Annotated in this window: 50 protein-coding genes (2 of these 50 cut by a window edge); 19 read left to right on the top strand and 31 right to left on the bottom strand. The window is 71.2% G+C overall.

Annotation, left to right across the window (positions count from 1 at the left end):
- A protein-coding gene (locus QLQ12_RS20760; RefSeq protein WP_282761883.1) for a beta-galactosidase crosses the window boundary here: on the bottom strand, positions 1–352 show its beginning. Its footprint begins 2,003 nt before the window's first position; 352 of the gene's 2,355 nt are visible here — the first part of the coding sequence; the start codon lies at positions 350–352; its stop codon lies beyond the left edge, outside the window.
- Between the two features lie 209 nt (positions 353–561).
- Between QLQ12_RS20760 and QLQ12_RS20755 the strand changes: the two genes are divergently transcribed.
- The 6 genes from QLQ12_RS20755 to QLQ12_RS20730 all read left to right on the top strand — a co-directional run bounded on the left by QLQ12_RS20755 (position 562) and on the right by QLQ12_RS20730 (position 7,170).
- The gene (locus QLQ12_RS20755; RefSeq protein WP_282761882.1) at positions 562–1,875 is read left to right on the top strand and encodes an ABC transporter substrate-binding protein; all 1,314 of its coding nucleotides are present in this window, start codon (positions 562–564) and stop codon (positions 1,873–1,875) included.
- Positions 1,876–1,934: 59 nt separating this feature from the next.
- Positions 1,935–2,924: a carbohydrate ABC transporter permease gene (locus tag QLQ12_RS20750; protein ID WP_282761881.1), complete on the top strand. Its 990-nt coding sequence runs from the start codon at positions 1,935–1,937 to the stop codon at positions 2,922–2,924.
- Position 2,925: 1 nt separating this feature from the next.
- Positions 2,926–3,771 carry a carbohydrate ABC transporter permease gene (locus QLQ12_RS20745; RefSeq protein WP_282761880.1) on the top strand — a complete coding sequence of 282 codons (846 nt, stop codon included), beginning with the start codon at positions 2,926–2,928 and terminating at the stop codon, positions 3,769–3,771.
- A gap of 14 nt (positions 3,772–3,785) precedes the next feature.
- Positions 3,786–4,802 carry a LacI family DNA-binding transcriptional regulator gene (locus QLQ12_RS20740; protein WP_282761879.1) on the top strand — a complete coding sequence of 339 codons (1,017 nt, stop codon included), beginning with the start codon at positions 3,786–3,788 and terminating at the stop codon, positions 4,800–4,802.
- Between the two features lie 105 nt (positions 4,803–4,907).
- Positions 4,908–6,005, top strand: coding sequence for a glycoside hydrolase family 53 protein (locus QLQ12_RS20735; RefSeq protein ID WP_282761878.1), 1,098 nt, complete (start codon positions 4,908–4,910; stop codon positions 6,003–6,005).
- Positions 6,006–6,066: 61 nt separating this feature from the next.
- Entirely contained in the window at positions 6,067–7,170 is a 1,104-nt protein-coding gene (locus tag QLQ12_RS20730; protein WP_282761877.1) for a glycoside hydrolase family 53 protein, read from the top strand.
- Positions 7,171–7,344: 174 nt separating this feature from the next.
- Here QLQ12_RS20730 and QLQ12_RS20725 read toward each other — a convergent pair whose 3' ends face one another.
- The 5 genes from QLQ12_RS20725 to QLQ12_RS20705 all read right to left on the bottom strand — a co-directional run bounded on the left by QLQ12_RS20725 (position 7,345) and on the right by QLQ12_RS20705 (position 13,794).
- Positions 7,345–8,046, bottom strand: a complete 702-nt coding sequence (locus QLQ12_RS20725) for a hypothetical protein (RefSeq protein ID WP_282761876.1) — start codon at positions 8,044–8,046, stop codon at positions 7,345–7,347.
- 557 nt (positions 8,047–8,603) lie between these two features.
- A complete protein-coding gene (locus QLQ12_RS20720) occupies positions 8,604–10,799 on the bottom strand; it encodes an MMPL family transporter (RefSeq protein WP_282761875.1) in 2,196 nt (731 codons plus the stop codon).
- A 57-nt stretch (positions 10,800–10,856) separates the two neighbouring features.
- On the bottom strand, positions 10,857–11,417 hold the full coding sequence (locus tag QLQ12_RS20715; protein ID WP_282761874.1) for a TetR/AcrR family transcriptional regulator: 561 nt from the start codon (positions 11,415–11,417) through the stop codon (positions 10,857–10,859).
- A gap of 38 nt (positions 11,418–11,455) precedes the next feature.
- On the bottom strand, positions 11,456–12,226 hold the full coding sequence (locus QLQ12_RS20710) for a hypothetical protein (protein ID WP_282761873.1): 771 nt from the start codon (positions 12,224–12,226) through the stop codon (positions 11,456–11,458).
- Positions 12,223–13,794, bottom strand: a complete 1,572-nt coding sequence (locus tag QLQ12_RS20705; protein WP_282761872.1) for an AAA domain-containing protein — start codon at positions 13,792–13,794, stop codon at positions 12,223–12,225. The genes QLQ12_RS20710 and QLQ12_RS20705 overlap by 4 nt, the downstream gene beginning before the upstream one ends.
- A gap of 89 nt (positions 13,795–13,883) precedes the next feature.
- Here QLQ12_RS20705 and QLQ12_RS20700 point away from each other — a divergent pair, with 89 nt between their 5' ends.
- Positions 13,884–15,512, top strand: a complete 1,629-nt coding sequence (locus QLQ12_RS20700; protein WP_282761871.1) for an amidohydrolase — start codon at positions 13,884–13,886, stop codon at positions 15,510–15,512.
- A 3-nt stretch (positions 15,513–15,515) separates the two neighbouring features.
- On the opposite strand, the gene QLQ12_RS20695 is transcribed toward QLQ12_RS20700, so the two are convergent.
- Positions 15,516–16,163, bottom strand: a complete 648-nt coding sequence (locus QLQ12_RS20695; protein ID WP_282761870.1) for a hypothetical protein — start codon at positions 16,161–16,163, stop codon at positions 15,516–15,518.
- A 249-nt stretch (positions 16,164–16,412) separates the two neighbouring features.
- Here QLQ12_RS20695 and QLQ12_RS20690 point away from each other — a divergent pair, with 249 nt between their 5' ends.
- Positions 16,413–17,120, top strand: a complete 708-nt coding sequence (locus tag QLQ12_RS20690; RefSeq protein ID WP_282761869.1) for a laminin G domain-containing protein — start codon at positions 16,413–16,415, stop codon at positions 17,118–17,120.
- A 39-nt stretch (positions 17,121–17,159) separates the two neighbouring features.
- On the opposite strand, the gene araA is transcribed toward QLQ12_RS20690, so the two are convergent.
- The 6 genes from araA to QLQ12_RS20660 all read right to left on the bottom strand — a co-directional run bounded on the left by araA (position 17,160) and on the right by QLQ12_RS20660 (position 24,892).
- A complete protein-coding gene (gene araA / locus QLQ12_RS20685; RefSeq protein WP_282761868.1) occupies positions 17,160–18,644 on the bottom strand; it encodes an L-arabinose isomerase in 1,485 nt (494 codons plus the stop codon).
- On the bottom strand, positions 18,641–20,275 hold the full coding sequence (gene araB / locus QLQ12_RS20680) for a ribulokinase (protein ID WP_282761867.1): 1,635 nt from the start codon (positions 20,273–20,275) through the stop codon (positions 18,641–18,643). Before araB ends, araA begins: the two co-directional genes overlap by 4 nt.
- Positions 20,276–20,280: 5 nt before the next feature.
- Positions 20,281–21,306 (bottom strand): galactofuranose ABC transporter, permease protein YjfF, encoded by a 1,026-nt coding sequence (yjfF, locus tag QLQ12_RS20675; protein WP_282762013.1) that lies wholly within the window; start codon positions 21,304–21,306, stop codon positions 20,281–20,283.
- Between the two features lie 5 nt (positions 21,307–21,311).
- The gene (locus QLQ12_RS20670; protein ID WP_282761866.1) at positions 21,312–22,331 is read right to left on the bottom strand and encodes an ABC transporter permease; all 1,020 of its coding nucleotides are present in this window, start codon (positions 22,329–22,331) and stop codon (positions 21,312–21,314) included.
- A complete protein-coding gene (locus tag QLQ12_RS20665) occupies positions 22,328–23,854 on the bottom strand; it encodes a sugar ABC transporter ATP-binding protein (protein WP_282761865.1) in 1,527 nt (508 codons plus the stop codon). The genes QLQ12_RS20670 and QLQ12_RS20665 overlap by 4 nt, the downstream gene beginning before the upstream one ends.
- Positions 23,855–23,920: 66 nt before the next feature.
- Positions 23,921–24,892 carry an ABC transporter substrate-binding protein gene (locus QLQ12_RS20660; RefSeq protein ID WP_282761864.1) on the bottom strand — a complete coding sequence of 324 codons (972 nt, stop codon included), beginning with the start codon at positions 24,890–24,892 and terminating at the stop codon, positions 23,921–23,923.
- Positions 24,893–25,228: 336 nt separating this feature from the next.
- On the opposite strand from QLQ12_RS20660, the gene QLQ12_RS20655 reads away from it, so the two are divergent.
- The 3 genes from QLQ12_RS20655 (at position 25,229) to araD (ending at position 28,043) form a co-directional block, all read left to right on the top strand.
- The gene (locus QLQ12_RS20655; RefSeq protein ID WP_282761863.1) at positions 25,229–26,221 is read left to right on the top strand and encodes a LacI family DNA-binding transcriptional regulator; all 993 of its coding nucleotides are present in this window, start codon (positions 25,229–25,231) and stop codon (positions 26,219–26,221) included.
- Positions 26,222–26,490: 269 nt separating this feature from the next.
- Positions 26,491–27,192: a hypothetical protein gene (locus tag QLQ12_RS20650; RefSeq protein WP_282761862.1), complete on the top strand. Its 702-nt coding sequence runs from the start codon at positions 26,491–26,493 to the stop codon at positions 27,190–27,192.
- Between the two features lie 143 nt (positions 27,193–27,335).
- Entirely contained in the window at positions 27,336–28,043 is a 708-nt protein-coding gene (gene araD, locus QLQ12_RS20645; RefSeq protein WP_282761861.1) for an L-ribulose-5-phosphate 4-epimerase AraD, read from the top strand.
- 173 nt (positions 28,044–28,216) lie between these two features.
- Here the strand turns inward: araD and pstS are convergent, their stop codons facing one another.
- The 6 genes from pstS to QLQ12_RS20615 all read right to left on the bottom strand — a co-directional run bounded on the left by pstS (position 28,217) and on the right by QLQ12_RS20615 (position 41,421).
- Positions 28,217–29,263, bottom strand: coding sequence for a phosphate ABC transporter substrate-binding protein PstS (gene pstS, locus QLQ12_RS20640; protein WP_282761860.1), 1,047 nt, complete (start codon positions 29,261–29,263; stop codon positions 28,217–28,219).
- Between the two features lie 32 nt (positions 29,264–29,295).
- The gene (locus QLQ12_RS20635) at positions 29,296–30,636 is read right to left on the bottom strand and encodes a hypothetical protein (protein WP_282761859.1); all 1,341 of its coding nucleotides are present in this window, start codon (positions 30,634–30,636) and stop codon (positions 29,296–29,298) included.
- A 77-nt stretch (positions 30,637–30,713) separates the two neighbouring features.
- Entirely contained in the window at positions 30,714–31,916 is a 1,203-nt protein-coding gene (locus QLQ12_RS20630; protein WP_282761858.1) for an esterase-like activity of phytase family protein, read from the bottom strand.
- Between the two features lie 95 nt (positions 31,917–32,011).
- On the bottom strand, positions 32,012–38,527 hold the full coding sequence (locus tag QLQ12_RS20625; protein WP_282761857.1) for a DUF3320 domain-containing protein: 6,516 nt from the start codon (positions 38,525–38,527) through the stop codon (positions 32,012–32,014).
- Between the two features lie 154 nt (positions 38,528–38,681).
- A complete protein-coding gene (locus QLQ12_RS20620) occupies positions 38,682–40,250 on the bottom strand; it encodes a hypothetical protein (RefSeq protein ID WP_282761856.1) in 1,569 nt (522 codons plus the stop codon).
- Between the two features lie 172 nt (positions 40,251–40,422).
- Positions 40,423–41,421, bottom strand: coding sequence for an NADP-dependent oxidoreductase (locus tag QLQ12_RS20615; RefSeq protein ID WP_282761855.1), 999 nt, complete (start codon positions 41,419–41,421; stop codon positions 40,423–40,425).
- A 73-nt stretch (positions 41,422–41,494) separates the two neighbouring features.
- Between QLQ12_RS20615 and QLQ12_RS20610 the strand changes: the two genes are divergently transcribed.
- Together QLQ12_RS20610 and QLQ12_RS20605 are read left to right on the top strand one after the other, a co-directional pair.
- Positions 41,495–42,112, top strand: a complete 618-nt coding sequence (locus QLQ12_RS20610; protein WP_282761854.1) for a TetR/AcrR family transcriptional regulator — start codon at positions 41,495–41,497, stop codon at positions 42,110–42,112.
- A gap of 21 nt (positions 42,113–42,133) precedes the next feature.
- The gene (locus QLQ12_RS20605; protein ID WP_282761853.1) at positions 42,134–42,742 is read left to right on the top strand and encodes an NADPH-dependent F420 reductase; all 609 of its coding nucleotides are present in this window, start codon (positions 42,134–42,136) and stop codon (positions 42,740–42,742) included.
- Positions 42,743–42,769: 27 nt separating this feature from the next.
- On the opposite strand, the gene QLQ12_RS20600 is transcribed toward QLQ12_RS20605, so the two are convergent.
- Positions 42,770–42,952 (bottom strand): hypothetical protein, encoded by a 183-nt coding sequence (locus QLQ12_RS20600; RefSeq protein WP_282761852.1) that lies wholly within the window; start codon positions 42,950–42,952, stop codon positions 42,770–42,772.
- An 88-nt stretch (positions 42,953–43,040) separates the two neighbouring features.
- On the opposite strand from QLQ12_RS20600, the gene QLQ12_RS20595 reads away from it, so the two are divergent.
- The 3 genes from QLQ12_RS20595 to QLQ12_RS20585 all read left to right on the top strand — a co-directional run bounded on the left by QLQ12_RS20595 (position 43,041) and on the right by QLQ12_RS20585 (position 45,094).
- The gene (locus tag QLQ12_RS20595) at positions 43,041–43,361 is read left to right on the top strand and encodes an ArsR/SmtB family transcription factor (protein WP_282761851.1); all 321 of its coding nucleotides are present in this window, start codon (positions 43,041–43,043) and stop codon (positions 43,359–43,361) included.
- On the top strand, positions 43,358–43,843 hold the full coding sequence (locus QLQ12_RS20590; RefSeq protein WP_282761850.1) for an SRPBCC family protein: 486 nt from the start codon (positions 43,358–43,360) through the stop codon (positions 43,841–43,843). The genes QLQ12_RS20595 and QLQ12_RS20590 overlap by 4 nt, the downstream gene beginning before the upstream one ends.
- Before the next feature lie 93 nt (positions 43,844–43,936).
- Positions 43,937–45,094, top strand: coding sequence for a methyl-accepting chemotaxis protein (locus QLQ12_RS20585; protein WP_282761849.1), 1,158 nt, complete (start codon positions 43,937–43,939; stop codon positions 45,092–45,094).
- A gap of 16 nt (positions 45,095–45,110) precedes the next feature.
- On the opposite strand, the gene QLQ12_RS20580 is transcribed toward QLQ12_RS20585, so the two are convergent.
- The 5 genes from QLQ12_RS20580 to QLQ12_RS20560 form a co-directional block, all read right to left on the bottom strand.
- Positions 45,111–45,785, bottom strand: a complete 675-nt coding sequence (locus tag QLQ12_RS20580; RefSeq protein ID WP_282761848.1) for a DUF6766 family protein — start codon at positions 45,783–45,785, stop codon at positions 45,111–45,113.
- 84 nt (positions 45,786–45,869) lie between these two features.
- A complete protein-coding gene (locus QLQ12_RS20575) occupies positions 45,870–46,268 on the bottom strand; it encodes a hypothetical protein (RefSeq protein WP_282761847.1) in 399 nt (132 codons plus the stop codon).
- Between the two features lie 12 nt (positions 46,269–46,280).
- Positions 46,281–46,892, bottom strand: a complete 612-nt coding sequence (locus tag QLQ12_RS20570) for a TetR/AcrR family transcriptional regulator (RefSeq protein ID WP_282761846.1) — start codon at positions 46,890–46,892, stop codon at positions 46,281–46,283.
- A 26-nt stretch (positions 46,893–46,918) separates the two neighbouring features.
- Entirely contained in the window at positions 46,919–47,647 is a 729-nt protein-coding gene (locus tag QLQ12_RS20565) for an ABC transporter permease (RefSeq protein WP_282761845.1), read from the bottom strand.
- 55 nt (positions 47,648–47,702) lie between these two features.
- Positions 47,703–48,422 (bottom strand): ABC transporter ATP-binding protein, encoded by a 720-nt coding sequence (locus QLQ12_RS20560; RefSeq protein WP_282761844.1) that lies wholly within the window; start codon positions 48,420–48,422, stop codon positions 47,703–47,705.
- Positions 48,423–48,610: 188 nt separating this feature from the next.
- Between QLQ12_RS20560 and QLQ12_RS20555 the strand changes: the two genes are divergently transcribed.
- Positions 48,611–49,012: a hypothetical protein gene (locus QLQ12_RS20555; RefSeq protein ID WP_282761843.1), complete on the top strand. Its 402-nt coding sequence runs from the start codon at positions 48,611–48,613 to the stop codon at positions 49,010–49,012.
- Here the strand turns inward: QLQ12_RS20555 and QLQ12_RS20550 are convergent.
- On the bottom strand, positions 49,009–49,713 hold the full coding sequence (locus tag QLQ12_RS20550) for a GAF and ANTAR domain-containing protein (RefSeq protein ID WP_282761842.1): 705 nt from the start codon (positions 49,711–49,713) through the stop codon (positions 49,009–49,011). The genes QLQ12_RS20555 and QLQ12_RS20550 overlap by 4 nt on opposite strands.
- Positions 49,714–50,144: 431 nt before the next feature.
- Between QLQ12_RS20550 and QLQ12_RS20545 the strand changes: the two genes are divergently transcribed.
- On the top strand, positions 50,145–51,641 hold the full coding sequence (locus tag QLQ12_RS20545) for a family 43 glycosylhydrolase (RefSeq protein WP_282761841.1): 1,497 nt from the start codon (positions 50,145–50,147) through the stop codon (positions 51,639–51,641).
- A 204-nt stretch (positions 51,642–51,845) separates the two neighbouring features.
- On the opposite strand, the gene QLQ12_RS20540 is transcribed toward QLQ12_RS20545, so the two are convergent.
- The 4 genes from QLQ12_RS20540 to QLQ12_RS20525 all read right to left on the bottom strand — a co-directional run bounded on the left by QLQ12_RS20540 (position 51,846) and on the right by QLQ12_RS20525 (position 55,140).
- The gene (locus tag QLQ12_RS20540) at positions 51,846–53,219 is read right to left on the bottom strand and encodes a pyridoxal phosphate-dependent decarboxylase family protein (protein WP_282761840.1); all 1,374 of its coding nucleotides are present in this window, start codon (positions 53,217–53,219) and stop codon (positions 51,846–51,848) included.
- Between the two features lie 61 nt (positions 53,220–53,280).
- Positions 53,281–53,490 carry a hypothetical protein gene (locus QLQ12_RS20535; protein WP_282762019.1) on the bottom strand — a complete coding sequence of 70 codons (210 nt, stop codon included), beginning with the start codon at positions 53,488–53,490 and terminating at the stop codon, positions 53,281–53,283.
- On the bottom strand, positions 53,439–53,579 hold the full coding sequence (locus tag QLQ12_RS20530) for a hypothetical protein (RefSeq protein ID WP_282761839.1): 141 nt from the start codon (positions 53,577–53,579) through the stop codon (positions 53,439–53,441). The genes QLQ12_RS20535 and QLQ12_RS20530 overlap by 52 nt, the downstream gene beginning before the upstream one ends.
- Before the next feature lie 259 nt (positions 53,580–53,838).
- Positions 53,839–55,140 carry a jacalin-like lectin gene (locus QLQ12_RS20525; RefSeq protein WP_282761838.1) on the bottom strand — a complete coding sequence of 434 codons (1,302 nt, stop codon included), beginning with the start codon at positions 55,138–55,140 and terminating at the stop codon, positions 53,839–53,841.
- Positions 55,141–55,324: 184 nt separating this feature from the next.
- Here QLQ12_RS20525 and QLQ12_RS20520 point away from each other — a divergent pair, with 184 nt between their 5' ends.
- A complete protein-coding gene (locus tag QLQ12_RS20520; protein WP_282761837.1) occupies positions 55,325–57,172 on the top strand; it encodes a phosphatase PAP2 family protein in 1,848 nt (615 codons plus the stop codon).
- A gap of 105 nt (positions 57,173–57,277) precedes the next feature.
- Here the strand turns inward: QLQ12_RS20520 and QLQ12_RS20515 are convergent, their stop codons facing one another.
- Positions 57,278–57,280, bottom strand: partial view of a DeoR/GlpR family DNA-binding transcription regulator gene (locus QLQ12_RS20515; RefSeq protein ID WP_282761836.1) — the 3' portion only. It continues 738 nt past the right edge of the window; the window shows 3 of its 741 coding nt (coding positions 739–741); its start codon lies beyond the right edge, outside the window; the stop codon is at positions 57,278–57,280.

Below are 57,280 nucleotides of genomic sequence, written 5' to 3'. Positions count from 1 at the left end.
CCATGTCGAGGCCGGTCTCGGTGACCAGGTCGATGAACGCGGCGACGTCGAGGTTGCCGTCGAAGCGGGTCTCGCCCCGTGCCGGACAGTGGTGCAGCCAGAAGACGTAGCTGGCCACCACGGTGACGCCACCGGCCTTCATCTGGCGCAGCCGTTCGGCCCACCGGTCGCGGGGCACCCGGCTGTAATGCAGTTCCCCGGAGACCGGGATGACCGGCACGCCGTCGCGGCTCAGGTAGCGGTTGGTGAGCGACAGGCCGGGCCGCTTGTCCTCGTCGTTGCTCATCCGCGGCCGGCGCAGCGGAGTCGCCCAGGCTTGGTGGCGAACGGAGAGCGGCTCGGGCCACAACATGGATCAGCTCCTTGCGACTTGACTGTAACCGGTCACAGGCCGGCGAGCCCGAACGATACACAGGCGTAACGGGTCAGACGCAAGGGCTTGACACAACGCCGTAACACCAGCACTGTAACCGGTCACAGGAGCTGTGCTGAGCGACACGCTTCCGGCACAGCGTCCGTCCCGGCTTCGGCGTTCCCGTCCAAGCCGATCAAGGAGGATCGATGAAGACCAAATTCGCACCGTTGATGGCGGCTCTCACCGCAGCGGCCTTGTTCACCGGCACCGCCTGCAGCAGCAGCTCCGATTCCTCGAAGGGCGCTACGGATCCCGCCGAGAAGGTCGAGCTGACCTACTGGTCCTGGACCCCCAACATGGACAAGGTCGTCGCGGCCTGGAACTCCAAGAACCCGAACATCCAGATCACGGTCAACAAGCAGGACGGCGGAGACGCGGCCGTCACCAAGCTGCTGACCGCGGTCAAGGCGGGTTCCGGCGCGCCGGACATCATGCAGGCCGAGTACCAGAAGATCCCCACCCTGGTCTCCTCGGACGCGCTGGCCGACATCGCCGCCGAGGTCGGCTCGGTCAAGGGCAAATTCCCGGCCGGTACGTGGAACGGCGTCACCCTCGGCTCGGAGGCGGTCTACGGCGTCCCGCAGGACTCCGGCCCGCTGATGTTCTTCTACCGCTCCGACGTCTTCGAGCAGAATGGCCTGCGGGCCCCGAAGACCTGGGACGACTACGCGGCCGCCGCCGAGAAGATCCACCAGGCGAACCCGAAGCAGTACCTGGGCACGTTCTCGGCAACCGACGCGGGCCTGTTCACCGGTCTCGCCCAGCAGGCCGGCGCCTCCTGGTGGGGCGTGAAGGGCGACGCCTGGACGGTCGACATCAACGACGCCGCCACGCAGAAGGTCGCGGCGTACTGGGGTGGACTGGTCGAGAAGGGCGTCGTCGACAACAAGCCGATGTACACCCCGGAGTGGAACGCCGCCCTCAACGACGGCACGCAGGTCGGCTGGGTCAGTGCCGTGTGGGCACCGGGCGTCCTGGACGGCTCCGCGAAGGACACCTTGGGCAAGTGGAAGGCCGCTCCCATGCCGCAGTGGGACGCCGCCGCACCCAAGACCGGCGCCTGGGGCGGTTCGGCCACCAGCGTGACGACCCAGTCGAAGCACAAGAAGCAGGCCGCCCAATTCGTGGCCTGGCTGAACAGCGACGCCGAGGCCCTGAGGCTGCTCGCTACCGAGGCCTTCGTCTACCCGGCCGCCAACGACGCCACCAGCGCTCTGACCAGCCCGCCCTCCTTCTTCGCGGACCAGCCGGACTACTACACCATCGCGGGCGAGGCCTCGAAGACTCTGGCGCCGTTCACCTACGGCCCGAACGTGAACGTCGCCTACAGCGCGTTCAACGACGCCTTCGGCAAGGCCGCCGAGTCGAAGAAGGCGGCCGCCTTCACCGAGTCGCTCGCCACCATCCAGAAGACCACCGTCGACGACCTGAAGAACGCCGGGTTCACCGTCGCTGGATGAGAAGAGTCTCCGGGCGGACCGTCCCCGCCCGGAGCGCTTCTTCGAAAGGAGAGTCGGCGATGTCGCAGAGCACCGAAGTCGAGCCCAGCACCACAGCCGCACCCCGGAGGACCGCCACACCCGTGACCGCGACACGCCGCCGGCCGGCACGGCGCGCGGGAACCCCGTACGCCTTCCTCGCTCCCGCCCTGATCCTGTTCACCGCGTTCCTGGCCGCGCCGATCTTCTATGCCGGCTACCTGAGCCTGCGCAAGGTCCAGGTCAGCGGCCTCGGGCTGGGCTCCAAGGCCCGCACCGAGGTCTGGGCCGGGCTGGAGAACTACGCCCGGTCGCTGTCCGACCCGGACTTCCTGCCGAGCGTGGGACGCGTCGGCGCGTACGGCCTGATCGTTGTCCCCACCATGCTCGGCCTCGCCCTGCTGATGGCCCTGCTGCTGGACGCTAACCGGACCCGTGAGGCGGTCAGCAAGTTCGCCCGCATCTCCATCTTCCTGCCGTACGCGGTGCCGGCCGTGGTCGCGTCGCTGCTCTGGGGCTTCCTCTACCTGCCCCGGGTCAGCCCGATCACCGACGTCGTCGAAGCTGTCGGCTTCACCGCGCCGAACCTGCTCTCCAGCGACCTCACCCTGTGGGCGGTCGCGAACATCGCGGTCTGGGGCGGCACCGGCTTCAACATGATCGTCATCTACACCGCGCTGCGGGCCGTGCCGACCAGCCTCTACGAGTCGGCCCGGATCGACGGCGCCTCGGAGATCGCGATCGCCTGGCGCATCAAGATCCCGATCGTGATGCCGTCGCTGGTGATGACCTTCGTCTTCTCACTGATCGCCACGCTGCAGGTGTTCGCCGAGCCGATGACGCTGCGCCCGCTGGCCAACACCATCTCGACGACGTGGACGCCGCTGATGAAGGTCTACCGGGACGCGTTCACCCGCAACGACATCTACGCCGCCGCGGCCACCTCGGTGATCATCGCGCTCGCCACGTTCATCCTGTCCTTCGGCTTCCTCAAGCTCGTCGGGCGCCGGGCCTTCAACCAGGAGGACTGACATGTCTGTTCTGTCGGCTCAGAAGCGCAGTCCCCTCGCCACGACCCTGCTGCTCCTGGGCGCCGCATACTGCCTGCTCCCGGTCCTCTGGGTGCTCATCGCCTCGTCGAAGAGCATCGGCGAGCTGTTCTCGACGTTCACCCTGGCGCCGAGCACCCACCTGCTGGACAACATCGTCGACCTGAACAACTACCGCGACGGGCTCTACTGGCGGTGGATGGCGAACACCGCCCTCTACGCCGGGGTGGGCGCGGCCGCCTCCACGCTGATCTCGGCGATGGCCGGGTACGCCCTGGCCAAGTTCGAGTTCCGCGGCAAGAGCCTGGTCTTCAACCTGATCCTGGCCGGCGTCCTGGTGCCCGGCGTCATCCTGGCCATCCCGCAGTACCTGCTGCTGGCCGAGGTCGGCATGACCAACACCTACTGGGCGGTGCTGCTGCCCAGCTTCATCAGCCCGTACGGCATCTATCTGGCCCGGATCTTCGCGGCCGCGTCGGTGCCCACCGAGATCCTGGAGGCGTCCCGGATCGACGGCGCCGGCGACTGGCGGACCTTCGGCACGGTGGTGCTGCCGATGATGCGTACCGGTCTGGTGACCGTCTTCCTGTTCCAGTTCGTAGCGATCTGGAACAACTTCATGCTGCCCTACATCATGCTCGGCAACGATAGGTTGTATCCGATCACGGTCGGCCTGAACGGTCTGCTCAACCAGGGCGCCAACCAGCCGTCGATGTACACCGCGGTGGTCACCGGCGCGCTGGTGTCGATCGTCCCGCTGATCGCCCTGTTCCTCACACTCCAGCGCTACTGGCAGGTCGACCTGGCCGCCGGCGGCGTGAAGGCGTAGCTATGATCCCGAACGTGTCGCGCAAACGCCCCACCATCCGCGACGTCGCTCGCGAGGCCGGGGTGTCCTACGCGACGGTTTCCCGGGTGCTCAACGGCCGCGACTGGGTCAGCCCCGAATCCGTCAAGGCGGTCCGCGACGCCATCTCCCGGACCGGGTACACCGCGAACCCGCACGCGCGCTCCCTGGCCACCGGGAAGTCCGGCTCGATCGCGTTCCTGCTCACCGAGCCGCAGCACCTGCTCTTCGAGGACCCGAACTTCTCGGTGCTGCTGCGCGGGGTGGCGCAGGCGCTCTCCGACCGGGAACTGACGCTGATCCTGATGATCGCGTCGACCCCGGTGGAGCGGAGCCGGGCCGTCGCGTACCTCTCCGGCGGTCACGTCGACGGGGTGCTGCTGGTGTCGCCGCACTCCGGCGACCCGCTGCTGCGGCAGCTGGTGCAGGCCGAGGTGCCGATCGTGGCCTGCGGGCAGGTGCTCGGCTTCGAGGACACGATCAGCTCGGTGTCGGCCGACGACTGGGGCGGCGGCCGGTCGGCGGTGGAGCACCTGCTCGCCCAGGGGTGCCGGCGGATCGCCACGATCACCGGACCGCAGGACACCTTCGGCGGGGTGTACCGGCTACGCGGTTACACCGACGCGCTGACGGCCGCCGGGATCACGGTCGACCCGGACTACGTCGTGCACGGCGACTGGAGCCGGGAGAGCGGCGCGGCCGGCATGCGCACACTGCTCGACCGGGCGCCGGATGTGGACGCGGTGTTCGCCGCGTCCGACGCGATGGCCGCGGCCGCCCTTCCGGTGCTGCGCGAGGCCGGGCGCGAGGTGCCCGGCGACGTACGGGTCGTCGGCTTCGACGACTCCGGGCTGGCGGCCACCACCGAACCACCGCTCACCACGGTCCGTCACCCGCTGGAGCGGATCAGCGACGAGATGGTCCGGCTGCTCACGGATGTGATCGCCGGGCGTACCCCGCTCTCCATCACCGTGCCCACCAGCCTCGTCGTGCGAGGCAGCTCCCCCGCTTGAATGCGGCCCCCCGGAAGGGACCGGCCTTGATAACCCCCCTTGATCAAGGCCGGCCCCCGCATTTCAGAGCGCCCCTTTTGTCACGGAAGACCACAAAGGAGTGTCATGAGAAAGCTGCCCCTCCTCGTCGCCGCGGTCCTCGCGGTCACCCTCTCCCCCGCCCCCGCCCAGGCCCGCCCCCAGGGCCTGACCATGCGCGGCGCCGACGTGTCGACGCTGCAGCGGTCCCAGGAACTCGGCCAGAAGTTCTACGACGCCCGCGGCCGCCGGGACAACCCCTACGACATCCTCGAACAGGCCGGCGTCAACTACGTCCGGCTGCGCATCTGGAACGACCCGGCCAGCGGCTACTCCAACAAGGAGAAGGTGCTGCAGCAGGCGCGGGCGGCCAAGGCGCGCGGCATGAAGCTGCTGATCGACTTCCACTACTCGGACACCTGGGCCGACCCGGGCAAGCAGTTCATCCCGAAGGCGTGGGAGGGGCACTCGCTCGCCCAGCTCGAGAAGGACGTCTACGACTACACGTACGACGTCTGCGCCAGCCTGAAGAAGCAGGGCACCACACCGGACAGCGTGCAGATCGGCAACGAGATCAACGTCGGGATGCTGTGGCCGACCGGACACGTGACCAACAGCGACTTCGGGCCGCTGGCGAGACTGCTGAACGCCGGTTACGGCGCGACCAAGGCGTGCAGCCGGAAGACCCAGGTCATGGTGCACACCGCGCTCGCCGGCAACATCGAGGCGGCGCACTGGTTCTACGCCGGGATCACCGCGGCCGGCACGAAGTGGGACATCACCGCCCTGTCCTACTACTGCATGTGGCACGGCTCGCTGGCCAACCTCGCCACGGTCATCGGTGACGTCAAGACCCGTTACGGCAAGCCGGTGGTGATCGCGGAGACGGCGTACCCGTACACCACCGAGAACTACGACCACCTCGAGAACATCATGCTGTCCGCCGCCCCCTGCGACGGGATCCCCGCCACGCGGCAGGGCCAGGCACAGGCGTTCACCGCCGTGCAGGACACCGCCCGGACCGCCGGCGCGATCGGCGTCTTCTACTGGGAACCCACCTGGACGGCCGTCGACGGCAACGGGTGGGACACCGAGGACATCGAGAACTCCGGCAACGCCTGGGAGAACATGGCGACCTTCGACGATGGCGGGCGCGTCAACCCGTACATCCGCTGGCGCCGTTAGAGGCTTCGCGGCCCGCCGCGAGGAAATCCCCCACACCGTTCCTCGTCACTGAAGGAGCGCCATGAAACCGTCCCTCCGAGCCGCCTTCTCGGCCGCGATCCTCGCGGTCGCGCTGATGGCATCCCCCGCCCCCGCACAGGCCGCCTCCCTCACCATGCGCGGCGCCGACGTGTCGTCGCTGCAGCGCACACTCGACCTCGGCGGCAAGTACTACAACGCTTCCGGGACCCAGGCCGACCCGTACGACATCCTCAAGACGGCCGGCGTCAACTACGCCCGGCTGCGGGTCTGGAACAACCCGGCCAGCGGCTACAACAACAAGGCCAAGGTCCTCCAGCAGGCGAGGGCGATCAAGGCCAAGGGTCTCAAGCTCATGGTCGACTTCCACTACTCGGACACCTGGGCCGACCCCGGCAAGCAGTACCCGCCGGCCGCGTGGGCCTCGTACTCGCTCACCCAACTGCAGACCGCGGTCTACAACTACACGTACGACGTCTGCACCAGCCTCAAGTCGGCGGGCCTCACCCCCGACAGCGTGCAGATCGGCAACGAGATCAACACCGGCATGCTGTGGCCCCGCGGGCAGGTCGTCAACAGCAACTTCGCCCCGCTCGCCGCGCTGCTCAAGCAGGGCCACAACGCGGCGAAGGCCTGCAACAGCGCCACCCAGGTGATCATCCACGTCGCCGACGCGGACAGCATGAGCAACGCCCGCTGGTTCTACGACGGCATCAAAGCGGCCGGCGTGACCTGGGACATCACCGCGCTGTCGTACTACTGCATGTGGCACGGCACGCTCGCCAACCTCTACAACGTGATCACCGACGTGCGGACCCGGTACGGCAAGCCGGTGATCATCGTGGAGACGGCCTACCAGTTCACCGCCGCCGACGCCGACAGCGAGAAGAACTCCATCCCCGGCACCGTGCTCTGCGACGGCATTCCGGCCACCTCGGCCGGCCAGGCCCAGCAGTTCACCTGGGTGCAGAACACGGCCCGCAACGCCGGCGCCGTCGGCGTCTTCTACTGGGAACCCACCTGGTACGCCATCAGGGGCAACGGCTGGGACCCGGCGAACATCAACGGCACCGGCGACGGCTGGGACAACATGGCCGTCTTCGACTGGGGCGGCAAGGTCAACCCCCACATCAGGTGGACCGCCTGACCTGCTGCCGGCGGCCCGGTCCGGGTGTTCCCGGGCCGGGCTTCCCTCTCTCGTACGGCCAGTAGAAGCACCCGGGCATCCCCCGCGAGGCGAGCGACCCCTCCCGACCGACCCGCGACCACCGGGCCGTCACCGCCGTCACCGCCGTCACCGCCGTCACCGCCGTCACCGCCGTCACCGCAACGCTGTCACCCGCGTCGCGCCCTCGTTTCCTCTCAGCACGGTGCCCGACGAGAAACGGGTGTCGTCGCAGCCGTTGTAGACCTGCAGGCCCACGTCGCCGAATTCGATCCACAGGCCGTTCACGCTCCAGCCGGCCACTCGATCCAACGGCAGGTCCCCGCTCAGGTCCACGTCGCCGGCGAAGTACGGCACAGAGACGACCGCGAACCCGGTGATAGCCCGGCCGACGATCGCCGCCACCGGCAGCGGCCCCGGGGCACGCCACTCCCACGTCTGCCCGGCCACCTCCGGCGGAACCGTCAGATCCACGGTGCCGTAGGTGATCGACAGGTCGTCCCATTTCTGCCAGGCGATCTCCACTTGTGTGCCGTCGTCGAGAACGAGCACAAGCGGCCCACCCAGAAACCACAGCCGCCGTCCTGGCTCCCAAATCCCCCAGCCCGCCCGAACCCTCCGCCCCACCAGCCGCAGCAGCCCCTCCCGCCTCTCCCGCCCCTGATGCCCCGCCAGGCCCTCAGGCACCTCCCGCCCCTTCGGCTCCTCAGGCACCTCCGGCTCCTCCGGCTCTTCCGGCTCCTCCCGCTCCTCCGGCTCTTCCCGCAGCTCCGGTAGAAGCTCTTCAGCCGGCCCGAAGGCCGACCGCCACCCCGACATGGCCTCGTCCCACGCCTTTCCCCCGCGCACCTGCTCCATGAGAGGACCCTAGACACGCGGTATGACCATCCCCGCCCGCTGGCCACCCGAGCGCCTCCCAGCTATGCGGCCACGCGAGGGGATACCGCCTCATCGGAACTACATGCCCTCTGAAATGCCGACACCCGCAACAGGTGTCGACCTCGGACAACGCCACCTCCACTGTCCGTGGCGTGGCGTGGCGTGGCGTGGCGTGGCGTGGCGTGGCGTGGCGTGGCGTGGCTGGACGACGGCTGGCGGGCTCCGCCGCGTCCCGGCCGTAGCACAGCCCCGGAATCAACCGGTCGTGAGGCGACTGGCCGACGGCTGGCAAACCCCGCCTGACCCCAGCCGTAGCGCATGCCGGAATCCGCCCCGTCCTGAAGCGGCTAGGCAACGGCTGGTCGGCGGTCAGCCGTACTGAAGCGGCGGTTTGGCGGTATCTCCCCGCCGGGCTGGGGCGGAAAGACCGCGAGCCGTAGCTGACACACCTCATCCGGGAAAGGAAGGAGCGCCAGGTACGGCTCGCGGGTCGGGCGGGATGGGGAAAGGGCGTCAGGTACGGCTCGCGGGTGGGGTCAGACGGTGGTGGGGACGGGCTGGTCGTCGGGGACCGGGGCGGTGGCTCCGGGCGACGGGGAGCGGCGTTCGAGGGCGGCGCCCTCGACGTCGAGTGCCGGGAGCCAGCGCAGCCACGACGGCAGCCACCAGGCGGAACGGCCGAGCAGGGCGAGCGCCGCCGGGACCGCGATCATGCGGACGATGAAGGCGTCGAAGGCGATGCCGACCGCGAGGGCGAAGGCGATCGGCTTGATGGTGTCGTTGCCCTCGGGGACGAACGCGGCGAACACCGCGAACATGATGGTCGCCGCGGCGATGACGACCGGGGCGGCCTGCCGGAAACCGGTGACGATGGCCTGCTGGGGTGCGGCGCCGTGGGCATGCGCCTCGTGCATACGGGAGACCAGGAAGACCTGGTAGTCCATCGCCAGGCCGAACAGGATGCCGACGATGATGATCGGCGCGAGGCTGAGGATCGGGCCGGTGGAGCCGGCGTTGACGGCGTCGGCGGCCCAGCCCCACTGGAAGACCGCGACCGTCGCGCCGAAGGCGGCGCCGATGGTGAGCAGGAAGCCGAGCACGCCGATCACCGGCACCAGCAGCGACCGGAAGACCAGCACCAGCAGCACGAACGCGAGTCCGACGACCAAGGCCAGGTAGACCGGGAGGGCGTCGTTGAGCTTCTGCGACACGTCGATGCTGACCGCGGTGCTGCCGGTGACGTAGACCTGCGCGCCGGCGGCGTCAGCGACCTGGTCACGGATGGCGTGCACCAGGTCGACGGTCTTCTGGTCCTCGGGGCCGGACGACGGGATGATCGTGATCAGGGCCGCGGAACCGGCCTGGTTCGGCGTGGCGGGCAGGGCCATCGCGACGTCGGGCAGGGCGGCGACCTGCTTCTGCACCTCGGTGGCGTGGGCGGCCGAGTTCGAGCCGTCGATCAGGATGAGCAGCGGGCTGCTGATGCCGGGGCCGAACCGGCTGTCGATGATCGCCTGGGCCCGCGCCTGGGTGGTGCCCTCGGCGGCGCGCTGGGCAAGGGTGGTCTTCATCGAGAAGAACGGGATGGCGATGACGGCCAGCGTCGCGACCGCGACGATCAGGCTGAGCCAGCGCTGTTGGGTGACCAGGTTCGCCCAACCGCGGATGAAGCCGCGACCCTCGGTGAAGCCGGACGAGGCCGGGACGCCACGCAGCTTGCGCGGCAGGGCGCGGACGCCGATGAACCCGAGGATGGCCGGCACCAGGGTGATCGCGACTGCGACGGCGATCACGATGGTGGCCGCGGCGGCGATGCCCATCTCGCTGAGGAACGGGATGCCGACGATCGACAGGCCGGCCAGGGCGATGACCACGGTGAGGCCGGCGGTGACGACGGCCGCGCCGGCGGTGCCGACGCTCATCGCGGCGGCGGCCTCGACCGGCAGGCCGCGGCGCAGTTCGTGCCGGAACCGGGTGACGATGAACAGCGCGTAGTCGATGCCGACGGCGAGGCCGAGCATGACCGCGAGGATCGGGGTGGTGGACTGCAAGTCGACGAAGCCGGTCAAGGTGACGATGCCGGCCGCGCCGATGCCGACGCCGACGATCGCGGTCAGCAGGTTCATGCCGGCGGCGACCAGCGAGCCGTAGGTGAGGGCGAGCACGATCAGGGCGACCACGACGCCGAGGATCTCGGAGGCGCCGCCGATGTCGGCCGGGTTGCTCAGTGCCTCACCGCGGGCCTCGACGGTCAGGCCACCGGAACGGGCCCGCTCGATCGCCGCTGTGATCGCCTCCCGCTGCTCGTCGGTGACCTCGGAGGGCTGCACCGGGTAGGTGACCGAACTGTAGGCGGCCGCCTGGTCCCGGGAGACCGCCGGCGCCTTCGGGTCGAGCGGGTCGCTCGCGTCGACCGCGCCGGGCAGCTTGCCGAGGTCGGCGACGATGCCGGCGACCTTCGCCGCGTTCGCCGGGTCGGTGATCTTCTGACCGGCCGGGGCTTCCAGCACCACCTGGACGGTGGCGCCCGCCGCGGCGTCGCCGAACCTCTCCTTCATCAGCGACAGCGCGGTGGTCGACTCCTGGCCGGGGATGCTGAACGTGTTGGCGGTGGCGCCGGAGAGGGTGCCGGCGCCGACCCCGACGGCGACGAGCGCCACCAGCCAGGCGATCGTGACGAGTATGCGGTGCCGAACTGACGCCAGCCCGAGCCGATGCAGCAGCGTTGCCATGAGGGATTCCCTTTGTCGCGGGTTTCGGTGGAGAGCGGGGTTCAGCGAGAAGCGGATTCAGCGCGGGCGCGGGTGCCCGAGCGCGTCGTAGGCCACCTCGACGAGGCAGGCCGTCGCCCCGGGCGTGAGGTGGTCGCGCAGGGCGACGCTGGCCACCGCGAGCGCGCCGAGCGCCCCGGTGATCCGCAGCTCCCGGGTGGTGTCGGCGTGCAGGTCGTCGCCGAAGGCGTCGGCGAGGGCCTGCCCGATCACATCGAGGGCTTGGCCGATCTCACTCTCCGGTTCGCTGAGCAGACTGGAGAGCAGCAACGCGACGACGCCGGGCTGGCCCACGGCGAGCTGTGCCATGGCGGTGAGCACGGCTCTGTCACGCTCCGGCCCGGCCGGGAGAGCGGCGACGCCGGAGCCGGTGTCGCGGATCTGCTCCACACACCGGTCGACCACCGCCGCCTGCAGCGCCTCCTTGGTGGGGAAACGGTGCAGCAGGCCGGTCTTGGAGTAGCCCACCGTGTCCGCGATCCGCTGGATCGACGTCTCCTTGAATCCGTGCCGGGCGAACAGGTGCGCCGCCGCGTCGAGGATCTCGTCGTCGATCTGCTGCTTCGTGGGACGGGGCATGCCGACCACCGTAGACCGTTATGGACCATGCTGGTCCGTCAGGGACCGTGGCGGTCCCCACACTGCGGAAGGTTAAGATCCGATTCCCCAGCGCAACGTCGATAAACCTGCAAAAGGTATGGATCGGGCCCGTCCACGGCCTTCCCGAAGACCAGCGGATCGTCCTCGCACTCGACGAGGTAGACCGGCAGCCACACCGCCCGCGGCTCGGACGGCTCGATCTCGACCGGCACCGCCGGCCCGGTGAACTCGGCCACGTCAGCCCGGCTCAGCAGGTGGCGCACCGCGTCCGGCGCGAGCGTCGCCCGAGCCGGGACCGGCGCGAAGACGGTGCCGTCCGGCAGGGTCAGCGCCGGCTCGCCCAGCCACACCGCGTGGACGGCGTGGGCCCAGGGGACCGGTTCGGCGGCGCCGCCGTCGAACCGCAGCGCCAGCCGCCGGCCCGGCGACAGGTGGTACCGGCGGCCGTCCGCCATCGATCGGCGGCCCAGCGCGGTCAGGGTGATCGTGCCCGCGTCCCGGCGCACGTGGCCGATCCCCTCCAGGAACCGTGCCGCCCGCTCCACCAGCACCGGCTCCACCCCGAAGAACACGGCCAGTTCCCCGACGCCGGACAGTCCGGCCTCGGCCACCGCGCGGGTCAGATAACGGTCGAACACGTCGTACGCGTGGGCTTCCCGGACCGTGGCCACCACCTCGACCGCCCACATCGGCAGCAACAGCGGCACGAACCGCCGGGGCCGGACCCCGGGTAAGGCGCCCACCCGCCGGACGACCTCCCGTAACGGCAGATGCGCGGCCTCGGTCACCAGCCGGTCACCGCCCGGTTCCCGGCCGGCGCCAGGACCTCGACCCGCTCGAACACGCTGCCGGTGAGCAGGCCCGACAGCACACCCGCGTCGGCGCCGGCCGGGCAGCGTGCGGCCAGCCAGGCCCGGACCACCTCGGCGTCGCGCAGCGGCGGACGGCGGCTCTCACCGACCAGCACCGCCCGGCGGGCCCGGACCATCGGCACGAGCGCCGCCGGGACCGGCACCTGACACGCGTCCTCCATGACGAGCAGATCGAATTCCAGGTCGCCGTGCTCAGGACGGCCGGCACCGAGACAGGTGGTGGCGACGACGTCGGCATATCGCAGCAACTCGGCGTGCAGCTGGCGAGTCGGGCGGGCGGCCCGCTGGCGCCACTCGCGCAGCAACCCGGCCCGGCCACGCAGCACCGGTTCGAGTTCGTGGCAGCGGCCGGCGAGGCCGGCCAGGCTCTCGGCGTCGGCCGTCCAGCCGGGCACGTCGGCGACACCGTCGAGCAGCCTGGTCAGGTGGTGCGCGGAGCGCTCCGCGGACTCCAGCGCGCGCTCGGCGGCGACCTCGGCGAACGCGGCCCGGTCGGCCGCCGCGCGCACGGTGGCGTCCTGCTCCACCTCTTGCGTCAGAAGGTGAGCGCTCTCGTCGTACGCCGCATGGGCCTGGTGTGACGCCGAGCGGGCGGCGGCGGCGAGCCGGACCGCCTCGCCGAGCCGATGCCGCAGGCCGTTGATCTGCCACCGGCGGAGCCAGGTGGCCTCGGCCCGCCGCATCGCCGCGGCGAGCAGGTCGACCTGCCCGGCGGTCTGCGCGACGGCACGCCCGGCGGCCTCCAGCAAGAGGGCGCGCTCGCGCAACGGGGCGCCGAGCCGGTTCCGTGCCGCCCGCGCGGCCGCGTCGTGGTGCGCGGCGGCCCGGTCGGCGCGCTCGCGGGCCTCGGCCGCCTCGGCCAGCGCGGTGGTCAGCCGGCGCAGCCAGCCCATCGCCGGGGACGGTTCGCCGAGCCAGGGATCGAGAGCGTGGACGGCGGACTGCGAACGAGCCAGGATGCGCTGCTGGACGCCCGCCGCCGCGGCGGCCAGGCTGCCGGGACCCGCTCCGGCGTGGTCGGCGCCGGCGTCCAGGCGCAGCACCGTGGCGCCGGCCGGCAGGCGGGCCAGGAGCACCTCGACGGCGGGCGTCGCCGGGGCGGTGAGAAGCACCCGCTCGCCGCGTTCCGCGGCGGAGCGCACGATCTCCACCACGGCCATGGTGCGTGTCGTGCCGGGCGGTGCGGTCAGCAGGAACAGATCGGGTACGGCGAGCGCCCGGCTCACCTCGTCGGCGCCCGGCACGGCCGCGCCCAGGGCGGCGAACCGGCCCTCGGCCAGCAGCGGCAGCAGCCCCGGGTTGGCGGTGGCGCCGGAGCGCAGCCGCAGGATCGCCTGGCGCTGGACCCGCTCGTCGAGGCCGGCGTCGCGCGCGCCGGGGACCGGACCGAGTTCGCGGGCGGCGGCGACGGCCAGCTCCAGGGCGGCGCAGAACCCCTCGTTCCGGTACGGCGCGTGTTCTAGATCGACAAGGGTCGACGCCATCCGCCAACCATAGTTGCGCCCCTTGCGGGCATCCAGACACCGCACGATTGAATGAGTAGTCGAACCGCGCGCACAGATCGGAGCCGCTGATGGCTCGTCCCTACGCTGACCTTCTCTTCACCGGGGGGCCGGTGTTCACCGCCGGCGGCGGCCCGGCCACCTCGGTGGCGGTCCGCGACGGCCGGATCCTCGCGGCCGGCAACGATCTGCGTGACCTGACCGGTCCGTCCACTGAGGTGGTCGATCTGGCCGGCCGTCTGCTGCTGCCCGGTTTCCAGGACGCGCACGTGCACGCCGTGATGGGCGGCGTCGAGCTGAACCAGTGCGACCTGACCGAGACCACCGATCTGGACGAGTACCTGCGGCGGGTCGCCGCCTATGCCGAGGCTCACCCGGGCGACGGGTGGATCGTGGGCGGTGGCTGGTCGATGGAGACGTTCCCCGGCGGGGTGCCGGCCAAGGAGCTGCTGGACCGGATCGTCCCGGGCCGCCCGGTGTTCCTGGCGAACCGCGACCACCACGGCGCCTGGGTGAACAGCCGTGCCCTGGAGCTGGCCGGGATCACCGCGGACACCCCGGACCCGGCGCACGGCCGGATCGACCGGGCGGCCGACGGGACTCCCGCGGGCGGGCTGCAGGAGGGCGCGATGGAGCTGGTCACGCCGCTGCTGCCGGAGGTGACCACGGCCGACCGGATCGCCGCGCTCCGGCGCGCCCAGCGGCTGCTGCACTCGCTCGGCGTCACCGCCTGGCAGGACGCCATGGTCTGTGCGACCAACGGCTACCCGGAGGTGTCCGACGCCTACCTGGCCGCGGCGTCCGAGGGGTGGCTGACCGCGTCGGTGGTCGGCGCGCTCTGGTGGGACCGGGACCGCGGCGCCGAGCAGATCCCGGAGCTGCTGGCGCACCGGGAGCGGCTCACCGTGGGCCGGCTGCGCTGCGACAGTGTGAAGCTGATGCTGGACGGGGTGGCGGAGAACTTCACCGCCGCGATGACGAGGCCGTACCGGGACGCGTGCGGGTGCGCGACCACCAACCGGGGACTGTCCTTCATCGACCCGGCGCGGCTGCCCGGCTATGTCACGGAACTCGACGGGCACGGTTTCCAGGTGCACTTCCACGCGCTCGGCGACCGGGCGGTCCGCGACGGGCTGGACGCGGTGGCGGCGGCCCGGGCGGCGAACGGCTTCCGCGACACCCGGCCGCACCTGGCCCACCTGCAGGTGGTGCATCCGGACGATGTGCCGCGGTTCCGGCGGCTGGGGGCGACGGCGAACCTGCAGGCGTACTGGGCGGCGCACGAGCCGCAGATGGACGACCTGACCATCCCGTTCCTGGACCCGGCTCTCGTGGACCGGCAGTACCCGTTCGGCGACCTGTGGCGGGCCGGGGCGCACCTGGCCGCCGGCAGCGACTGGCCGGTCAGCACGCCGGACCCCATCCAGGCGATCCACGTCGCGGTGAACCGGATCCACCACGGCGAGGACGACGAGCCGTTCCTGCCGGAGCAGCGGCTGGACCTGGCCACGGCGCTGACCGCGTACACCGCCGGGTCGGCGTGGGTGAACCGGCTCGACGACACCGGCACGATCCGGCCGGGCAACCGGGCCGATCTGGTGGTGCTCGACCGTGACCCGTTCGCCGCGCCGCCGGAGGAGATCGCCGAGACCCGGGTGGCGCTCACCTACATCGACGGCAAGCGCGTCCACCCGGTGTAGGAGCTAGTCCTCGTCCTCGTCCGGCTCCTCGGCGTCCTTCTTCTCGGCGGTCTGCGCGTGCCGGGCCGGCTGGGCCGGGGCCGCCTCGAGGACCTCGGCGACCGGCTCCTCCTCGACGTACTCGTTCATCTGCGGCGCGTCCACCCAGAGGGCGCGCAGCTGGCTCTGCATGAACGCGGTGAGCCGGCCGCGGTATTCGCGGTCGAACTGTTCGAGGGCTTCGATCTGCTGCTGCAGGGCCTCGCGCTTGGCGCCGAGGCTGCCGACCACGTCGTCGTAGCGCTGCTGCGCCTGGTTCTTGAGCTGTTCGGCGCCGGCGGCCGCGTCGGCGTTGACCGTCTCGGCCCGGGCGCGGGCGTCGGCGACGATCTTCTCCGCGGTACGCCGGGCCTCCTCGGCGCGGGACTGGGCGTCCCGGGCCGTCTGCTCGGCGCCGGCGCGAGCCTCGGCCAGCACCCGGTCGGCTTCCCGGCGCACGTTGCCGGCGTGGGCCTGGGCGTCACGCGCGATCTGCTCGGCCGCGGCCAGAGCGTCCGTACGGATCTTGTCCGCGTGGTGCTGGGCGCTCGCCACGTGCTCCTCGGCGGTGCGCTGCGCGAGGGCCAGCACCTGCAGCGCCTGGTTCGGCAGGCCGGGGTTGGGGGCGATCACCGCATGCTCCGAAGTATCACTGTTCGTCCCATTGAGCAGCACTTCGACACGATCCTTACTTGAGGGGTGAGGCTTGCGCAGGGCGTCCGGCCGAACTGCTGGGGGGGGGAGCCGGAGCCATGATCGGCGGATGCTACCAAGCCGATACGGCCGCAGGCGAGGGCTCGAATTCCGGTCATTAATAAGAAATGAGACAAGAACCACATTAAGCTCAAACGACTCACTGCCCCGACGTCCGGAGGACGAGTCATGGGACACCGCCGCGCACTGGCCGCCATCGCACTGCTGACCTGCCTGCTCACCGGCGCCGCCGTCCCCGCTCACGCCGCGTCCGCCCACGTCATGGCCGTCTGGGCGATGAACGAGACCGCCGGAAGCACCTGGATGACCGACGCCGGCGGGCGCGGTCACCACGGACAGATCGGCCGAGAGGTCGGTACAGGTCTGGCCACCGGGTACGAGTCCGGCTACCGGTTCGAACGGCTGGAGCCGGACACTCCGCCCGCCCGGCCGGGCCATGTGGTCAGCGTGGCCGACCACTCGGACCTCGATCCCGGCGAGCGCGACTTCGCGGTGACGATGCGCCTGCGAACCACCCACAAGTTCGGCAACATCATCCAGAAGGGCCAGGCCACGGTCACCGGCGGAAGCTGGAAGGTGCAGATCCCGAACGGCCGGGCGACCTGCACGTACCGCGGCTCCAAGGGAACCATCGAGCTGATCGCGCCGTACAAGATCAATGATGGGGTCTGGCACGTGGTCCGCTGCGTGCGGCTGCGCCAGGGGGTCTTCCTGTCCATCGACGGCCGGCAGGCCGCCGTGCGGGAGGGCTGGACCGGGACGATCGACAACCAGTGGCCGGTGTCGATCGGTGGCAAACTGGACTGCGACCAGGTCGAGGTCGGCTGCGACTACTACGCCGGCGACCTCGACTGGGTGACCGTCGAGGCAGCCTGACCTCGTCGAAGAACGCCGTCAGGCTGCCTCACACCGGATCTAGCGGCCGAAACCGCGGGCCAAGCGGTGGTACGCCTGGTTCCAGCGCACCTCCTTGACGAACGACCGGGTCGTGGTCGCCTCGTCGATCACCAGAAGCTCGGTGCCGATCATCTCGGCCAGGTCGGCCAGCTCCTCCACACCGACCGCCGACGACAGCACGGTGTGGTGCGGGCCGCCCGCGGTCAGCCAGCACTCGGCCGACGTGGACAGCGACGGGGCCGGCTTCCAGACCGCCCGGGCGACCGGCAGCTTCGGCAGCGGCGCGGTCGGCGGAACGACCTCGATCTCGTTGGCGACCAGGCGGAACCGCTCACCCAGGTCGGCCAGGCCGAGCACCACGGCCTTGCCGGGAGCGGCGTCGAAGACCAGGCGGACCGGGTCCTCACGGCCGCCGATGCCGAGCGGGTGGATCTCCAGCATCGGCTTGGACGCGGCGATCGACGGGCACACCTCGAGCATGTGGGCGCCGAGGATGACCTCGTTGCCCGGGGTCAGGTCGTAGGTGTAGTCCTCCATGAAGGACGTGCCGCCGGCCGGAGCCATCGCCTTCAGCGTGTGCACCAGGACCGACGTCTTCCAGTCGCCCTCGCCGCCGAAGCCGTAACCGTCGGCCATCAGGCGCTGGACCGCGAGGCCCGGCAGCTGGCGCAGCCCGCCCAAGTCCTCGAAGTTCGAGGTGAACGCCCGGAAGCCGCCCTCGGTGAGGAACTGCCGCAGGCCCAGCTCGATGCGGGCGCCGTAACGCAGCGACTCCAGCCGCTCGCCGAGCAGCTCCGGGGCCACCTCGTAGGTGTCCTGGTACTCCTCGACCAGCTTGTCGATCTCGGCGTCACCGATCTGGTCCACCACCGCGACCAGGTCGTTCACCCCGTACGTGTTGACCGAGACACCGAACCGCAGCTGAGCCTCGACCTTGTCGCCCTCGGTGACCGCGACGTCGCGCATGTTGTCGCCGAACCGGGCCAGCTTGAGGGTGCGCATCGCCGAGTAGCCGCGGGCCGCCTTCACCCAGGTGTCGATGCGGGCGACCACGGCCGGGTTGCTGACGTGGCCGGCCACCGTCTTGCGCGGCACCCCGAGGCGGGTCTCGATGAACCCGAACTCCCGGTCGCCGTGTGCGGCCTGGTTGAGGTTCATGAAGTCCATGTCGATCTCGGACCAGGGCAGTTCGACGTTGTGCTGGGTGTGCAGGTGCAGCAGCGGGGCACGCAGCGCGTCCAGGCCGGCGATCCACATCTTGGCCGGCGAGAACGTGTGCATCCAGGTGATCACGCCGAGCACGCCCGGCGTCGACGAGGCCCGGCGGCAGATGTCGAGGATCTGCTCGGCGCTGGTCAGCACCGGCTGCCAGACCACGTCCGCGTCGAGCTGCGCGTCCAGCTTCGCGGCGATCTCGCGGGACTGGGAGGCGACCTGATCCAGAGTCTCCGGGCCGTAGAGTCCCTGGCTGCCGGTCAGGAACCAGATTTCGGAGTTGCTCATTCTGCGCCTTCCTGGGTGGTACGGGCCGCGTCACGGATTCGACGCAGGCGGTGGGACATCTTGTCGATCACGCCGAACTGCTCGTGCAGCCGGTCGTACTCGGCGTAGAGCCGGTCGTACACGTCGGCGTCGGCCTCGTTCGGCTGGTAGACGCCGCGTTCGATGCGGCCCATCGACTGGGCCGCGGCACGGACGTCCGTGTACGCGCCCGCGGCGACCGCCGCGTGGATCGCCGACCCGACCGCGGGGGCCTGCTCGGACGGCGCCACGCTGATCGGCCGGCGCAGCACGTCGGCGTAGATCCGCATCACCAGGTCGTTGCGCTTCAGGCCGCCGGCCACGACGAACTCGGTGACCGGCACGCCGGCCTTCTCGAACGTCTCGACGATCTTGCGGGCGCCGAAGGCGGTGGCCTCGATCAGCGCCCGGTAGATCTCGTGCGGCCGGGTCGCCAGGGTCAGGCCCACGATCAGGCCGGACAGGTGGTGGTCCACCAGGGTCGAGCGGTTGCCGCTGTGCCAGTCGAGGGCGACCAGGCCGTGCGCGCCGGCCGGCTGCTTCGCGGCCTCCTCGGTCAGGCTCTGGTGGCTGTGCCCCTCGCCGAGCGTGTCGACGTACCACCCGAAGATGTCGCCGACGCCGCTCTGGCCGGCCTCGTAGCCGTACAGGCCGTCGATCACGCCGCCGTCGACGACGCCGCACATGCCGGGGACCTCGCGCAGTTCCGCCCCGTTCATGATGTGGCAGGTCGAGGTGCCCATGATCGCGACCATCTGGCCGGGTTCGAGAGCCTGCGCGGCGGCGTTGGTGACGTGGGCGTCCACGTTGCCGACCGCGACCGCGATGCCCTCCGGCAGCCCGGTCCACGCGGCGGCCTCGGCGGTCAGGCCGCCGGCCCGGCCGCCGAGCGGCGAGATCGGGTGCTCCAGGCGGGTCTCGCAGAAGTCCGCGAACGCCGGGTTCAGCTCGGCCAGGAACTCCCGGCTCGGATACTGCCCGTCCTGGTAGATGCCCTTGTAACCGGCCGTGCAGGCGTTCCGCGTCTCGTTGCCGGACAGCTGCCAGATGATCCAGTCGGCGGCCTCGATCCAGCGCTCGGTCGCGGCCCAGACCTCCGGGTCCTCCTCCAGCAGCTGCAACGCCTTCGCGAACTGCCACTCCGAGGAGATCTTGCCGCCGAACCGCGGCAGCCACGACTCGCCTCGCCGCTGCGCGACATCGTTGATGCGGTCCGCTTGCGGTTGGGCGGCGTGGTGCTTCCAGAGTTTGACGTACGCGTGACGCCGGCCCTTGAAGTCGTCGAGGCGGCACAGCGGTGTCCCGTCCGCCGTCGTCGGAAGAACCGTGCAGGCGGTGAAGTCGGTGCCGATCCCGATCACGTCGGCCGGGTCGATGCCCGCCGCCGCGATCGCCTCGGGCACCGCGATCCGCAGCACGTCCACATAGTCCTCGGGGTCCTGCAGGGCCCAGTCCGGCGGCAGGGTCTCACCCGTCGCCGGCAGGGTCCGCTCGATGACCGCGTGCTTGTACTCGTGCACCGCGGAGCCGAGCTCGGCCCCGTCGGCGACCCGGACGACCACGGCCCGTCCGGAGAGCGTCCCGTAGTCGACGCCGATGGTGTACTGCGACATGCGTGTCACTTAGCCTTTCTGGTGACGATCCGCTGCATCACGATGAAGGCGAAGAGCAGCACGCCGATGATGATCCGGGCCCAGGCCGAGTTCAGGCCGCCGTCGAAGTTGATGATCGTCCGGATCAGACCGGACACCAGAACCCCGAGCAGCGTTCCCCACACGAACCCGGAACCGCCGGTGAGCAGCACGCCACCGATGACGCAGGCGGCGATCGCGTCCAGTTCCAGGCCGTTGCCCTGCAGGGCCCAGCCGGAGGTGGAGTTGATGCTGAACAGCACGCCGCCGAGCGCCGCGCAGAAACCGCTGATGGTGTAGACGGCGATCTTGGTGCGACCGACCGGCAGGCCCATCAGCAGCGCCGAGTCGGCGTTGCCGCCGATCGCGTAGACGTTGCGGCCGAACCGGGTCCAGGCCAGCACGGCGGCGGCGATCAGCACGGCCAGCACGGCCACGATGGCGATCGGCTTGGTGACGACACCGTCCTCGCCGATCGGCAGCTCGATCCGGTAGTCCGAGATGGCCGTCCAGACCTTGTCCCGGATCGGGATCGAGTGCTGGTTGATGAACAGCGCCAGACCGCGGGCGAGGAAGAGCCCGGCCAGGGTGGCGATGAACGGCTCCACCTTGAAGAAATGGATCACCGCGCCCTGCCCCGCGCCGATCAGCGCGCCCAGCAGGAGCACCGCCGGCAGCACGACGAGCGGAGGCCAGCCGCCCTGCAGGAGCGTGGCGGTCAGCGTGGTGGTCAGCGAGATGACCGCGCCCACCGACAGGTCGATGCCACCGGTGAGGATCACGAAGGTCATGCCGACCGCGACCACCAGGAGCACCGCGTTGTCGCGGAACAGGTTGACGATGACGCTCGGGTCGTCGAAGTTGCGGTAGTTCGCCGCGCCCGCGCTGTACATGATCACGAGCAGCAACAGGGTGGCGAGAATCGGGACGTGCTTGGTGTTCGGCTTGTAGACCCGGCGCCGCTTGTTGAGCTCCGGACCGCCGCCGCCCTTGACAACGGGGGTCATGTCCATGGTGGTCATGCTGCTGCAACCTCTCGCGCGGCGGGACGCGACTTGAAGCGCCCGAAGACCTTCGCCCGGAAGTCCGGCGACTGGGACAGGCAGAGCGCGACCACCACGACGGCCTTGAACAACAGGTTCGCCTCCGGCCGGATGTCGATGGCGACGACCGTGACCGTCAGCGTCTGGATCAGGATCGCGCCGAGCACGGTGCCGGCGACGGAGAACCGGCCACCGATCAGGGCGGTGCCACCGATGACGACGGCCAGGATGGCGTCGAGCTCGATGAGGCTGCCGGCCGAGATGCTGTCCGCGCTCCTGATGTTGGCGCTGTAGATCAGGCCGGCCAGTCCGGCCAGGCCACCCGCCACCACGTACACCATGATGGTGATCCGCCGGGCGCCGATGCCGGCCAGCCGGCTGGCGGTCGGGCTGCCGCCGACCGACTCCAGCAGCAGACCGAGTGCGGTGCGCCGGGTCAGCAGGATGGTCAGCACCACCGCCGCCGCCGCGATCAGGAAGGCCACCGGTACGGCCAGGAAGAAGCCGGAGCCGAGTGTGGCGTACGGCTCCGACCGGACGTTGATGATCTGGCCCTCGGTGATGAGCTGGGCCACGCCGCGGCCGGCCACCATCAGGATCAGCGTCGCGATGATCGGCTGGATGCCGACGGCCGCGACCAGGACGCCGTTCCACAGGCCCAGCAGGAGCGAGGCGCCGATCGCGATACCGATGATCAGCAGCACCGAGCCGACGCTGTTCTGATCACCGAGCTCACTGATGAGCAGGCAGGCGACCGCGCCGGAGATGGCCATCACCGAGCCCACCGACAGGTCGATGCCGCCGGTGGCGATGACCAGCGTCATGCCGAGCGCCACCAGGATCAGCGGCGCGCTGCCGCGGAGGATGTCGATCAGGGTGCCGAAGAGGTGGCCGTCCTGGATCATGAGGAACTGCTGGGAGGTGAACATGTTGATGCCCAGCAGGATCGCCAGGATCAACGACGGCCAGAACAGCCGGTTCTTGAGGATGGTCATGAGGTTGCTCCGCTGGCGATGGTCTGCATGATGCGGTCGGCGTCGACGTCTGCGGTGTTCTCCAGCTTCTCGACCAGGCGCCGGTCCCGGAGGACCAGGATCTGGTGGCTCAGCCGGAGGACCTCTTCCAGTTCGGCGCTGACGAACAGCACCGCCATCCCGCCGTCGGACAGCTCGGCGACCAGCTTCTGGATCTCCGCCTTCGCGCCGACGTCGATGCCACGGGTCGGCTCATCGATGATCAGCAGCTTGGGTTCCGTGATCAGCCACCGAGCGAGCAGCACCTTCTGCTGGTTGCCGCCGCTCAGGTTGCGGACCGGGCGCTCCGGGTCGGCCGGGCGGATCTGCAGTGCCTTGATGTACTTGTCGACGATCTCGTCCTGCTTCTTCCGCGGGATCGGCCGGGTCCAGCCGCGCGAGGCCTGCAGGGCCAGGATGATGTTCTCCCGGACGCTCAGGTCACCGATGATGCCCTCGGTCCGCCGGTTCTCCGAGGAGAAGGCGATGCCGTGCTTCATCGCGACCTGCGGGCTGCGCAGGTTGACCGGCTTGCCGGCCACCTTCAGCTCGCCCTGGTCCGGCTTGTCCGCGCCGAAGAGCAGCCGGGCCAGTTCGGTGCGGCCCGAACCGAGCAGACCGGCCAGTCCGACCACCTCACCCTCGTGGATGGTCAGGTCGTACGGCGCGATGGCGCCGGTCCGGCCGAGGCCCTTCGCCTCCAGGACCGGCTGCGCCCCGGCAGCCCGCTCCCGGTTGCTCTGTGCCTTGTCCTCCAGGTCCTCCAGCGCGGCCAGTTCCTTGCCGATCATCTTCTCGACGAGCTGGACCTGGGAGAGCTCCTCGATCTTGTGCTCGCCGATCAACTGGCCGTTGCGCAGCACCGTGAGCCGGTCGGAGATCTCGTAGATCTGGTCCAGGAAGTGCGAGACGAACAGGATCGCCACGCCGGACTCCTTGAGCCGGCGCATGACCCGGAACAGCTGCTCGACCTCGGAGGCGTCGAGGCTGGAGGTCGGCTCATCGAGGATCAGCACACGGGCCTCGATGTCGACCGCGCGCGCGATGGCCACCATCTGCTGGATCGCCAGCGAGTAGGTGTCCAGCGGCGCCGACACGTCGAGGTCCAGTTCGAGCCGGGCGAGCAGCTCCGCGGCACGCCGCCGCATCTTGCCCCACTGGATCTTGCCGAACTTGCGGGGTTCGCGCCCGATGAAGATGTTTTCCGCGACCGAGAGGTTGGTGCAGAGGTTGACCTCTTGATAGACCGTGCTGACCCCGGCCTGCTGGGCCTGCAGGGGCCCGGAGATCCGCACCGGCGCGCCGCCGAGCTTGATCTCGCCACCGTCGATCTCGTAGACGCCGGTCAGCGTCTTGATCAGGGTGGACTTGCCGGCGCCGTTCTCGCCCATCAGGGCGTGAATCTCACCCGGGAACAAACGGAAGTCGACACCGTCGAGGGCGACGACGCCGGGGAAGACTTTTCGGATCCCGGTCATCTCGAGGACCGGAGGCTGCTCGCCCATTCTGGCTCCGTTTCGCGCGCCGGAGGCCGCCCCGGGTCGAGCCGGGGCGGCCTACGGGCGAATCAATCAGTACTTGCGGTTGGGGAGCTCGGTCTTGGCCTGCTCCGGCGTGAAGGTGCCCTCCTTGGTGAGGATCCGCTTCTCCACCGTCTCGCCCTTGTTGACCTTCTTGACGACCTCCATCAACTGGTCACCGAGGAGCGGGCTGCACTCGACGATGAAGTTGATCTTGCCCGCGGCGAGAGCCGTCATACCGTCCCGGACGGCGTCAACCGTGATGATCTTGATGTCCTTGCCGGGCACCTTGCCGGCGGCCTCGATCGCCTCGATGGCGCCCAGACCCATGTCGTCGTTGTGCGCGTAGAGCACGTCGATCTTCGGGGTGGACTGCAGGAAGGTCTCCATGACCGTCTTGCCGTCGGCGCGCTTGAAGTCACCGGTCTGCGTCTTGACGACCTTCAGGTTCGGGTTCGCCTTGATCTTCTCGGCGAAGCCGGTCTGCCGGTCGATGGCCGGCGCCGAGCCCGTGGTGCCCTGCAGCTCGACGATGTTGACGTCACCGGTCTTGCCCTCGTACTCCTTGGCCAGCCACTCACCGGCCTTCTCGCCCTCGACCTTGAAGTCCGAGCCGATGAAGGACTTGTACAGCGACGTGTCCTGCGAGTCGACGGCGCGGTCGGTCAGGATCACCGGGATGTTGGCGTCCTTGGCCTCCTTGAGCACCGCGTCCCAGCCGGAGGTGACCACCGGCGAGAAGGCGATGACGTCCACCTTCTGCGTGATGAAGCCACGGATGTCGCTGATCTGGTTCTCCTGCTTGCCCTGCGCGTCGGAGAACTTGAGCTCGATCCCGGCGGCCTTGGCGGACGCCTTGATCGACTCGGTGTTGGCGGTACGCCACCCGCTCTCGGCACCCACCTGGGAGAAGCCGAGGACGATCTTGTCGTCACCGCCACCCGTGGAGCCGGCTTCCTTGTCGCCACCGCAACCGGCGAGCGTGGACACGGCCAGGAGGCCACCCAACACCGCAACAGACATTGACCTGCGCACTACAACCTCCAGAAACTGTTACCGTTCACAAAATAAGCAGCGACTCGGGCTACCAGCCCAAACCCGCAGAGATCGGCGTCCTTCTGCGACCGCCGTCACAGCTTTCGTTTCGTGAGTGTTACCGTTCTCATCCCGCTCGTCAAGGGATCCGGATCTACGTTTCAGAACCGTTGCAAGAACGTCCACCTCACCCGTGGTGATCGACCCGAAGCTGCTAGGAATCGTCCAATGGCGACATCTGATCCGGTGCCGGATACTGAACCGGCTATCGACCCACCCGTGCCCGCTCCCCGGCCCAGATCGGGCAAGGAGCGCGGCAGCGTCATGCGTGACGTGGCCAAACTGGCCGGCGTCTCGCACCAGACCGTGTCCCGGGTGATCAACGAGCATCCCAACGTCCGCGCCGAGACCCGGGAACGGGTGCTCGCCGCGATGAGATCGCTCAACTACCGGCGCAACCTCGCGGCGCGCACCCTCGCCACCCGCGAGTCGCACACCCTCGGCATCGTCGGTTTCGAGACCACCCTCTTCGGGCCCGAGTCGATGCTCTACGGCATCGAGAGCGCCGCCCGCGCCGCCGGATACCTGGTCAGCGTCGCCACCGTCCGGGACCTGTCACACCGGCCGGTGCTGGAAGCCGTCGACCGGCTCGTCCAGCACGGCGTCGACGGGATCATCGCGATCGCCCCGAAACCGGCGGTCACCACGGCGCTCACCCACGCGCCGGCCGGGATCCCGTGCGTCGCGGTGGGTGGCGACGGCCGCGCCGGTTTTCCGACCGTACGGGTGGACAACGCGGCCGGAGCACGCCTGGCCACCCGGCATCTCCTCGACCTCGGGCACGCCACCGTGCACCACGCGGCGGGCCCGCTCGACTGGCCCGAGGCGCAAGCTCGGGTGGACGGCTGGCGGGAGACCCTGTACGCGGCCGGCGCCGTGGTCCCTCCGGTGACCGCCGGCTGGTGGGACGCCGCCGCCGGGTACGAGCAGGGCCGCCGCCTCGCGGAGGACCCGTCGGTGACGGCCGTCTTCTGCGCCAACGACCGCATCGCCCTCGGCGTGCTCCGCGCCATGCATGAGTCCGGCCGCCGGGTGCCCGACGACGTCAGCGTCACCGGCTTCGACGACATGCCCGACTCCGGGTTCTTCCTGCCCCCGCTGACCACCGTCCACCAGGACTTCGCGGAGCTGGGACGGCGTGCGCTGTCCCTGCTGCTGCGCCACATGGCCGTTCCCGACGGGGACAGCCCACCGGAGGACGTGGTGGTCGCCCCTCGCCTGACTCCCCGGGCGAGCGCCAGCCCACCCCGCCGTTGACCCGCCGGTCCGCCGCCGACCTGTTCGTTCACCCAGGAACTCCTCCCGGCGCGGGCCTCGCTCCGGGAGCGGCGCCCACACCCGGTCCGGAGCGGCGCCGCCGCCCCGGCCCGTGCGGGAGATCGACGGTGTCCTGAAGTCCCGGCAGACCATCGGAAACTCACCCGCATCGGTGACCAGCCGTTGCGAAGTCGCTGCACGCCGCTACAGTCCGAGAGGTGCTCAACGACGACACACCGCGAGCCGCGGTCACCGAGAGGCGGTGACCCTTGGCGTCCGGGGCGAGCGGGTGGTTCCGCCGCCGAACGCCGAGGCTCTCCGGCACCCTGCACATCCGTGACGCCACCGGCCGCGAGCTGGTGGTGCCGCTGCGGGGCCGGGCCTCGCTGCTGACCGCCGGCGGCACCGGGCTGCGCGGCTACGGCGAGGTCTGGGCCGTGCGGACCGGCACACCCACCGCGCAGACCGGCACACCGGCAGACCGGGCTGACACACCAGGCGGGGCCGGCACAGCGGATCGGGCCGACACACCAGGCCGAGCCGACACAGCAGATCTAGCCGACACACCAAACGGGGTTGGCACACCAGGCGGGGCCGGCACAGCGGATCGGGCCGGCACACCAGTGGACACCGGCGCGTCGGCGGAATCCGCCGACACGTCCCCGGACCAGACCAGGCTCATGATCGTCTACGGGCCGGCGGAATCCGCCGGGGACCGGCATTCCGGGCTCTGCGCCGCCGGCCAGACGGTCACGCTCGGCGGGGTCGACTTCACCTGGCGGGCCGTGCCGACCCCGGCCGTCCGGGTTCCGCGGCCACGGTCGGCGGCCCCGAACGTGCCCCGCAATCTACGTATACCGGTCGCGCGGAGCACCAACACCCGCGCCGAGCCGGTGCGGGCCGGCGGGCTCCGCGGCCGGATCCGCAACATGGTCCGCATCGTCACCCAGGTCAACCGGTCACCGGAGTAGCCTCAGAACCGCGAGACCTCCCCCGCCGTGTTGTCGTTAACACTCGGCCCGACGATCAAGTCCCTGGCGTTACGACCTTGTGTCATCACGCATGTGCTCCGCTATGGTGAGCGCTAACATCCGGCGGTCGAGGAGAAGACGACGTGACTTACGGTTCGACGGCCCTGCGCCGGGCCGTGCTGATGGCCAACCAGATGATCCCGAAGGCCGGGCTCGCCCAGCTGACCTGGGGCAACGTCAGTGGAGTCGACCGGGAGGCCGGTCTCTACGTGATCAAGCCGTCCGGTGTCGCCTACGACGACCTGACCGAGGACCACCTGGTCCCCGTCGACCTGCAGACCGGCAAGGTGCTCGACGGCGATCTGCGCCCGTCGGTGGACAGTGAGAGCCACCGCGCCTTCTACCTGGCCTGGCCCTCGATCGGCGGGGTCACCCACACGCACTCCACCAACGCCGTCGCCTTCGCGCAAGCCGACCGGGACGTGCCGGTGCTCGGCACCACGCACGCGGACACGTTCGACGGGCCGGTCCCGGTGACGCGCGGCCTCACCCCCGAGGAGTGCGCCACCGACTACGAGCTGAACACCGGCCGCGTCGTCATCGAGCGGATCGGCGACGACGCGGCCGCCGCCGGGATGCCCGCCGCGCTGGTCGCCAACCACGGCCCGTTCACCTGGGGCGCGACCCCGCTGAAGTCGGTCGAGCACGGCATCATCCTCGAGGCGGTCGCCGAGATGGCGATCAAGACGCTGGCGCTCAACCCGAACGCCGCCACCCCGCAGCACCTGCAGGAGCGCCACTTCAAGCGCAAGCACGGCCCGGGCGCCTACTACGGCAACCCCCGCCGGTAACGCACCGCCCCGGCGCGACCGGGCGCCGGCGGATCTGATCCGGCCGGCGCCCGACGCCGTACGTGCCGGCCGCGCGTTCCTCCGTGCCCGGACACGAATGCCCCCACGACGACGGAGCCCCGCGAATGCCCCGACGGCGGCGGACCGGCTTCGCCGTGCGGCGGGACCCGGCATCACCGGAGGGTGGCGATGGACCGGGCCACCTGGTCGCGGAGCGTGTCCGGCAAAGGCGCGTAGCCGGCCCGCTCGGCGGCCTCCTGGCCGGCAACGCCCGCCGCGTAGGCGAGGAAACTGCGGGCCGTCTCCGGAACCGCGGTGCGGCACACCAGCTCATAGGTCACCTGGACGATCGGATAGGCGTCCCCCGGCGCGACCGCGGGGTCGACCTCCAGGCGTAGATCGCCCTCGGAGCCGGTCACCCGGGCCGCGGCGATGGTCCGGGCGGCCGCATGGTCGGTGGGCAGGGTGAACCCACCGTCCGGGGTGCCGACCCGGGCGGTGGGCAGATCGATGACCCGGGCGTACGACGACTCGACATAACCGATCGCGCCGTCGGTGCGGGCGATCGCGGCGGCCACCCGGTGACTGCCGCGCTGCCCGATGCCGCCGGGGAGGGGCCATTCGCCGCTGGCGCCGTTCGTCCAGTCCGACGGGGCCGCGGCGGTGAGGTAGCGGAGGAAGTTGTCGGTGGTGCCCGAACTGTCGGAACGGTGCACGATCCGGATCTTCGTGGCCGGCAGGGCCGTACCCGTGTTGTCGCCGGCGATGGCCGGGTCGTTCCAGACGGTGATCCGGCCGCTGAAGATCTTGGCGATGTTCGGCGGCGTCAGCCGCAGGCCGTCGAGGCCGGCGACGTTGTAGGCGAGCGCGATCGGGCCGATCACCAGTGGCAGGTGCACGGCCGGGCCGGCGCCACAGCGCTCGTCGGCGCGCTGCTGGTCGGCGGCGTTCAGCGGGGTGTCGGTGCCGGCGAAGTCACCGGTCCCGGTCAGGAAGGCGCGAACCCCCGCGCCGGAGCCGGACCCGGTGTACTCGATCGCGGCGTCCGGACAGGCGATCTGGTAGGCCTTGATCCAGGCGTTGACCGCGTTGGTCTGCGCGGAGGAGCCCTGACCGGCGGCAACGCCCGCGGCGCAGGAGATCGGCGGCTCGGTGGCGGCGGGCGCCTCACAGCCCGCCAGCACCAGCGACGCCACGACAGCGACGGCACGCAGCCTCATATCGACGGTCCTTTCCCGGCGCACCCGGCCGGTCATCGGTATTCGGCCAGGCGCTTGCGTACACCGAAGGGAATGAGGGCGAGGACCACCGTGAGAACCACGCCGGGCAGGAAGGCCCAGCCGGTCAGGGTGATCTCCGCGGCGCGCAGCGCCCGGTCGAACTCCCGCTCACGCGCCCCGGTGGCGTCGGCGACGGAGGCGTCGAAGTAGGCGAAGTCGAACGCCGCGTCGCCGCGCCGGATGCCGGTGAGCAGGCGCACCGCCTCGGCTGTCTGCCCGGCGTCGGCCAGGGCGAGGATCCGCTCGTGGACGGTCCGGTAGGCGGTCCAGCGGCCGACCACGACGGAACCGGCCAGGCGGGGCAGGCCGCCGCGGGCGGACGCGGCGGTGGTGACCGTCTCGCCGCCGCCGTGCGGGTTTCCGGTGGTGGGTGCGGGCGCGGTGGCCCGGCAGGCGACCTCACCCGACAGGCAGGCCGACTTCGCGGTGAAGTCGTCCCGGTAGTAGGAGAGATTGGCGCTGATCACATAGCGGCCGGTGTCGGCGGCCGCGTCGTAGCCGAGGGCACGCAGCTCGGAGAGGGCCAGGTAGGGGCCGAGGCCGTCGTCCCGGCCGTCGGAGAGCAGCCGTGACTGCGACTGCAGAACGACCGTCGCGGAGACCAGGAGCAGCACACTGAGGACGGTGGCGATGGCCAGCGCCGGGTTCAGGGTGCGGCGGAAGCGGTGGGCCATCCACACCTGCAGGAGGATCAGCAGCGCCAGCAGCGCGCCGCCGAGAAGCACGGCGACGGTCATCCCGGTCGTTTCGGTGGCGGCCTTCTCGGCGTACGCGTCGTCGAGGCGCTCGATGCTCTTCTCCCGCAGTTCCCGCGCGTCCGGCAGCAGCCGCAGGTGCAGGTGGTTGGTGGCCTGCGTGTAGTAGCCGAGCGTGTCCGGGGTGGAGGCCGACGCGGTCAGAGCCTGGCCGACCCGTTGCCGGTAGACGGTGAGCCCGTCCATCAGGCGCAGCACGATCGCCCGTTCCGTCTCGCCGGTGCCGGTGGTCAGAGAGCGTTGCAGGTCCTGGTCGACCTGGTAACCGCGCTCCCGATAGGCGCCGAGCGCGTCGATGCGGCTGCCGGCGAGCTCGTCGCTGTCCCCGGCCAGCAGGATGCGGGTGACCTGGGCGTCGAGGTCGCTGAGTGCGAAGTAGAGGTCGGCGGAGGTGGCGGCCTGCGGCGCCGCCTCCTCGCCGATCAGGCGGACCTGCTCCCGCACACCGGTCATCACGAGGGTGAGGGCGATCAGCAGGACGACGGCCGCGCCCGTGGTGAGCGCGGCCAACAATCGGAGGCGCTCCGGCGTCGTGCGCCGGAGGAAAACTGCGGGCACGCCGTCACGGTAATTCACCGCCGCAATGGGAGTGACCGCGCGCCCGGGCGTTTACCCGCCATTAAGGAATCGTTTGCCTACCGGCCCTGAGCTGGAAAGATGCGCTTGTCGGGGTGCAGCGACGCCGGCAGCGCAATAGTGATCCACTCATTGTTGTCGGCGACTCCGGCGGTGCGGCCGCTGGAGAACGGGAAGTTGTTGTCGTTCAGCACCGCGACCGTCTTGTCATCGAGGATGACGACGTCCTCGATGGTCTGGAACGGGAAGGTGAACGTGGTGCCGAAGCCGCCGAGACGGCGCGGGTTGGCGATGTTCATCAGATCGACGAGCAGGGTCTTGTCGAGCAGGCCGTCGTGGTCGCGGTCGCGCTTGTCGGCGATGTAGAGGCGCTTGACGACGGCCGTGGCGCCCTGGCCGCCGTCCCGCTCGATGATCAGGAAGCGGTTCCCGTCGATCGCGATGGCGTCGCCGATGGCCAGGCCGGCGGCGCCGAGCCGGTAGACGTACGTCTTGCCGGTGTACCTGCCGCTGCGGGTGTCGAACTCGTTGAGCCGCAGGTCCCCGGCGGTGTCACCGGCGACCGAGCCTTCCAGCAGCGCGTAGAGGTACCGGCCGTCGGGCGACTCGGCGAGGCCCTCGAAGCCCTTGCTGCCGCCCAGGGTGGCGGTGGCGCCGGTGCGGGCGGCGGTCTCCGGGGCGGTCACTTTGTCGAGCGGGACGGGCGCGGCGAGCAGACGCCCGGCTCGGTCGAAGTGCAGCAGGTACGGCCCGAACTCGTCGCCGATCCAATAGGTGCCGTCGTCGGCCTTGACGATCGACTCGACGTCGAAGTCGGCGCCGGTCAGGGCCCGGTCGTCGCGGGTCAGCCTCCACGGCACGTGGCCGGCCGGGTCGGTCAGGTTGAGGCCGCCGACGACGTCCACGGTGCCGCCGGCCTTCGCGGGCGCGAGCCGCTGGACGCGCAGCAGGAAGTCGGCCGAGTTGGCCTGGTTGCCGTACCCGTTGTCGGAGAGCACGTCGAAGCTGCCGTCGCCGTTGTTCGCGATACCGGAGAAGCCCTGGACCGGCTGGTCGGCGAAGGGCACCGGGAACCCGTTGGTGTTGCCGGTGACGAGGCTCCCGGACGGCTCGCTGCCGGGCACGAAGGTGGCGGCCGGAAGGGAGGCGAACGCGGTCAGGGTCGGCGTGGTGACGTGGGCGTGGCCGCCGGCCCGGGCCGCGCCGGCCAGCGTCAGGGTGAGGACCAGCGCCAGCGATCCGCTGTAGACGATCTTTCGCATGTGGCCGCACCTTAGGGAACACGGATGAACCGGGGCCGACGACACGGTGGCGTCCGGCGCACGGCCGGGAGTACCGGCCGTGCGCCTCGCGTGGTTCAGGTTCGCGCCTTGCGCCTCGCCGCGCTCGCCGCCTTGGCCGGCGCCCGGGTCGCCTCGTGACGTGGCAGCGAGAGCGGGTCGGGCAGGTCGTGCGCGGCGCTGAGCCCGTCCGCCCGCCGGGTCAGCCGGCCCTCGGCGACCAGTTCAGTGGCCAGGGCGGTGAGCCGGGCGTCCAGTTCGGGGGAGCGCCGGGCGGCCCAGCCGTACAACCGCCCGGTCGCGGCGAGCAGCCCGTCCACCTCGATCGCCCCGGCATCGAGCACCAGGTGCTCCAGCGCGACCCGCAGTTCGGCGTCGGCGATCTGGTCGGCCTTGCGGGCCACCCCGTCGGCGCGGAGACGGACCGTCGGCACCAGTTGGCCGGGGTCGCCGAGGAACTCGTCCGCCCAGGTCACGTCGCCCTTCGCGGCCTGCCCTTCGATCACGGCGTCGATGGCGTCACGGGCCTGCTTGGTGATCCGGGTGAGCCCCCAGCCCTCGCGCATCCGCTGCAGGGCGATGCTGATGTGCACCGGTCCCTCCACCGCGGCGATCCGGCGGACCGCCTCCGCGATCCGCTTGGCGCTCTCCGGGTCGGTGACGGTCGCCCCGGCCGGGAGCGCGGCGAGCTTGGCCTTCCGGTACGGCTGCGCCCACTCCTCCGGACCGTGTCCGGCGTGGACCTCGGCCGCCTTGACCGGTGCGGCCTTCCTCGCCGGCGCGGTCTTGACGGGCTTCGCCCGGGTGCTCCGGCGCGGGGCCGGCGAGGACTCCGCGATGGTGAAGTCCGGGGACACGAACACCGGCTCGGCCAGCGGCAGCCCTTCGGCGGACCCCGGTTCGGCGTGGGTGACCGCCTCGACGAGGGCCGCGTCGGCCAGCGCCGCCTCGGCCGCATGGGCCGCCTCGACACGGGCGACGGCGGCGCGGGCCGCCTCCGCGGTCGCGGCGTCCGCGGCCCGCGCGGCCTCGATCCGGGCCGCCTCCGCCCGCTCCGCCTCGGCCCGGGCCACATCCGCCCTGCTCAGGTGCTCGAAGGTGGGCCGGCGGACCTGCGGCTCACTGAACTGCCTGGCCGGCCCGCCGTCGCGGCTCACCCTCTCGAACACCGCGGGCGCGACCCGCGGCCCCTCGTCCTCCACGGCGAACTCGGCCCGGCTCACCGTTTCGAAGACCGCCGGCGCGACCCGCGGCCGCTCCTCGTCCTCGGCCCGGGAGATCCGCTCGAAGACCGCCGGCCGAACCCGCGAGTCGCCGTCGGCCTCCTCCGGCGCGAGCGGCGGCATCCCGGCGGCGGCCGGCGCCGCCTCTTCACGATCGACCTCATGGGGTACGCCCGAGCGGTACTCCTCGGTCCACTCCTGCGGGACCTCGCTCCACCGTTCGGCGACATGCCCTTCCATGTCGGCGACTCCGGCCAGGTAGGCGTCGGTCTGCTCCTCGTCGAGAACCGCCTCGTCCTCGGGATCGCCGAGCCCGTCGACCGGGGCGAACTCGTCGACCTCGGCGGCGAACCCGTCACCGGCGTCCTCCGCTTCCACGGTCTCGACGACCTCGGCGTCCGCCACGATCTGCGCGTCCTCGACGACCTCGGCGTCCGCCACGAGCTGGGCGGTCTCGACGGGCTCGGGCTCGGCGTACCGCGGATCCTCGGCGTACTCCGGCTCCATGGCCTCGGCGGGTTCCGGAACCTCGGCGTACCCCGGGTCCTCGAGGTGCTCCGCGATCTCGGTCGGCTCCGCGGCCGCGTACCCCGCATGGGTCGGGACGAGGGTGACCGGCTCGCGCTCCTCGATCGTCTCGGGCGCGGCGGTCGGCGCCGCGGGAACCGCGGAGCCGTCCAGCGCGGCGGCCCGCTCCTCCGGCGGGAAGCCGGCGAACACCTCCTCGAGCGCGGCGCGCAGCCGCTGCTCCTCGTGCTCGCGGTCGAGGTACCAGGCGGTGCCCCAGATCCGGTGCAGCTTCCAGCCGAGGCTCTCCAGCACCTGTTCGCGCAGCCGGTCCCGGTCGCGGGCGGCCGGCGCCGAGTCGTAGGTGGTGCCGTCGCACTCGATGCCGAGGGCGTACGGCGCGTTGCGCCGGGCCGAGCGGCGCACCGCCAGGTCGATCCGGAAGGCGCCGGTGCCGACCCGGGTACGCACCCGGTAGCCCCAGGACCGGATGACGTCGCGGACCGAGTCCTCGAACGGGGTCTGCACGTCGGGCCCCGGGTCGTCCAGGGCGAGGGCGGCCTCGCCGCGGGTCGCGTAGTCGAGATAGCCGGCGAGCGGGCGCAGTTCGTCGGTCTCCGGCAGATCCTGGCCGCGAACCGTCGAGATGACCTCGATCCGGCGGCTGGCCCGGGTGGTGGCGACGTTGAGCCGCCGCCAGCCGTCCGGCCCGACCAGCCCGCCGAGGTTCTCACCGATGGCCAGCAGCACCACGTCGCGTTCGTCGCCCTGCACGGTCTCCAGGTCCTTGACGAAGAACCCGCGCAGCCGGTCGTCCTCCGGTGGCACCACCATGTCGGCGACCGCCGCCTCGATCCGCCCGGCCAGGTCCGGCGTGCTGGCGATCACGCCGAGGCTGAGGTCGGGGCGGGTGACGAAGTGGTGAGCGACCCGCCCGGCGACCAGTTCGGCGAGCCCGGCGTCACCGTGTTCGGGGGCGGACGGGAAGAGCTGCACCCCGGCGTCCGGCCCGGCCGGTCCCACGGGCGGGAAGGTGCTGAGCCGGCCCTGGTAGAAGGTGTGGTTGGCGAAGGCGATCAGGGACTCGTGCCGGCTGCGGTAATGGGTGCTCAGGTCGAGGACCGGGAAAGCCTCGCAGCTGATCGCCAGATCCAGGATGGACCGCTCGTCGCCGGGTGTCGGCAGGGCGGTGAGCTGCCGGTCGTCGCCGACCACCACGAACGAGGCGCCACGGTAGACACAGGTGATCGCGTCCGCGATCGGGACCCGGGACGCCTCGTCGATGATCACGACGTCGAAGGTGAGGTCGGCCGGGACGAGCCGGCTGACGTCGGCGGGCACGGTCAGGAAGCACGGCTTGACCGCGAGGGTGGCGTGCCGGGTCTGGCTGATCAGATCCTGCACCGGCAGGCGCCGGCCCTGCTGGGCGGCGGACGCCCGGAGCAGAGCGGCCTCGGCGGCGGCGGTGCCGGTGGGCTGCATCTCGTCGACGGCGTTCATCACGTCGGCGGCCGCGGCCCGCTGGAGCCGGGCGTCCCAGAGCCGGAACTCGCTGACCAGCCGGTCCCGGGCCGCCGCGTCGAGCGGTGGGAGCCGGTTGTCCTCGCGGATCACGGTGTCCGCCCAGGACTGGAAGAGGGCCCGGCCGAGCACCGGCAGGATCTGTTCGACCGGCAGGTCCTCGCGGGCGCAGAAGTCGACCACGGCGTCCAGCCCGTGCTCGGCGAGGACGCCGCGGGCCGCCTGGTACTCGAACCACTCCTGCTGGCCCCCGGCGTCCTCCAGCAGCGCCTGGATCAGCTCACCGGCGTGCTCGAAGTCGTCGAGGGCCGTGGCCAGCGAGGCGTGCCGGCGGGGTGCGAAGGCGCGCAGGATCCAGTCCCGGGCGGCCTGCCACTCCGCCACCCGGGCGGGCAGGGTGTCGGTGGGGCGGGACCGGCGCAGCGCCTCGACCTGTTCGGCGGTGAGGGCGGTGTCGACGCCGACCCGGATGCGGCGGGCCTCCGAGGTCCAGGCCATCGCGGTGGCCAGCGCCTCCACGTCGGTCTGGTTGCCACGGTAGGCGTCGCCGAGCACCTTGGCGTACTCGCCGGCGTTGGCCGCCAGGGCCGAGGCGGCGTCGGCCGCGCTCTCCCGGAGCAGGCCGATCGCGGCCGACTCGGCGAGGGTGAAGTCCCGTCCAGCGGCCACGCTGTAGGCATGGGTCAGGTCGCCCGTCGCGGTGAGCGGTTCGACGTGCGCCCGCAGCCAGGTGACCGCGTCGTGGATCGGGCCGGCCGCCAACTGGGGACGCGGCGCCGGTTCGGGCGCGGGCCGCAGCGCCATGGTCCAGCGGTCGAACTCCTTGCGGGCCTCGGAGACGATCCGGATGATCGCGCTGTTCGGGGTGGCCGCGCTGACCCGTTCGATGACGGCGGGCAGAGCCTCCGGCGGCGTCACCCGCATCACCTCCTCGGCGGTGCTGAGGGCGTTGCGGATGGCCTCGAAGTCGGTGTCGAGGCGCTGCCAGTGGCGACCTAGGATCCGCGCGTACTGGCGCTCGGCCTGGTCCAGTTCCTCCAGCGCCTTCTTCCAGTTGGCGGCGGCGGCGAGGTTGGCCACCGCCTGCTTGCGCTTCACGTCCGGCCGAGCGATCTCGGCGGCCTCCTTCTTGTCCCGCCGGTACGGCGCCCGCAGCTTGCGCAGCCCCTTGTGGACCGTGGCGAACCGCTCGGCCAGCTCGTCCACCGGGTGGGACAGCGCCGCGTCGTTGAAGTGCTCACGCGCCTTCGCCTCGGCGGTCTTCACCACGTCGACGGCCCGCTGGAGCACCCGGGAGGCGGTGTGCGCGGCGGTCATCCCGGCGGAGTCGAACCAGGCCGCCTCCGGCTTGTCCGGCCGCGTCAGCAGGTCGACGACGGAGGAGACCCGGCCGAGGTCGGAGAACGCCACCACGTTCGGCAGGCCCAGCCGGGCGGTGACCCGGTCCAGGCTGTGCTGGTGCTGTTCGAGCCGGTCGGACTCGTCGGCGAACCGGCGGGCCAGGCCGCGGGCCTGCGCGGCGGTGAGCGGCAGCAGCTCGACCGGCGGCGGGTCGAGGTGCGCCAGGCTGGGCACGGTCGGCAGTTTCGCCGGGGTGGGCAGTGCCGACCAGCTGACGCCGGCCCGGCTCCGGACCGCCTCCTCGGCGTGGTGCAACGCCTTGAGGTGACGCAGCAGGCCCTCGGCGGCGCGGGCCACCGGTTCCAGGCTGTCCAGGGTGAGCCACTCGTCGGCGGCCTCCGGCGGGCGGCGGGACGCGTGCCCGATGAGCGTGGTCAGCGCGATCGCGTCGGCCAGGTGGCGGGTGCGGAACGCGGCGGCGAGCGGGTCGGTGGAGGCCGCCTCGGCGAGGTGTTCCAGGGCGGTCCGGGCCTGCTGCAGGCGTGCGTCGAGGTGGTTGCGGTCGACGACGTCGCGCCACAGGAAGTCGTCGCCGCGCACCGCCGGGCGCCAGGCCCGGCCGAGGCGCTCGGCGGCGTCGCGCACCTTCTGCAGGGACTGGGTGGTGAGCGGGACCGGCAGGACCGACGGCACCGGCGCGGCCGGCACGTCGGTCATCTGGGCGCACATGCCGAGCACGTCGTGGAGGCGGTGGCCGAGTGGCTCGCGCACCTCGTTCATCGCCTCGGCGTACGCGTTGAGCCGTTCCCGGTGCTCGCGCAGCTCCTGCCGTTCGTCCGTGGACAGGCCCGGCGGTGGCAGCGGGATGAAGTCCAGGGCGGCCGCGAGGGTGGCCGCCACGTGGTCCCGCCCCGTCGAGTCGCTGTGCAGTTCGAGCAGGTAGTCGTCGAGTCCGGCCTGGGCGAGGCGGTCCTTGACCACGTCCAGCGACGCCGCCTTCTCGGAGACCAGCAGCACCCGCTTCCCGGTGAAGATCAGGGCGGCGATCATGTTGGCGACGGTCTGTGACTTGCCGGTGCCGGGCGCGCCGCGCATCACGAAACTGCGCCCGGCCAGCGCGGCCGCCACGCACGCCCGCTGGCCCGCGTCGGCGTCCAGGACCAGCGGGATGTCGTCCGGCGAGGCCACGTCGTCGATGCGGCGGGCCGGGACCGGCTCGAACTTGAACGCGTCGATCTGGGACCGGGCCTCGGTGGCCAGGGCCCGGACCACCGGATGGGCGAGGATCTGCCGCTCGTTGTCGACCAGATCGTGGTAGACGACCTCGCGGTGCACGGTGAACCGGGACAGCAGGATCGCCTCGTCGGTGCGCCACTCGGTGTGCTCGCCGATCGCGGCGTCCAGCCGCGCCCAGAAGACGGTGACGTCCAGGCCGGTCAGACTCTCCACCGCGGGCAGTTCGACGCCGTGCTGCTTGAGACGCACCGAGAGGGCCGGGTTGACCAGCGGGTCGTCGGGCCGGGCGCGCAGCCGCGGGTAGTCGAGTGGGTCGGAGTCGACCAGGTCGACCGGCAGCAGCAGGATCGGGCTGGCGTACTCGTGCTCGCCGTCGTCCCAGTGCAGTGTGCCGACCGCCAGGTAGAGCGCGGAGATGCCGTACTCGAGCTGGTCGCGGTGGTCGGTGCGGCGCAGGGCCCGCAGCGTGGCATCCATCTCGGCGTCGGTCATGTGCGTCTGGAACGCGCTCGTGGTGCGCGGGCGTGGGCCCTCGGCCTGTTCCTCGACGCCGAGGAACCCGCAGTCCCGGCCCTGTTGCAGCGCCTCCAGGACGCTGCGCGGCGACGGGTTGTCGATCGTCACCACGCCGGGCCCCCACGGATCCACGTGGATGAGCGGGTTGGAGGCGGTGAGGTCGAGCAGACCGGCACGCCAGGATTCGAGCACTCCGCGGACGCGTGCGTCCGGCCGCCCGGTCAACCCGTCAGCATCATCCCACCGCATGCGCCCATTCCAGCAAGGCGAGGTGGGTCGCCGTGCCGTTTTTCCGGGTTAATCCGACATATCCGCCCAGGAAAGCCAGCGAATCCGCCCGAATGAGTCCCTGAAGGCCCGTTCGGGCGGATTACCGAGCCGCGGCAGTCTGCGCGGGAACGTGTCAGTCCCAGGTCGGGACCCACCACTGCCATCCGGCCGGAGCCTGCGGCCACGCCGGGTCGGGCCGCCAGCCGGCCGGCGGGTACCAGCCCGCCGGCGGGGTCGGCCACCCGGCCGGAACCACGAACTTGACGCCGGTGGGCGCCGGCGGGATGGGGGCGTGCGGCCCGGCGCCCGACGGGGCCGGCGAGACCGGCGAGTTCCCGGCGGTCGCCCCGGAGCGCGCCTTCACCACAGCGGCCAGCGCCGGGATGACCGTGGTCTCGGCGATCGAGAAGCCGCTCCGGTCACCGGGCGCGGGACTGACCGGCGCGGCGGCGGCCGGCGGGTCGGCGACCAGCGGGCCCGGCCCCTCGCGCTGCGGGACAACCGTGGTGGCGGGCGGCTCGAACCGGGACGCGGACATGCTGGTCGTCGCACCGCTGCCGGCGGCCCACCCCATCCCCTGTCCGGGCGGCGGGGAGACCGGCGTGACCGGCGGCGGAGAGACCGGCGTGACCGGCGACCGGGGAGGGAGCGGCGTGGCCGGCGGCGGCGCGACCGCCGGCATCGTCGAGGGCGGCGAGGCCCAGCTGGGCAGGGATTCGCCGGCGGTGACCCAGTTCGGCACCAGTCCGCCGCTTCCGGCCGGCCCACCGGACATCATGCCGCCGGACCCGCTCAGGCCGGGGACGGCCGAGGCGGGAGCGGCCGGGACCGCACCGGGAACGGGGTGGGAGCCCGGCGTGACCGGTCCCGTGGCGGCCACGCCGGAGCTCGGGACGCTCGCCGCGCCGCGGCCCGCGGCCGGGCCGGCCGCCGGACGCTTCGCCGCGCCCTGCCAGATCTCCGGCAGGTCCTGGGCGCGGGCCACGTAGAGCATCAGCTCGCTCTTGCCGCTGTCCCCCCGGACGATGGCCCGGGCCGCGGTCACCAGGCCCTGCTCGGCCAGGTGGCGCAGGGTCGGGAGCAACTCGCCGCTCATCTTGGGACTGAGGTCGCCGACGCGGGCGTCGCCGAGGCGCACCTCGACCATGTGGTCGGCCATCTCGTGCAGGGTGACGTACGCCCAGCACTCCCCCTCCGGCCGCAGCAGCGGGATCAGCGCTTCGAGGTACTGCTGCTGGCCGACGACCTGCACGGCCGAGCCGGACGGCAGGAGGCGGTGATCCTGGAACGGAGGAGCGTTGGCGGGGACGAGCATGTGCGGCTCGGCGAGGTCGAGCCGGATGGAGCCGTCGAAGGCGGCCGGACGGCCGTCGGCGGCGCCCCACTCACGGCCGGTGATCCGGGCGCTGACCTCGGGGATCAGGTCACGGCTGGTGAGCGTGGTGAGAACCTGGACATACCGCGCCGCCTCGGGCCGTGGCAGGTGGCCGAGCAGGCTGTTTCCCGACCAGACGCCGACGGCGTTGCGGTCGTGCCGATTGTTGCGGTCGGGGATGAGCTGGACGGGTACGGTTATGTCGGTCCCGCGCGGGTCGAAGTCGTTGCCGAAGAGCGCACGTATCGCTTTCGCGTAGTGCGTCTCGCCGACCACTTCGGCGCTTGCCCAGCCCGCTTGTCCCCAGAGTTGGAACCGATTCGCCACACGGGAACGCTAGTGTCTGCTTTCCGTCAGTGACCTCACCCGTACGGACGAGTGCGACCACCCATACGTTCCGTATCCGGTCCGATCGCTAGAGCTACTGAATTACCGTTCAGTTCCTGGAGATACCCGACGACCTGTCACAAAAGGACGCCGGGCCTCCCTGAACCGCCGGTCAACCGAGCTTGACCACCATTTTGCCGGTGTTGTCGCCGCGAAGCAGGCCGAGGAACGCCTCCGGAGCGTTCTCCAGACCATCCACGATCGTCTCCCGGGCGGTGATCCGGCCGGAGCGCAGCCAGCCGCCCACCTCGGCCACGAAATCGGGCATCCGGTGCGAGTGGTTGCCGACCAGGAAGCCGCGCAGGTTGATCTCCTTGCCGATGGCCGAGGCCAGGTTACGCGGCGCGGCCGGCGGGGCGACATCGTTGTACTGGGCGATCGCCCCGCACATCGCGATCCGGCCGAACTTGTTCAGCGTGCTGATCGCGGCTTCGAGGTGGTCGCCGCCGACGTTGTCGAAGTAGACGTCGACACCGTCCGGAGCGGCCGCGCGCAACTGGTCGCGGACCGGCGCGTCCTTGTAGTTGAAGGCGGCGTCGAAGCCCAGGTCGTCGATCAGGTGGCGGGTCTTCTCGGCGGAGCCGGCGCTGCCGATGACCCGCTTCGCGCCGCGGAGCCGGGCGATCTGCCCCACCACGCTGCCGACCGCGCCGGCGGCGCCGGACACGAAGACCGTGTCACCTTCCTTGAACTGGGCGATGTCCAGCAGACCGACATACGCGGTGAGGCCGGTCATGCCGAGCAGGCCGAGGTACGCCGAGAGCGTCGGCGCGGCGGCCGGGTCCACCACCCGCACCCGCGCGGCGTCGGCCACCGAGTATTCCCGCCAGCCCAGGCTGTGCACAACGTAGGAGCCGACCGGGACGTTCTCCGCGTGTGAGGTGACCACCTCGCCGATCGCGCCGCCGTCGAGCGGCTCGCCCACGGCGAAGGGCGGCATGTAGGACTTCACGTCGTTCATCCGGCCCCGCATGTAGGGGTCGACGGACATGTAGACGTTGCGGATCAGCACCTGACCGGGACCGGGCTCGGGCACCGGCGTCTCGGCGATCTCGAAGGTCTCGGCGGTAGGCCAGCCGACGGGACGGGCGGCGAGGCGGATCTCTTTCATCGGATCTCCCAACAAGTCGTCGTTGCTTCTCGACAGTACGTCGAAAAAGTCGACGGCGCGTTAACGTGTTCGGATGAGCACACTTCCCGGCCGGCGTCGCGGTCCCAGCAAGGGCGACCGTCGTGAACAGGCGATCCTGGAGACCGCCCGGGTCCTGCTCGCCCGCAAGCCGCTCGCCGACATCACGATCGACGAGCTCGCCGCCGGTGCTGAGATCTCTCGGTCCAGCTTCTACTTCTACTTCGACTCCAAAATCGCCGTGGTGGTCGCCCTGCTGCACGGCATCACCGGTGAGCTCGGCCGCGACGCCGGCCCCTGGCTGGACGGCACCGGCCCCGACGCCGGCGCGCTGCGCCAGGCCCTGACCAGCCTGGCCGTGCTCTGGCGCGACCAGGGCCGGCTGCTGGCCGGCGCGCTGGCCGCCGCGCCCGGCTGCCCGCCGCTGGCGCAGTGGCGCGACGGCATGCGGGCCGCCCACGTGGACCGGCTCGCCGCCCGGATCGAGCGCGACCGGGCGGCCGGCCTGGCCCCCGACGGCCCGGCGCCACGGGTGCTGGCCGGGCTGATCGACGACCTGCGCACCGCCGCCCTGGCCGGCGCGAGCGACCCGGAGGAGCTGGTCGGCGACCTGGTCACGGTGGAGCTGCGGATGCTGTACGGCGATTTCGGAGTTTCCCACTCGGCCGGGTGATCCGGCGCGCACCCTTGAGCCATGCGGATCGGGGTCATTGGTGCGGGTCAGCTCGGCGGGACGCTGGCACGGTGGTGCGCCGAGAGCGGGCACGACGTCGCGGTCACCTCGCGCCACCCGGAGCGGCTGCGCAAGCAGATGGACCACGAGGACGTGCCGTTGCGGGTGATGGCGATCCCGCAGGCGGCGGCCTTCGCCGACGTGATCATCTTCAGCCCGAACTGGTCGTCCGCGCACGAGGCGGTGGAGATGACCCGGGGCGTGATCGCCGACAAGGTGGTGATCGACGCCACCAACCCGGATGTCCCGGAGAGCGTCTCGGGCCTGGAGATCCTGATGGACTGGGCGCCGGAGGCGCACTGGGCGAAGGCCTTCAACACCGTCTCCACCGACGTGCTGAGCCGGCGGCGCGGGCACGACCCGCTGCTCACCGAATACGTCTGCACCGACCAGCGGGACGCCCGTGAGGCCACCGCGCAGATCATCCGGGACATCGGGTTCGCGCCGGTCTACGCCGGTGGCGCGCACGCCGCCCTGCTGACCGAGACGGGCGGCCCGCTGCGGATGCGCGAGGTCGACGTGAAGGACGCCACCGACGCGCTCGCCGAGGCGCTGGCCGTCCTGCACTGAGCCCGGCCGGCGTCGCGAGCGAGAAACTCAGCCGCCGCTTGATTCCGCCGGGCTGCTCAGCAGGTCCGCGATGACCTCCTGCTCGCCGTCGCCCGTGGCGCGCACCACCGTGACGGCGCGCCGGTCACAGTCCTCCCGCAACCGCAGCAGCCACGCGGCGTTCGTCTCCCGCGAGGACGGTGTGTGCGAGGTTCCGATGCTGATGGTCATGGCCCCACCTATCGGCGGCCTCCTTCGACACTGAAGAGAACTCCGGCGGGGTTGCCCGGCGGCCCGGCAGCGACTAACGTACAACCACATGGTTGTAGGTGCGGACGACGTCTTCCACGCGCTGGCGGACGCCACCCGCCGGGACATCCTGACCAGGGTGATCCGGTCCGGGCAGTCCGTGTCCGAGTTGGCCCGGGCCTATCCGATGAGTTTCGCCGCGGTGCAGAAACACGTCGCGGTGCTGGAGCGGGCGGCGCTGGTCAGCAAGACCCGCCGCGGACGGGAGCAGATCGTGCACGGAGAGGTCGAGCCGCTGCGCCGGATGACGCGGTTGCTGGACGGTTACGAGGCACTCTGGCGGCAACGGGCCGCCGGCATCGAACAGATCCTTGAGGAGGATGAGCAGTGACGGTCATCAGCTCAGAAAAGGACGTCAACGCGTTGACGCTGACCTTCGTCGCCGAGTTCGCGGCCCCGGTCGACCGGGTCTGGCAGGTCTGGGCCGACCCGCGCAAACTGGAGCGCTGGTGGGGCCCGCCGACCTGGCCGGCCACCTTCGACCGCTACGAGTTCAAGCCGGGCGGCGACGTCCGCTACCACATGACCGGCCCGGACGGCACCAAGGCCGGCGGCTGGTGGGCCATCACCGCCGTCGAGGAGCCGCACCGCCTGGAGTTCGACGACGGATTCGCCGACGACAACGGCGACCCGGTCGACCCGTCGGACATCACCCACTGCGTGGTCACCCTGGAGGCGACCGGCTCCGGCGCCCGGATGACCACGGTCTCCACGTTCCGCAGCGCCGAGCAGCTGGAGCGCATGGCGGAGATGGGCATGGAGGAGGGCATGCGCCAGGCGATGGGCCAGATCGACGCCATCCTGGCGGCGTGACGGAGGGACCGGCGAACGGCGTACAGGGATGATCCCCGCACGGTAGCGTCAGATCATTACGACGTACGCGCTACCGGTGGGGGTTTCCACCTGATGCCCATCTGGTTGATCCTTCTCGGAACGCTGGTCGTGGTGGCGGCCGGTGTGTTCGTGGTCCGCCGGCGCGGCCGCCGGGCCGCCCTCGGCGCGGGTGACGCCGGCGACGGGACGGCCCTCGCGGAACTCACCGACGCACTGCGGGAACGCGACGCCGAGTTGGAGCGGCTCCGAGCCGAGCTGGAGACCCAGGCGCAGGCCAACCAGGCCCAGCAGCGCGAGCTCAACCAGCGGTTGAGGCGGCGGGCCCGGGCGGCGATCGACGACACCGCCGAGGTGATCGGCGGCAAGCTCAAGGACGTGGTGGTGCAGGTCGGCGCGGCCCGGGACGCGGCGGCCGCCACCAACGAGCGGGTGACGGTCACCAATGACGCGGCCAACGCGCTGGTCCAGCGGGCACGCAGCGCCGACGAGGCGGCCACCGCGCTCAACGCCAGCCTGCGCCGGGTGGCCGGGATCGCCGGCGTGATCTCCGGGATCGCGTCGCAGACCCGGCTGCTGGCTCTCAACGCGACCATCGAGGCGGTGCGGGCGGGTGCGGCCGGCAGCGGCTTCGCGGTGGTCGCCGACGAGGTGAAGAGTCTGGCCGACACCACCGCCGACTCGACCGAGCAGATCACCAGCACCATCGCCGTGCTGGAGTCGGACGTGGCGCAGATGGGCCAGACCCTCCACGCGATCATCTCCGACGTCGGCGACATCGAGGACGCGATGCGCCACCTCGGCGGGATCGCCGACCATCAGCACGACATCGTCCGGCGGCTGCACCGGAGTGTGGACGCGACGATGGCCCAGATCGGCGACCTCTCCGATGTGGCCGAACGGCTGGAACGGCGCCGGCACGACCGGCTGCCGGTGCAGGGCTCGGTCCGGCTGCAGCTCGCGTCCCGCCCGGCGCCGGTCGCCGCCGAGATGATGGACCTCAGCTCCGACGGTCTGGGCTGCATCGTCCCGGGCGGCCTCAAGATCGCGGTCGGTGACCTGGCGCGGGCCGAATTCGTGATCGACGGCCTGAACGGCGCCGCCGACGTGCGGGTGGTGCGCCGGGTGGTCCGCGGCGACAACGCCGAGATCGGCCTGCAGTTCCAGGGCGTTCCGGACCACATGCGCCGCGAGGTCGACGCTTACCTCTCCCGGGTCGCCACGGACGCCTGACCCGTCCCGGTCTGTCCTACCCTTCCACGCCGGTGGCGTCGTGCGGGCTGCCGACCGGCTTGGACTCCGGCGAGCCGCGCTGCCGCAGGTAGATCGAGAGGATCACCATCGAGGCGACGGCCAGCAGCTCGGACTGCCAGTTCTGCAGGGTGCGGTTCCAGAAGTCCGGCTCGGTGAGGTACCGCGCCCAGGTGACCGGCTCCTGCAAATCGCGGAGCTGCTCCTCGTTGTAGGCGGCCACCCCGGCGATCGACTGGGTCAGCCAGCTCGCCACGAAGAGCAGGCCCATCACCAGGCCCAGCGAGTTCGACAGCAGTGTCCGGCGCAGGCCGCCGGCCCGGGCCCAGCTCGGCGAGTCGTCGGTCGCGAAGGAACCGACCTTCTGCTCGCGGTCGGACTCCAGGCCCTGCTCGCCGGGCTTCTTCGACTCGGGCGAGCCCTTCTGCACCAGCCAGACCGTGAGGAAGATGTAGAGGAAGAACTGGAGGTACTCGGACTGCCAGTTCTCCGCCACGTCGGCCGCGAACGACGCGGACGTCAGATAACGGCCCAGACCGATCGGTTCCATCCCGGCGGCGACCTGCTGCTGGTTGAAGTCGGCGTGCCCGGCGAACGCCTGGGCGACCAGCACGATCAGGAAGAGCAGGCCGAAGACCAGGCCGAGCGCGTTGTCCCGGAGAGCCGTCCTCATCGGTGCAGCACCCCCAGCGCGGCGAAGTAGAGCAGTCCGGCGGTCACCACGAGCAGGAGCAGCAGGTACTGAGCGCGCATCGGGTCACCCACCCTGGACGGCGCAGTCGTAGGGACGCTCGCCGCGGGGCGTGCAGCCGGCGGCCACCACCCGCCAGCCGTCCGGGAAGACGGCCAGGAACACCGTGTCGGCGTCGAACTTCACGAGAGCGCGTTGCCCGTACACCCGCGCGTCGGCCGTCGCGGACGGCGCCGGGAGTGCCTCGTCCAGAATGCTCTCGGCGCACGGCGCGTCGATCCGCGCCTCGGTCTCCGGCGCGAGAGCGCCGCAGGCGGCCGGGCCGTCACCGTCGGCGACGGCCTGGAGGAAGAGGCGGGCGGCGTCCTCGGCCGCCGAGGACCGTTCCCCGACGGACGCGCACCCGGCCAGCATGACCACGGTCGTCAGCAGCATCGCCAATCGCACGAAGCGTGGCTTGCCCACGATGGCCGATTTTCATACCTGCGGGAAGACACCGGGCAGCTCTTCCGTGAGGTACCGCTGGAGGGTCGGGCCGATCGCGGCGACCAGCGTCTCCGGCGGCGCGGAGGCCAGCGGCTCCACCTTGATCACATAGCGGGCCAGCGCGAGGCCGACCAGGTGGCTGCCGGCCAGCGTGACCCGCAGGTGCGCCTCCGCCGGGTCGAGGTCCAGCCGGGGGACGGCACGGCGGAGGATCTGGGTGAGGATGAACTCGCGGAACAGCTTGGCGGTCCACTCGGTGCCGACCACCGACCGCAGCAGCGCGACCGCCGCCGAGCCACGCGGGCCGTCCCACATCTGCAGGAAGGCGCGCACGAACCGGGCGCCGATCTCGTCGCGCTCCCCCGCGGTCGCCTCGACGATGATGTCGACCGGGTCGATCGGCGAGTTCATCGAGGCCAGGAACAGCTTGTCCTTGCTGCCGAAGTAGTGGTGCACTAGCGCCGGGTCGACCCCGGCGCTGGTCGCGATGGCCCGGATCGACGCGCCGTCGAAGCCCTTCTCAGCGAACGCGCCGCGCGCGGCCGACAGGATCGACTCCCGCGTGTCCGGGTTGCCGGGCCGGCGTCCGGTCCGTCGCACCATCGATGAAACCCCTTTTGCTGTACGCCCTAAGCAGTCCTGCGGCGCAGTGTCACCGCTCCCAGGATGAGCGCCACCACGACCGCCCCCACCACGACGGTGAGGTCCCGCCACATGATGCCGGTAGCCTCCGCGTGCGCACCCACCTCGGTCAGCGCCTCCACGGAGTAGGACAGCGGCAGCACCCCGCTGATCGCCTGCAGCCAGCCGGCCATGTCCTCGCGCGGCACGAACAGCCCGCAGAGCAGCAGCTGCGGCGCCGCCACGACCGGCATGAACTGCACCGCCTGGAACTCGGTGCGGGCGAACGCGCTGCACAGCAGGCCGAGGGCCACCCCGAGGACGGCGTTGGCCACGGCGATCAGGATCACCAGCCCGATGCTGCCCGCGGTGTCCATGCCCAGCGCCCAGTACGCGAAACCGGCCGCCACCGCCGCCTGCGCCGCCGCCGCCAGCCCGAACGCGATGCCGTAACCGAAGAGCAGGTCGAGTTTGCCGACGGGGGTGGTGAACAGCCGCTCGAGGGTGCCGGTGGTGCGCTCCCGCAGCATGGCGATGCTGGTGATGAGGAACATCACGATGAACGGGAAGACGCCGAGCATGGTCAGGGCGATGCGGTCGAAGACGGCCGGCTGTCCGTCGTACATGAAGTAGATCAGGGTGATCAGCAGGGTCGGCACCACGATGATCATCGCGATGGTGCGCGGGTCGTGCCGCAGCTGAGTGAGGATCCGCCGCACGGTGCTGAGGAGAATCATGACGCGCCTGCCTCTGCGCCGTGGAGACCGCGATCACGGCGCTCGATCCGCCCGGTCACGCCGCCACCCCCTGACGCCTGATCAGCCGAAGGAATGCCTGGTCCAGATCGTCGGTCCCGGCTTCCCGCTTGACCGCGGCGGGCGTGTCGTCGGCGATCAGCGCGCCCTCGCGGATCAGGAGCAGCCGGTCGCAGCGGTTGGCCTCGTCCATCACGTGGCTGGAGACCAGGACCGTGGCGCCCTCGGCGGCGAGCCGGCGGAAGTGGTCCCACAACTCGTCGCGCAGCACCGGGTCCTGCCCGACGGTCGGCTCGTCGAGGATCAGCACCTCGGGGCGGCCGACGATCGCGCAGGCCAGCGAGGCCCGGCTGCGCTGCCCGCCGGACAGGTCGGCGACCAGTTGATCGCGGTGCGAGGCCAGGCCGACCGCGTCGACGGCCGCCTCCGCCTCGGCCGCGCCGAGACGGTGGAGCGAGGCGAAGTAGCGGGCGTTCTCCCCGACGGTGAGGTCGGCGTAGACACTGGGCGCCTGGGTCACGTAACCGATGCTGCGGCGCAGCGGCGCCGATCCGGCCGGGTGCCCGAGGACGGTCACCTCTCCGGACGCGACGACCTGCACGCCCACGATCGCGCGCATCAGCGTGGTCTTGCCGCTGCCGCTCGGGCCGAGCAGGCCGGTCACGCTGCCGCGCGGGATGACACAGGAGAACCCGTCGAGGACGGTTCTCCGCCCGCGTTTCACGACGAGGTCCCGGACCTCGATCGCGGTCTCCATGATTCCTCCTCCAAAAAACTCATCGAGTGTTGAAATCAACGCTAGATGAGTTTCCCGTGGGCCGGAAGGGCGTAACTCAACACATGATGAAATCGCAGCGCTCCGCCGGCTCGGAAAACCCCTCAGCCGCAACCGGGGCGCACCGATCTGGAAAACGTCGAATGCTCCCGGCCGGAGGTCCTGCCGCCATGTCCATTCCCCGGTTGAACCCCAACCGCTCCGCCGTCGCCCCGCTGGTCACCACGAGCCGGCCACTCTCGCGGGACCGCGGGCAGAACGTCCGCGAGGCCACCGCCTCCCTCACCGACCGCGACCGCGAACTCATCTACCAGGCCACCGGGCAGAACATCCGGCCCGGCGAGGCGAACGCGGGATGGATCAACTCACTGGCGACGGCGATCGCCGCGGACCGGGCGACCGGGAGGCTGGGCCCAGCCCAGGAGATCACCGCGGCCTATCTCAAAGACCTCTTCCGGCGGTACGACCAGAGCCCGACCGGCCGCAACCCGATCGCCGGGTACCTGGAACCGGCGTTGCGGCACCTCGACCGGCACGGCGGCGGAAACGGCCGGCTGGACGTGACCGCCTAACCGCGCTGGGTGCCCTCGACCAGGGCGACGGCGACGTCGCGCAGCTTGCGGTTGGTGTCCTGGGAGAGCTTGGCCAGGATGGCGAACGCCTCGTCGGGCGTACACCGCCGCTCGCCCATGATGATGCCCTTGGCCTGCTCGATCACCGCGCGGCTCTCCATCGCGGCCCGCATGTCCCGGGCCAAGCCGGCCGTGACGCCGTAGAGGTGCACGTTGCCGAGGGCGACCGACGCGTACCCGCCGAGGGTCTGCGCCAGCGTCACCGTGCAGTCGTCGAAGGCGCGCGCGTCCGCGCCGTAGACGTTGAGGGCGCCGCTCACGTCGTCCCGGATCGGCAGGCCGAGCGACAGCACGCTGCCCATGCCGGCCAGCGCCGCCTCGGCGCCCCAGCCCTCCCAGCGCCCGTCGGCAGCGGTGTCCGGCACCTCGACCACGGCCTTCGCCTCGGCCGCCTCCAGGCACGGGCCGGTGCCACGTTCGTACTGCAGCTCGTCGAGCCGCAAGGCGATCGCCCCGGTGTGTGCCGCGGTGACCGCGCCCCGGTCCCGGAGCAGGGTGATCGAGACCTGCGCCGCTCCCGGAAGGGTTCGCCGGGCCAGGTCGGTGACCTGGTTGAGGACACCGTCGAGGTCGGTTTCATCCAGCTTTATATGACCGAGCTCCGCGAATGCGGCCGTTGCTCCAGTCGGGTCGTGCGCCATCAACGTCTGAGGATCCCCGCAGCGGTGCACGGGCCACGCGGGGTGACCGTGCCTTCGATTCGTGGTCGATGCCCGAGGGCCGGACGGCCCTCGGACCCGCGCCGCTGCTTGACGCTGGTGCACCGGCATCGATCAACGACGCCGGCCGCAAGACGCCGATAGTACCCGCCCTGTCACGCTGAGATGGGAAGGACCCAGCCGTCCCCCGCGCGCACCGGGATGCGCCTCCCGATGTTCCCGCGCCCCGCACAGCTGCAGCCAGCGGCCTCACCCGGCGCTCTTGACACCGATATTGTGATCGTTAACATACTGGCAACACGTGAGCCACCGTCCGTCCTTCCCCCATCGTCTCCGGACGGACGCCCAGCGCCCGGCCACCGACGGGCGCCCCGCTCGCCACCGTCTCGTGCGCTTCCCCCGGAGGGACTGCCATGTCTCTTGCCCGCCTGAAATCCGTCGCCGCCGTCCTCCTGCTGCTGTTCGCCGTCGCCGTCGCCGTCCAGGCACGGTCGGCGGCTCCGGCCCGCGCCGCCGCCACCTTCACCAACCCGGTCGCGTCGGCCCCGTACGGCGCAGACCCCTGGATGGGCTACCACAACGGCTACTACTACCTGGCCGCGACGACCTGGAACTCGCAGATCGTCATCAAGCGGGCGACCTCGGTGGCCGCGCTCCCCGGCGCGGCCGAGTCCGTCGTCTACACCGGCACGGCGGCCGCGAGCTGCTGCAACGTGTGGGCGCCGTCGATGCACCGCCTGAACGGGCCGAACGGCTACCGCTGGTACCTGTACTACAGCGCCGGCACCACGGCCTGCTGTGACGGTCAACGGTCCTTCGTGCTGGAGAGCTCCGGCGACAACCCGATGGGCCCGTACACCTTCAAGGGCCAGCTCAACCTCCAGGCCAACAACGGCTGGGCGATCGACGGCGCGGTCGCCACCATCAACGGGGCCAACTACTTCCTGTACTCGTCATGGGTGGGTGATCTGCAGAGCCTGTTCATCGCCCCGATGAGCAACCCGTGGACGGCGTCGGCCTACGGGACGCGGATCTCGTACCCCACCTACGACTGGGAGAAGGTCGGCGGCAACACCGAGGAAGGCCCCTACGTGGTGCAGCGCAACGGCGTCACCTACCTCACCTTCTCGGCCAGCTCCTGTAACACCCCCGACTACAAGATCGGCATGCTCACCCTGACCGGCGCCAACCCGCTCTCCGCCTCGGCGTGGACCAAGAAGAGCACCCCGATCTTCCAGCGCTCCGACGCCAACAGCGCCTACGGCCCCGGCCACCACTCGTTCTTCACCTCGCCCGACGGCACCGAGACATGGATGGCCTACCACGCCAACGAGACCACCGCGCAAGGCTGCGGCGCGACCCGCACCACCCGGCTCAAGAAGGTCACCTTCAACAGCGACGGCACCCCCAACCTGGGTACGCCCGACAAGCTCTCCACCACGCTGACGGCCCCGTCCGGCGACCCGGGCGGCACGGTCTCCTTCCCGGCCGCCGGCACCCGGTACCGCCTCGTCAACCAGGCCAGCGGCAAGGTCCTCGACGCGAAGAACTGCGCCACCGCCAACGGGACCGCGATCCAGCAGTGGACCCCGCTCGGCAACGCCTGCCAGCAATGGACGTTCACCAAGACGACCAGCAACTACTACCGGATCACCAACGCCAACAGCGGCACCGTCCTCGACTCGGTCAACTGCGGCACCGCCAACGGCACCGCCCTCAACCTGTGGGCCAACCTCGGCAACGCCTGTCAGGAATGGAGTGTCACCGGAGTCAACGGCGGTTATCTGATCGCCAACCGGGGCAACGGCATGGTCCTCGACGTCGCCGACTGCGCCGCCGCCGACGGCGCCGCGGTGCGGCAGTGGGCGTCGCTGGGCAACGCCTGCCAACAGTGGAACATCACCGCCTGACCTTCCACCGGCTCCCCGTCACCCGAAGGCGGGGAGCCACCCCTACCTCCCGGCGGCTCCCCGGGCCGGCGCCTCGCCTTCCCATCCGCAGCGGTACGCGCACCAGTTGTCCCCCAACCGCGGCCGACACCGTCCCCCGGCCGCCGCGCGACCGTCTGCCCCTCCGGGCCGGAGCATCAGCTCCGGCCCGGAGTGCGCGGGGCGTCAGGACGTGAGGAGCTTGTGCAGGAGGCCGGCGACGCGGTCGGCGTCGGACTCGGCGGTGCGCCAGTTGCTGAACGCGGCCCGTAGAGCTGGACTCCCCTGGTAGACCGTCGGGGTCAGGAAGGCCTCACCGGAGTCGGCTATCGCCCGGACCACCGCCGGAAGATCACCGGGGACGCTGAAACAGACGACGTTCAGCCGTACCGGAGCGAGCAGCCGGACTCCGGGGATCGCCGTGAGGCGCTCGCCGAGCCGGTGGGCCGCGGCGATCGCGCGGGTGACGATCTCGCGGTGACCGGCCACGCCGTAGGCGGCCAGGGTGAACCACGCGGCGAGGGCCCGCAGGCGCCGGGAGTTCTCCGGGGTGAGGTGGAAGAAATCGGGGTCGCCGGAGACCGCCGGCAGGTAGGCGGCCGCGTTCTGGAACACGTCGACCTGCAGGTCGCGGCGCCGGGTGAACTGGACGGCCGCGTCGTAGGGCACGTTCAGCCATTTGTGCAGGTCGACGCAGACGGAGTCGGCCTCGGCGAGTCCGTCGACCAGGTGGGCGTGCTCGGGTGAGAGGGCGGCGAACCCGCCGAAGGCCGCGTCGGCGTGCAGCCAGAACGGGTACCGCTCGCGCAGCGCGAGGATCGCCCGCAGGTCGTCGAAGTCGACCGTGTTGACCGTTCCGGCGTTGGCGACCACGATCGCCGGCCGGCCGTCGAGCGCTTCCAGGGCTTCGGCCAGCGCCGCCACGTCCACCGCCTCACGGTCCGGCAGCGTGGCCACCGGCCGTAGGGCGTCGCGCCCTGCGCCGAGGATCGACAGGGCCTTGTAGACGCTGGAGTGGGCGGTCCCGGACAGAACGGTGATCGGGCCGAGGGCGGCGAGGCCCTGCCGGGCGACGTCGACGCCGAGGCGCCTGCCGATCCACTCCCGGCCGATCGCCAGGCCGACCAGGTTCGACATGGTCGCTCCGCTGACGAAGGCGCCGGTGTGGCCGGGGCCGAGCCCGAACATCTCGCCGAGCCATGCCACCGTCTCCTTCTCCAGATCGGCGGCCGACGAGCCGGAGCGGTTCGAGCCGTTCTGGTCGAAGACGCCGGTCAGCCAGTCACCGGCGAGCGCGGCCGGTGTGGTGCCGCCGGTGACGAAGCCGAGGTACCGGGGACCGGCGCTGCCGGAGAAGCCGGGCGCCCAGCGCTGCTGGAACGCGGCGAGCGCCCCCGCCGTGCCGGCCCCCGCGGCGGGAAGCGGGGCGGCGGGGACGGCCACCGGAGGCGGCGCGACCGGGCGCTCGCCGAGGCCGTCCAGGACGGAGACCGCGTAGTCGCGGACGGTCTGCAGAAGGTGCGGCAAGGTGGCCAGGTCGTCGGCGAGAGGTGAGTGCACGACTCGCACGGTACGAACGCCCCACCCGGCGTGTCACCGTCCAGTTCCGCGACCCTGGCCTTCACCTGGTGACCGGGATCCGCCACAGTGGGTGCGGCGGCTCGCGGTCGGCGTGCCTGCGGACGGGGAGCAGCCAGGCGATGCCGGCCAGGGAGACCACGACCAGGCCGCCCCAGGAGAGGACCGTGAACAGGTGCGGGTCCCTCGCGACGTCGGTGATCACCTGCGCGATGCTCTGCCAGGCCTCCCCGAGAGCGTGCAGCGCGGCCACAGGCCCTGCTGGGTGAAGAGCGCGGTGAACGCGTAACCGGCGGACTCGAAGGCGGCGAACCCGAAGCCGACGGAGGCGCCGAGGATCACGCCGTCGACGGCGTACTTGTGCTGCGGGCGGCGGCAGAGGAAGGCGAGGACGGCCAGTTCGCGGCCTCCTCGATCAGGCCGACGCCGTAGAAGAACAGCGCCACAGACCCAGGCCGGTGAGGAAGACCCGCGGCCACAGCCGGCGGTGGATCTGCTGGGATTGGACGGCGTTCTGGTCCATGTGCGCCTCCCGCGCTGAGTACGGCGGCACCCGGGTACCCGCCCGGGCGCCGCCGAACGCGGAAATGAGACGTACGAGTCAGCGGCGCGAATAGATGAAGCCGACCTTGTCCACCGCCGACCCGGAGCGCCCGTGGAAGCCGGCGATCTGGAAGCCGGCCGGAGCCGTCCTGGTCACGCAGTCCGGCGTGGTGGTTCCGCCGGCGACGCTGTTGCCCAGGTTGGTGGTGAACCGGGCGTAGAAGATGCGGGTGTGCCCGTTGTGCTGCGCCCGGCACAGCTTCGCGCTCGTGACGTACTCGTTGCCGCCCAGCGTGAGCGACTTCGCGGTTCCGCCGGCGCCGCCGTGTGCCAGGGATCCGAGACTGACCTGGTCCACCCGGGAGCCGGCACGCACCCCGACCGTGGCCGGCTTGCCGGACACGGCGTCGATGTCGTTGTAGTAGCTGCCGTGCGGGCCGCCGAACTGCTCACTGAACTCGTACGCCGGGTTCGTCGACCAGGTGAACGACGTGCTGATCGGGAAGTGGTCGGAGAGCATCAGCCCGTCGGCGGTGCGGAAACCGGCGTCCTCGTTGTGGTAGCCGGTCGCGTTCAGCGTGACGAACCGGCTGCCCCGGTAGAGGATCTTGTCGACGACCTCACAGGCGTCGGTGACCGCGGCCTTGTCGCAGACCAGGGCATCCGCCCCGGCGGCCGGCGGGGTGCCGCCGCGCTCCAGCTTCACCCAGGCGTCGGTGAGGCCGTTCGCCGCGACGAAACCACGGATCGTGTCGGCCGCCCGGGTGTAACGGGTGTTCGTGTCGCCCATGACGATCACGGCGTTGCCGGCCGAGTGGGAGGCGATGAACGCGGTCAACTGGGCCAGGTTGTCGGCCCGGGACTGCTGGTCGCCGGCGCTGGTGCCCGCGTTGGTGTGCAGATTGTAGAAGTCGACGTAGACGCCTTCGGCGAGCCGGTGCCGGGCGAAGGTGAAGCCCTTGGGGGTCAGGCAGTCACCGGAGTCGAACTGGCAGGAGTTCCAGTCGCCGCGTTCGAAGTCGTCGCCGTCGTAGGCGTATTTCGACAGGCTGTTGAGGCCGGAGCCGATGCCCGCGCCGCCGCTGGTGGGGGTGCGGTGGGCGTGCGTGGTGTCGGCCGCGTAGAGGTGGGCGTGGTAGTTGAAGTCCTCCTGCACGTGGACGACGTCGTAGGGGCCGAGTCGCTGGCCGATCGCGGTGTGCGCGGTCTTGCGATCGGTCTCGGCGCTGGAGATGAGCTCGGGGAGTCCCGCGACGTTGTAGGTGAGGACGGAGAAACCTCCGCCGGCCGCGAGGGCCGGCGTGGGTGCCACGAGGATCGATCCGAGCAGGGCGGCGAACGCCACGAGAGCACGTTTCATAGGGGGATGCCTTCCGGCGAGGAGGGGACGGCCACCGGCAGGTAACCATGGATGGCCGCGAATCGGTACTCCCTCCTGCCACATTCGATCTTTGTTCACGTTCACACCGGCGGACGTTCGATCATCGGTCGTCTGATCCACCGAGGCTGGGCCGCGATCTTGCCCCTTTGTCGATGGAGTCTTCGTGAACGTCAGCCGCCGCAGCCTGCTTCGCGCCGCCGGAGCCGCCGGCGTGGTCGCCGCGCCGCTGCTCTCCTCCCCCGCCTCCGCGGTCTCCGCGGCCGGCACGACCGCCGCGGCCTTCATCGACAGCTACAAGACGAACACCACGGCGAACCTGACCGCCGAGAGCAACGCCGCCGTGCGGATCCTCTCCGGCTTCGCCCGCGTGTGGGGCACCGGCGCCGCCTGGAACACCGGCACCGTCCTGGACGAGGCGTTCTTGCGGGCCAACGTCCGCTACGTGGTCAAGACCACGCGTAACCGCACCGCCGCCGAGGCCGCTCGGTCGTTCGTCGTCGACCGCCAGCACCAGAGCCACTCGGTGATCGCCGGCCTCGGCCCACTGGCCGACGTCTACAAGGCCGGGTCGCTCGCCGTCACCGGCATCACCACCGCCCCGGCGACCACTCCGGCGACCACGGTCAGCGACGCCGTCCCGGCCGGATCGCCGGCCGGCTCCACCCTCGGCGCCGGCAACCCCTCCTCGCCGCTGGGCAAGGTGGTCACGCTGGTCAACACGGTGCGCGGCAACTGGTCGTCCGGCAACCCGAGCAAGTTCTCCTTCCAGTACCCGCGCCCGTGGCGGATGACCGAGGACAGCGAGGTCGTCCCCACCGGCGCCGTCGACGAGTTCGGCTACCCCGTCTACGACTCCGAGGTCGTCGTCACGCCGCAGCTGCTGCGCCAGCGCGGCACCGTCCCGGCCGACGACGGCGGCTACGTCAGCGGCCACACCAACGCGCTGTACATGGCCGCGCTGGCCTTCGCCTACGCGGTGCCGGAACGGTTCCAGGAGATGGTGACGGCGGCGTACGACCTGGCGCACACCCGGATCGTCAGCGGCATGCACTCCCCCGTCGACGTGATCGGCGGCCGGGTCCTCGGCACCGCGCTCGCCGCGGCCATTCTCAGCGACCCGGCGAACGCCACACTCAAGGCCGAGGCGCGGGCCCAGGCCCTCGCCTACTTCCAGGCCCGGGTGGGTACGGACGTCGCCGGTTACGCCCGCTCCGGCGTGGACCGTGACGCCAATGCCGCGATCGTCAAGCCGAAGCAGACGTACGGCCTGCCGTCGTGCCGCCCGAACACCCGGTTCACCGTTCCGGCCGGTGCCGAGGTGCTGCTGGAGACCCGCCTGCCCTACCTCGACGCCGCGCAGCGCCGTGAGGTCCTGCGGACCACCGGACTGGCCGCCGGCAACCCGATCCTCGACGGCCCGGAGCAGTGGGGCCGGATCAACCTGTTCGCGGCCGCCGACGGGTACGGCGCGTTCGACAGCGGCGTCGCCGTCACCCTCGACGCCGCCGCCGGTGGCTTCGCCGCCGCCGACACCTGGCGCAACGACATCGGCGGCCGCGGCGGCCTGATCAAGCTCGGCACCGGCGCCCTCACCCTGACCGGTGACAACGGTTACCGGGGCGGCACCACGATCGCGGAGGGCACGCTGGTCGCCGCGAGCAAGAAGGCCCTCGGCGACGGCGACGTGACCGTCAGCGGCGGCACCCTGCGCCTCGCCGTGCCGAGAGTGCACGTCAGCGGCGCCGCCCGGATCAGCTCCGGCACCCTCGCGGTGACCGTGCGCCCGCACGGCGCGGCCCCGCTGACCGTGGGCGACGAGGTCGTCATCGGCTCCGGCGCGGTTCTGGAGATCGAGGTGGGCAAGGAGGACAGGTACGACTCGCCCGTGCCGGTGCTCAAAGCCCGCAAGGTGCGCGGCCAGTTCGCCGGAGTGGTCGTGAAGACCCCCGGTTACCGGGCTGTTCTGGTGCGGCAGGGCGACGCGATCGCGCTGCGCCTGCGCAAGGCCTGACCTTGATGGATGCATGACCCGGCGGCGGGTGTCGGCCGAGAGTCGCGCCGACCCAGCCCGCCGCGAGCCACGCCGGCTGCGGACGGGCGTACGACATGGGGATCCTCA

Origin of the sequence: Actinoplanes sandaracinus (assembly GCF_030009775.1) — a bacterium.
GTDB classification, from domain to species: domain Bacteria; phylum Actinomycetota; class Actinomycetes; order Mycobacteriales; family Micromonosporaceae; genus Actinoplanes; species Actinoplanes sandaracinus.
The sequence above is the reverse complement of the archived record's forward strand: the minus strand, read 5'-3'. Positions and strand labels throughout refer to the sequence as shown.

Bases quoted from the DNA above. Each gene is read 5' to 3' on its own strand.
- QLQ12_RS20755 (WP_282761882.1), top strand. From the start codon at position 562: ATGAAGACCAAATTCGCACCGTTGATGGCGGCTCTCACCGCAGCGGCC.
- QLQ12_RS20750 (WP_282761881.1), top strand. From the start codon at position 1,935: ATGTCGCAGAGCACCGAAGTCGAGCCCAGCACCACAGCCGCACCCCGG.
- QLQ12_RS20745 (WP_282761880.1), top strand. From the start codon at position 2,926: ATGTCTGTTCTGTCGGCTCAGAAGCGCAGTCCCCTCGCCACGACCCTG.
- QLQ12_RS20735 (WP_282761878.1), top strand. From the start codon at position 4,908: ATGAGAAAGCTGCCCCTCCTCGTCGCCGCGGTCCTCGCGGTCACCCTC.
- QLQ12_RS20730 (WP_282761877.1), top strand. From the start codon at position 6,067: ATGAAACCGTCCCTCCGAGCCGCCTTCTCGGCCGCGATCCTCGCGGTC.
- QLQ12_RS20725 (WP_282761876.1), bottom strand. From the start codon at position 8,046: ATGGAGCAGGTGCGCGGGGGAAAGGCGTGGGACGAGGCCATGTCGGGG.
- QLQ12_RS20720 (WP_282761875.1), bottom strand. From the start codon at position 10,799: ATGGCAACGCTGCTGCATCGGCTCGGGCTGGCGTCAGTTCGGCACCGC.
- QLQ12_RS20715 (WP_282761874.1), bottom strand. From the start codon at position 11,417: ATGCCCCGTCCCACGAAGCAGCAGATCGACGACGAGATCCTCGACGCG.
- QLQ12_RS20705 (WP_282761872.1), bottom strand. From the start codon at position 13,794: ATGGCGTCGACCCTTGTCGATCTAGAACACGCGCCGTACCGGAACGAG.
- QLQ12_RS20700 (WP_282761871.1), top strand. From the start codon at position 13,884: ATGGCTCGTCCCTACGCTGACCTTCTCTTCACCGGGGGGCCGGTGTTC.
- QLQ12_RS20690 (WP_282761869.1), top strand. From the start codon at position 16,413: ATGGGACACCGCCGCGCACTGGCCGCCATCGCACTGCTGACCTGCCTG.
- araA (WP_282761868.1), bottom strand. From the start codon at position 18,644: ATGAGCAACTCCGAAATCTGGTTCCTGACCGGCAGCCAGGGACTCTAC.
- araB (WP_282761867.1), bottom strand. From the start codon at position 20,275: ATGTCGCAGTACACCATCGGCGTCGACTACGGGACGCTCTCCGGACGG.
- yjfF (WP_282762013.1), bottom strand. From the start codon at position 21,306: ATGGACATGACCCCCGTTGTCAAGGGCGGCGGCGGTCCGGAGCTCAAC.
- QLQ12_RS20670 (WP_282761866.1), bottom strand. From the start codon at position 22,331: ATGACCATCCTCAAGAACCGGCTGTTCTGGCCGTCGTTGATCCTGGCG.
- QLQ12_RS20665 (WP_282761865.1), bottom strand. From the start codon at position 23,854: ATGGGCGAGCAGCCTCCGGTCCTCGAGATGACCGGGATCCGAAAAGTC.
- QLQ12_RS20660 (WP_282761864.1), bottom strand. From the start codon at position 24,892: ATGTCTGTTGCGGTGTTGGGTGGCCTCCTGGCCGTGTCCACGCTCGCC.
- QLQ12_RS20655 (WP_282761863.1), top strand. From the start codon at position 25,229: ATGCGTGACGTGGCCAAACTGGCCGGCGTCTCGCACCAGACCGTGTCC.
- pstS (WP_282761860.1), bottom strand. From the start codon at position 29,263: ATGAGGCTGCGTGCCGTCGCTGTCGTGGCGTCGCTGGTGCTGGCGGGC.
- QLQ12_RS20630 (WP_282761858.1), bottom strand. From the start codon at position 31,916: ATGCGAAAGATCGTCTACAGCGGATCGCTGGCGCTGGTCCTCACCCTG.
- QLQ12_RS20625 (WP_282761857.1), bottom strand. From the start codon at position 38,527: ATGCGGTGGGATGATGCTGACGGGTTGACCGGGCGGCCGGACGCACGC.
- QLQ12_RS20615 (WP_282761855.1), bottom strand. From the start codon at position 41,421: ATGAAAGAGATCCGCCTCGCCGCCCGTCCCGTCGGCTGGCCTACCGCC.
- QLQ12_RS20610 (WP_282761854.1), top strand. From the start codon at position 41,495: ATGAGCACACTTCCCGGCCGGCGTCGCGGTCCCAGCAAGGGCGACCGT.
- QLQ12_RS20605 (WP_282761853.1), top strand. From the start codon at position 42,134: ATGCGGATCGGGGTCATTGGTGCGGGTCAGCTCGGCGGGACGCTGGCA.
- QLQ12_RS20600 (WP_282761852.1), bottom strand. From the start codon at position 42,952: ATGACCATCAGCATCGGAACCTCGCACACACCGTCCTCGCGGGAGACG.
- QLQ12_RS20595 (WP_282761851.1), top strand. From the start codon at position 43,041: ATGGTTGTAGGTGCGGACGACGTCTTCCACGCGCTGGCGGACGCCACC.
- QLQ12_RS20585 (WP_282761849.1), top strand. From the start codon at position 43,937: ATGCCCATCTGGTTGATCCTTCTCGGAACGCTGGTCGTGGTGGCGGCC.
- QLQ12_RS20580 (WP_282761848.1), bottom strand. From the start codon at position 45,785: ATGAGGACGGCTCTCCGGGACAACGCGCTCGGCCTGGTCTTCGGCCTG.
- QLQ12_RS20570 (WP_282761846.1), bottom strand. From the start codon at position 46,892: ATGGTGCGACGGACCGGACGCCGGCCCGGCAACCCGGACACGCGGGAG.
- QLQ12_RS20565 (WP_282761845.1), bottom strand. From the start codon at position 47,647: ATGATTCTCCTCAGCACCGTGCGGCGGATCCTCACTCAGCTGCGGCAC.
- QLQ12_RS20560 (WP_282761844.1), bottom strand. From the start codon at position 48,422: ATGGAGACCGCGATCGAGGTCCGGGACCTCGTCGTGAAACGCGGGCGG.
- QLQ12_RS20555 (WP_282761843.1), top strand. From the start codon at position 48,611: ATGTCCATTCCCCGGTTGAACCCCAACCGCTCCGCCGTCGCCCCGCTG.
- QLQ12_RS20550 (WP_282761842.1), bottom strand. From the start codon at position 49,713: ATGGCGCACGACCCGACTGGAGCAACGGCCGCATTCGCGGAGCTCGGT.
- QLQ12_RS20545 (WP_282761841.1), top strand. From the start codon at position 50,145: ATGTCTCTTGCCCGCCTGAAATCCGTCGCCGCCGTCCTCCTGCTGCTG.
- QLQ12_RS20525 (WP_282761838.1), bottom strand. From the start codon at position 55,140: ATGAAACGTGCTCTCGTGGCGTTCGCCGCCCTGCTCGGATCGATCCTC.